Origin of the sequence: Pseudooceanicola atlanticus, assembly GCF_000768315.1 — a bacterium.
Lineage (GTDB): Bacteria > Pseudomonadota > Alphaproteobacteria > Rhodobacterales > Rhodobacteraceae > Pseudooceanicola > Pseudooceanicola atlanticus.
The window spans coordinates 456,389-514,059 of the sequence record NZ_AQQX01000004.1; the positions used below are offsets into that span (position 1 = coordinate 456,389).

The following is a 57,671-nucleotide window of genomic DNA, read 5'->3' on the forward strand; positions in this document are numbered from 1 at the left end:
GAAGGTGACCACGGCCAGCGCGCCGCCGGGCTTCAGCGCGCGTTCCGCGGCCATCAACCCTTCGGCGAGTGCGCCATATTCGTCGTTCACCGCGATCCGCAGCGCCTGGAAGGACCGCGTCGCCGGATGCGACTGGCCCGGCTTGGGGCGCGGCAGGCAGCCCTCGACGATCTCGGTCAGGCGCAGGGTCGTCGTGATCGGCTCGATGGCCCGCGCCTTGACGATGGCACGCGCGATCCGGCGGCTTGCCCGCTCTTCGCCATACAGATAAAGGATGTCGGCCAAGTCGCCCTCGGCCATGCCGTTCACCAGATCGGCGGCGGTCGGCCCGTCCTGGCTCATCCGCATGTCCAGCGGGCCGTCCTTCATGAAGCTGAATCCGCGCTCTGCCAGGTCCAGCTGCATGGACGACACGCCCAAATCCAGCACGATTCCATCCAACATTTCGCCGGCGATCTCGTCGAGATCTGCGAAGTTCCCCTGATGGATTTGCAACTTTTCCGCGTATTCGCCCGCCCAGCCCTGCGCCATTTCCAGCGCCAGCGGATCGCGGTCGATGCCGATGACCTTGTCGGCGCCCGCCTCAAGCAATCCCTTGGCATAGCCGCCTGCCCCGAAGGTGCCGTCCAGCCAGGTTCCGGTGACCGGCGCCACCGCGCGCAGCAAGGGGCGCAGCAGGACGGGGATGTGCGGCGCGTCCGGGTGATGGGCGCTCCCGGTCATGGCTTACTCCGCGGCCGGGGCCGGGTCGGCATCCGGCCCATGCAACAGGTCGTCGACGAACTCGTCGGGATCGAAGTCGAAATCTTCGTCCTCGCCTTCGCTGACGTAATCTTCGCGCTTCCACAGCTGGAAGTTCTTCAGGTTGCCCAGGAAGGTGACCATCTCGTCCTTGCCCAGGCCCAGCTTGTCGCGGATCTTCTGCGGCACCACGATGCGGCCCGTTTCGTCGACGGTCACGGTGGTGGCATGGTGAACAAAGTGGCTGAACGCCGCCTTCACCTTCGGGTCCTTCAACCGGCGCCGGGTCAGCGGCTCCTGGATTTCGGAAATTGTTTCAACGGAGTAGCCCTCGACGTAGCCGTCAAGCTTGGGGCCATAGAGCAGAACCATGCGGGTGGTTTTCGACTCGGGCGTCCATTCCGGATCCTGGGTCTCCAGCACCTTGCGGAAGTCACCAGGAATCGACAGGCGGAACTTGCTGTCCACCTTGAAGTCGTGACTGTCCTGGAACCGCTTGATGTGGTCCACCTGGGTGCCCTTGCCTCATTCCCCCCGGATTACATTGTCCCGACCCTGAAACGGAAAACGGCGGATAGGAGCTGCTGCCACTGCCCTATCCGCCGCCCTCGTCCCGTCTCCGGGTATGTCCGACTGCACGCGCCACCTGGGGGGATGTCTGCTCGCCCGCGCGCCGGATCTCTTGGTTCGATGAAAGCGGGTGCCTGTATGATCACTGCCTTGGGTTTTTATGGGGTCTTGGGTGCCCCGTGATCCCGTCTCATCTGATGCATTATGGATGGCATGGGTTTGGATGGGACGCAAGATAAAATCTGCCCGAAACCCTTGGCTCACAGGCTTATCCACAGGCAAATGGCCGTTAAGGATTTCATGATATTTGGCAAAATGCCGCTTATATCCACATTCATACGAAACTAAACACAAGATATAGACGTTCGGCAGGTCAGCCCAATCAATCCCACTCCATCCAAAAAAGTTTCACCCACCGGTGTTTTCACCAGCATTCCGGGGTGGATCCCGGTGCTGAAACCCTGCGATTTCCATCAATCACACTCGAATCACGGGGTCGAGACCGCTTGATTTGTTCAGGATTCCGCCGAGTCGTGGATGCAACACCCTGCCCGGACCAATCGATCCCAGCGGCAGGCCCGGGTCCATCCCAACCCATCCCATCCCACCCGTCAGGGCGAATGCGCATCACAAGCTGTAGTGAAGAACCGGCAGCGCCCGGCCGGGGATCGAGGCGGAGGGCGCCTGACCCACCGGCACCGCGCCCAGCCTCTGATAGAAGAGAACAGCCTGCGGATCGGCCTCGATGACCAGCACCCGGCCACCACGCTCCCGCGCCGCATCGATGGCCCAGGTGAACAGCGCCCGTCCGATCCCACGCCCCATGGCACCCGGATCGACGAACAGCTTTTCCAGCCAGACCCGATCCCCCTCGATCGAGATCTGGGCCAATCCGCTGGCAGGGCCGTCAGCCGGCCCCGCCACGATGATGGACCAGGCGGCGACCTGGCCGGGCGTGATCGTCAGCTCCGCCCGGCAGGCCTCTATGAAGTCGGGGTCATAGCCCCAATGCGCCTTGGATCGCAGGCACAGCGCCGACAGCGCCGCCCATTCGCTATCCCTCGGCGCGCGCAGTTCAGGCCATGCCGCCACGGACAAGGCCCTCTGCCAGCCGGGCATAGGCCTCGGCCATGGGGCTGTCGCCCACGGCAATCGGCGTGCCCTCATCGCCCGCCAGCCGGGTGTCGAGGTCCAGCGGCAATTGCGCCAGCAGCGGCACGCCCATCTTGTCGGCCTCCGCCGCGACGCCGCCATGGCCGAAGATATGCGCCTCGTGCCCGCAATTGGGACAGACATAGGTGGACATGTTCTCGATCAGGCCCAGAACCGGGGTCTTGAGCGTCGCAAACATGTCGATCGCCTTGCGCGCATCCAGCAGCGCCACGTCCTGCGGGGTCGAGACGACCAGCGCGCCGGTCAGTTCGGACCGCTGGCACAGGGTCAGCTGCACATCGCCCGTCCCCGGCGGCAGGTCGACGATCAGCACATCCAGATCGCCCCAGTTCACCTGCCCCAGCATCTGTTGCAGCGCGCCCATCAGCATCGGACCGCGCCAGACCACGGCCTTGTCCTCTTCCACCATGAAACCGATGGACATCATCGTGACGCCATGGGCGTGCAGCGGTTCGATGATCTTGCCATCGGGCGATGCGGGCTTGCCCTTGGCGCCCATCATCCGCGGCTGCGAGGGACCATATATATCGGCATCCAGCAGCCCCACCTTGCGCCCGGCCTTGGCCAGCGCCACCGCCAGGTTGGCCGACACGGTGGATTTGCCCACCCCGCCCTTGCCCGAAGCGACGGCCAGGATGCGATCCACACCGGCGGGCTTGGTCGGGCCGGCCTGCGGTGTCGGATGTCCGCCCACCTTCAGCTGCGGCGCGCTTTGCTGTTTCGGCGCGGCCTCGTGGGCGGTCAGAACGCTCGACACGGTTTCGACGCCAGGCAGGTCGCGCACGATCGCCTCGGCCGCGGCCTGCATGCCGCTCATCTGGCGCGCCATCTCGGCCGAGGGCGCCTCGATGACGAAGCGCACGGTGCCGCCATCGACACTCAGCGCGCGGATGAAATCCCGGCTGATCGGGTCGCCGCCATCCGGCAGTTGCAAACGACGCAGCGCGTCGCGGATTGCGTCTTTATCTACGGGCATTTCGGGCCTCCTGATCGGTCTTTCGCCCCTTCTATCTGGGCAGCGCCCGGGATGCCACCAACGCAACACCCGCAAAAGACGTGGCGTCACCCTGACTTTCTGCACCTGCAACATGCACAAATTTTAACCATAAAATTTATTCGAACCACTGTTTTTGCTGAGTTTTTTGTGGGTGGTTGGCATATGCAACTAGCGCATAGCTGCGTTGCGGCATTGGGCATTGTGCGAGCGCAGAAAAAGGGTAATTTCTAACTCAACAAGACGCCGCAAGGGCAATCCGGTCCAAACGGCACATTCGAAAGGCAAGACAAATGGCAATGATGGCCGACACCCGTAGCGCTGCAATCGTGAACCCCGGTTTCTTCACCCGCATGGTGAACCGCCTTGAGGAACGCTTCACGCAATACGCGGCCTACCGCAAGTGCGTTGCAGAACTTTCCGCCCTCTCGGACCGCGAACTGCGCGACCTGGGCCTGCACCGCTCCATGATCCGCTCCCTGGCTTACGAAGAAGCCTACCGGAGCATGTAATTCAGAGTTCGGACGGTCCTCTCCTCCTCCCTGGACCGGTCGAAAACAGCGACGGCATCTCTCCTCCTCCCTGATGTCGTCGCACCTTATCCCCGGAGCCGGGTAAGACGCTCCGCAAAGAATGCATCGGCCCTCTCCTCCTCCCTGGGTCGATGATAGCAAGTCCGGCGGCCCCTCTCCTCCTCCCTGGGGTCGCCGGTACTGCACAACCAGATCGGTGGCCCTCTCCTCCTCCCTGGGCCATCGTGAAATGAACGGCGGCGCCTCTCCTCCTCCCTGGCGTCGCCGTTTCTTCTTTTCAGCCCCCCTGAAATTCTGGATGACGGCGCAGTACCTGTTGCGTCACGCCTGTGATGACGGCGCAGTACCTGTTGCGTCACGCCTGTTCGGTGCCGCGCAATAGGGGCTCTGCCCCTGCCGCCAAAGCTGCGCTTTGACGTCTACCCCGGAGTATTTCCGGCAAGATGAAACAGGGGGGTGCGCTCAGAAGGGGATGTCTTCGCTCGACATGACGAACTTGGCGACGACCTTCTTGGGGCCGGCCTTTTCGAAATCCACGTCCAGCTTGTCGCCCTCGATCGCCGTGATCGCGCCGTAGCCGAATTTCTGGTGGAAGACACGGTCGCCCACCGTGTAGCGGCTGACCGCATCCAGGTCGATCACCTGGTTGCGCGCTTCGCGCGGCTGGCTGACCGGGCGCTGACCCGCGCGGGCCTGCATCCGTTTCCAGCCCGGCGAATTGTAGACATTCGCATCGGCCGCGCGCTGGTGGATCGTCGATTCCACCTGCGCCGCCGCGCCGAACCCGCCGCCATAGAGGCCGGGGGGCGTCAGCACCTCGACGTGTTCCTCTGGCAATTCATCGATGAAGCGCGAGGGCAGTTGCGATTGCCACTGGCCAAAGACCCGACGGTTGCCCGCAAAGGAGATCGTGCAGACCTCCTCGGCCCGGGTGATGCCGACATAGGCCAGGCGGCGCTCTTCCTCGAGCCCCTTCAGCCCGCTCTCGTCCATGGAGCGTTGCGAGGGGAACAAGCCGTCCTCCCAGCCCGGCAGGAAGACCACCGGGAATTCCAGCCCCTTGGCCGCATGCAGCGTCATGATTGACACTTTCGCACCGCCATCGTCGGTCTCGTTGTCCATGATGAGAGAGACGTGTTCCAGAAAGCCCTGGAGATTGTCAAAGTTCTCAAGCGCTTTCACGAGCTCCTTGAGGTTCTCCAGCCGTCCGGGCGCTTCGGGCGTCTTGTCATTCTGCCACATCGCCGTGTAGCCGCTTTCGTCCAGCACCATCTCGGCCAGTTCGATATGGCTGACATCCGCATGGCCGGTCATCTTGCCCCAGCGATCCAGGTTTTCGACCAGCGCGCGCAGCTGCCCCGCGCCCTTGCCGGTGATCCCGCCTTCGGTCAGCAGGATTCGCGCGCCCTCGATCAGGTTCACGCCATTGGCCCGCGCGGTCATCTGGATCTTTTGCTGCGCCTTGTCGCCGAGCCCCCGCTTGGGTGTGTTCACGATGCGCTCGAAGGCCAGGTCATCGGCGGGCGACACGACCAGCCGGAAATAGGCCATGGCATCGCGAATCTCCATCCGCTCGTAGAAGCGCGGGCCGCCGATCACGCGATAGGGCAGCCCGATGGTAAGGAACCGGTCCTCGAAGGCGCGCATCTGGTGCGAGGCGCGGACGAGGATCGCCATGTCATCGGCCGAAAACGCGCGCATCCCGCGGGTGCCGCCCTGCATCGCCTCGATTTCCTCGCCGATCCAGCGGGCCTCTTCCTCGCCATCCCAATGGCCGATCAGGCGAACCTTCTCGCCGCCCGTCGCCTCGGTCCACAGCTCCTTGCCCAGCCGGCCCTCATTGCCGCGGATCACGCCGCCGGCCGCGGCCAGGATATGTTCGGTCGAGCGGTAATTCTGTTCCAGCCGGACCACCTTGGCCCCCGGAAAATCCTTTTCGAACCGCAGGATGTTGCCCACCTCGGCGCCGCGCCAGCCATAGATCGACTGGTCGTCATCGCCCACGCAGCAGATGTTCTTGTGCCCGCCCGCCAGCAGCCGCAGCCACAGGTACTGGGCGACGTTGGTATCCTGGTATTCGTCGACGAGGATATACTTGAACCAGCGCTGATACTGCGCCAGCACGTCCTCGTGGGTCTGGAAGATCGTCACGACATGCAGCAGCAGGTCGCCGAAATCCACTGCATTCAGCTCTCTCAGCCGCGCCTGGTACTGGTCGTAGAGTTCGGTCCCGCGGTTGTTATAGGCGGACGCCTCGGCCGAGGGCACCTTTTCCGGCGTCCAGGCCCGGTTCTTCCAATGGTCGATGATCCCGGCCAGTTGCCGCGCGGGCCAGCGCTTTTCGTCGATATTGTTGGCGTTGATCAGCTGTTTCAGCAGCCGGATCTGGTCGTCCGTATCGAGAATCGTGAAGTTCGACTTCAGATCTACCAGCTCCGCGTGGCGGCGCAACAATTTCACGCAGATCGCATGGAACGTGCCCAGCCAGGGCATGCCCTCGATCGACTGACCCAGCATCTTGCCAACGCGGGTCTTCATCTCTTTCGCGGCCTTGTTGGTGAAGGTCACGCTGAGAATTTCATTCGGACGCGCCCGGCCGGTGTTCAGCAGGTGCACGATGCGCGATGTCAGCGCCTTGGTCTTGCCCGTGCCCGCGCCCGCCAGCATCAGCACCGGCCCGTCCAGCGCCTCCACGGCTTCCCGCTGGGCCGGGTTCAGATCGTCCAGGTACGGCGTGGGGCGCGCGGCCATGGCGCGCGCCGACAAAGCGGCGCCTTCAAAGGCGTCTTGATCATCGAAACTGCTCATGTCGTCAGAATACCGCGCCGTGTCGAAAAACGAAAGAGCATGTTCACGGCTTGTTCGCACCTCTTTTCGCTTGCCTGTCCCGGGCCGTGCGCCAATGATCCGCCATCATGAGCATCGACTTCCGCTACCCCCAAATCTCCGACCTCCGCCGCCGCGCCCGCGCCCGGATCCCGCATTTCGCCTTCGAATATCTCGACAGCGGCACCGGCGATGAACTGGCCATGCGCCGGTCCCGCGCCGCCCTGGACGAGGTCATGCTGACCCCCAAGGCGCTGCTCGGCCAGCCCGAGATCGACCTCTCGACCACGATCATGGGCCGCCGCTACGGCGCGCCGTTCGGGGTGTCGCCGGTGGGTATGACGGGGCTCTTCTGGCCCGATGCGGAACAGCTGCTGGCGCGCAACGCGGTGCGCCACAACCTGCCCTTCGGGCTCTCCACCGTCGCCGCCGCCGCCCCCGAAGATGTCGGCCCGGTGATGGGCGACCAGGGGTGGTTTCAGCTCTATCCCCCTGAAGATATTGACCATAATCTCGACCTGCTCGACCGCGCCCGGGCTGCGGGGTTTCATACGCTGGTGCTGACCGTGGACGTACCCGGCCCCTCGCGCCGGGAACGGTCGCGCCGCTCGGGGCTGCAGACCCCGCCCCGGATCACGCCACGAGTCTTCCTGCAATCGGCGCTCCGCCCGGTCTGGTCGCTGACCATGCTGCGCCAGGGCATGCCGCGGGTCCGCACGCTCGAGAAATATGTCGAAAAGACCGGCCGCACCGGCCATGTGGGGCTGGGGCGCCACCGCGCCCCCACCCCGGATTTCCTGCGCATACTGCGCGATCACTGGGACGGCCCGATCGCCGCCAAGGGGGTGCTCGATCCCGAGGATGCGGTGATGCTGCGCGACCATGGCGTCGACATCATCTGGGTCTCGAACCATGGCGGGCGGCAATTCGACGCCGCCCCCGGCGCGCCCACGGCCTTGCCGGGGATTCGCGCCGTGCTGGGCGAGGACGCACCGATTCTCTATGACGGCGCGGTCGGGTCCGGGCTGGACGTGCTGCGCGCCATCGCGCTCGGCGCCGACATGGTCATGCTGGGGCGCGCCTGGCTCTGGGGGCTGGCCGCGCTTGGCCCCTCCGGCGCCGATCACGTGACCCATATCCTGACCGACGACATGCACAGCGCCATGACACAGATGGGTATCGCCACCCCGAAAGAGGCCCGCCAGAGGCTCTGGTCCTGATCCGCCGGGCGCATCCCCTGCTTCATCTTGCCCCAAATACTCCGGGGTAGCCGTCAAAGCGCAGCTTTGGCGGCAAGGGGCAGCGCCCCTTTCCGCGCGTGAAATTTGCAAAGCCGTTTGTGTCCGCGCGACCCGCACGCCACGGGCCAGCCACGGCGAAGGCCCAACACGGCCTGCCCCGCCTCGTGCAGGCCGCGCCAGGACTTTACAAAATTTGCATTCTGCATGTCGGCAAGTTTGCTTTTCGCAAATCGCCCCTTGCGCTGCGGCGCGGCATGTCGTTTGCTCTGCTGATATTTCCCTCACATGGAGAAGACCCCATGGCCGACTTCCAGAAAATCCTGATTGCCAACCGTGGCGAAATCGCCATCCGGATCATGAGGGCGGCCAATGAGATGGGGAAGAAAACCGTCGCCGTCTACGCCGAGGAAGACAAGCTGGGCCTGCACCGCTTCAAGGCGGACGAGGCCTACCGCATCGGTGAAGGGCTGGGCCCCGTCGCCGCCTATCTCTCGATCGAGGAGATCATCCGCGTCGCCAAGATGTCCGGCGCCGACGCGATCCATCCCGGCTACGGGCTGCTCTCTGAAAACCCAGATTTCGTCGATGCCTGCGACGCCGCCGGCATCACCTTCATCGGCCCCAAGGCCGCCACGATGCGCGCGCTCGGCGACAAGGCCTCCGCCCGCAAGGTCGCGGTCGAGGCCGGCGTGCCGGTCATCCCCGCCACGGACGTGCTGGGCGATGATTTCGACGCCATCACCAAGGAGGCCGAAGAAATCGGCTTCCCCCTCATGCTCAAGGCCTCCTGGGGCGGCGGCGGGCGCGGCATGCGCCCCGTCACCAACGCCAAGGAGCTGAAGGAGAAGGTGCTGGAAGGCCGCCGCGAAGCCGAGGCCGCCTTCGGCAACGGCGAGGGCTACCTGGAAAAGATGATCACCCGGGCCCGCCATGTCGAGGTGCAGATCCTCGGCGACAGCCACGGCAACATCTACCACCTCTACGAACGCGACTGCTCGGTCCAGCGCCGCAACCAGAAGGTCGTGGAACGCGCCCCCGCCCCCTACCTCAGCGAGGCGCAGCGCGAAGAGCTCTGTGAACTGGGCCGCAAGATCTGCGCCCATGTGAATTACGAATGCGCCGGCACCGTCGAATTCCTTATGGATATGGAAACCGGCAAGTTCTACTTCATCGAGGTGAACCCCCGCGTCCAGGTCGAACACACCGTCACCGAAGAGGTCACGGGCATCGACATCGTCCAGGCCCAGATCATGATCGCCGAGGGCAAGGCCCTGTCCGAGGCGACCGGCAAGGCCTCCCAATACGATATCAAGCTGACGGGCCACGCGCTCCAGACCCGGATCACCACCGAGGATCCGACCAACAACTTCATCCCCGATTACGGCCGCATCTCGGCCTATCGCTCGGCCACCGGCATGGGCATCCGCCTCGATGGTGGCACGGCCTATGCGGGCGGCGTCATCACCCGCTATTATGACAGCCTGCTGGTCAAGGTCACCGCCAAGGCCGCCACGCCCGAGGCCGCGATCCGCCGCATGGACCGCGCCCTGCGCGAATTCCGTATCCGCGGCGTGTCGACGAATATCGAATTCGTCATCAACCTGCTGCAGCACCCGACCTTCCTGAACAACCAGTACACGACCAAGTTCATCGACACGACGCCCGAGCTGTTCGACTTCAAGAAACGGCGCGACCGCGGCACCAAGGTCCTGACCTACATCGCCGACATCACCGTGAACGGCCATCCCGAGGTTCAGGGCCGCCCAAAACCGCATCCGGACCTCAAGCCGCCGCGCATCCCGCCGATCAAGGGCGAGGTGCCGCTCGGCACCCGCAACCTGCTCGAGGCCGAAGGGCCCGAAGCGGTGGCCAAGTTCGTCAAGGAACAGACCGAGCTGCTTTTCACCGACACGACCATGCGCGACGGGCACCAGTCGCTGCTGGCCACGCGGATGCGCTCCATCGACATGATCAAGGTCGCGCCGTCCTATGCGGCCAACCTGTCGCCGCTCTTCTCGGTGGAATGCTGGGGCGGAGCCACCTTCGACGTCGCCTACCGGTTCCTGCAGGAATGCCCCTGGCAGCGCCTGCGCGACATCCGGGAAAAGATGCCCAACATCCTGACCCAGATGCTGCTGCGCGCCTCCAACGGGGTGGGCTACACCAACTATCCCGACAACGTCGTGCAGGAATTCGTGCGCCAGGCCGCCGAAACCGGCGTCGACGTGTTCCGCGTCTTCGACAGTCTCAACTGGGTCGAAAACATGCGTGTCGCCATGGATGCGGTCATCGCATCCGGCAAGATCTGCGAAGGCACGGTCTGCTATACCGGTGACGCGCTCGACCCGGCCCGCGCCAAGTACGACATCGCCTATTACGTCAAGATGGCGAAGGAGATGGAGAAGGCCGGCGCCCATATCCTCGGGATCAAGGACATGGCCGGCGTCATGACAGCCCCCGTGGCCGAGGTGCTGTTCCCCGCCCTCAAGGACGCGGTCGACATCCCGATACACTTCCACACCCACGACACGTCGGGCGCGGCCACCGCGACGATCCTCACCGCCTCCGCGGCCGGTGTCGACATCGTCGATGCGGCCATGGACGCATTGTCGGGCAACACCTCCCAGCCGACCTTCGGATCCGTGCTCGAGGCGCTGAAACATGGCCCCCGCGCCAGCAGCATCGACATCGCCGCCGTGCGAGAGGTCTCCAACTACTGGGAGGCCGTGCGCGGCCAGTACGCGGCGTTTGAATCGGGCATGCAGGCCCCCGCCTCCGAGGTCTACCTGCACGAAATGCCCGGCGGCCAGTTCACCAACCTCAAGGCGCAGGCGCGCTCGATGGGGCTCGAGGAACGCTGGCACGAGGTCGCCCAGGCCTATGCCGACGTGAACCAGATGTTCGGCGATATCGTGAAGGTCACGCCCTCCTCCAAGGTTGTCGGCGACATGGCCCTGATGATGGTCTCGCAGGGGCTCACCCGCGCCGATGTCGAGAACCCCAAGAAGGATGTCAGCTTCCCCGACTCGGTCATCGACATGATGAAGGGCAACCTCGGCCAGCCCCCCGGCGGCTTCCCCGAGGCGATCGTCAAGAAGGTGCTCAAGGGCGACAAGCCCAACACCGACCGCCCCGGCGCCCACCTCGCCCCCATCGACCTGGAGGAAAAGCGCAAGGAGATCAGCAGCACCCTCGACGGGATCGAGATCGACGACGAGGATCTGAACGCCTACCTGATGTATCCCAAGGTCTTTACCGATTACGCGGTGCGCCACGAAACCTACGGGCCGGTGCGCTGCCTGCCGACGCTGACCTTCTTCTACGGCATGAAACCCGAAGAGGAGATCACCGCCGAAATCGACCCCGGCAAGACCCTGGAAATCCGCCTTGTCACCGTGGGCGACACACAGGATGACGGCGAGGTCCGGGTATTCTTCGAGCTGAACGGCCAGCCCCGTGTCGTCCGCGTGCCGGACCGCAAGGCAACCGGGTCCAAGGCAGCCCAGCCCAAGGCCGATCCGGCCAACCCCAACCACGTCGCGGCCCCCATGCCCGGCGTCGTCGCCTCCATCGCCGTCAATGCCGGCGCCGAGGTCAAAGAGGGCGACCTGCTGCTGACCATCGAGGCGATGAAGATGGAAACCGGCCTGCATGCCGACCGCGACGGCACGATCAAGTCCGTCCATATCACCGCCGGTGCCCAGATCGACGCCAAGGATCTACTGGTCGAGTTCGAATAACCCGGTCCGACCCTTTGCAAACCCGAACCGCCGGCCCCGCGCCGGCGGTTTTTGTTTGGGGCGCGAGGAGCGCACGGGCCATTCTGCGGTCGCCCTGACCCCAAGCCTGGCCCCTCCAGGCCCCAAGGCTGGCCGCAGCCGCTCGGCCCGTCACAGGGCCCTCTCGCCCGGTCCCGCCCTGTCCCCTGCCGCCGCCTGAACGGCGTCCTGTGGGCGCGGCCTCTGGCTGTCGCAAACCGCAAATCCACCGACCGGATACCGACGCAATACCGACGTGATACCGACGTACCGTTCGGTGCTGAAACCGTGTCGCAGGGTAAGGCAAAAAATTTTGCGATCTTCCCGAAATTTCCCCTTGCGCCCCCCTGCGGTTCTTTATACATGCTCCCCTACCCAACGGATGCGGGCGTAGCTCAGGGGTAGAGCATTACCTTGCCAAGGTAAGGGTCGTGAGTTCGAATCTCATCGCCCGCTCCAATTTTCCTCCTGTTTCAACAGGTTGGACGAAAAGGTCACCTTCGGGTGGCCTTTTGTCGTTCAGGCCATCGCCGACCTGCTGCGACGCACCCTTGCCCCGTTCACCGTGGCGGGACTAAGGTCGGGCATCATCTGGCACATGGGGGTCCGAATGGCGAAACAATCCAGTATTCTCAAGGCCCTGGCCCTATGCCTCCCCCTGCCCCTGCCGGCTCTGGCTGACCTGGCCCCGGTGCCTTGCGTCATCCGCCCCTATGACATCGTCGACCTGGCCAGCCCCGTTGCCGGCATTGTCGGCAGCGTGGAGGTCGAACGCGGCGATACCGTCACCGCCGGTCAACTGGTCGCCCGAATGGATGCCACGCTGGAAGAAGCAGAACTGGACGTGGCCCGCGCCCGCGCCGAAGACATGTCCGCGATCGACGCCGCCAAGGCCCGGCTGAAGCTGCTTGAGACGGTGGCCGAGCGGACCGAAAAACTGTCTGAACGCAACGCTATAGCCGACAGCGTCGCCGAGGAGGCCCGGGTCGAGGCAGAGGCCGCGCGCCAGACCGTGCTGCAACGCGAAACCGAACGCCGCATCGCCGGGATCGAGGCCCGCGCGGCCGAGGCCCGGTTGCGCCGCAAGGACCTGATCAGCCCGGTCAACGGCGTCGTCACCGACCGTCTGCTGTCGCCCGGCGAATACGGCACGACCGAGGAGCCGCTGCTGGTCATCGCCCGCGTCGATACGCTCCGGGTCGAGGCTTTCGTGCCGATCGGCTACTATCCCGACCTGACGCTCGGACAGGTCGTCACCATCGAACCGGAGGACCCGGTCGGCGGCCAGCACCCCGCCCGCATCGCGGTGATCGACAGGGTCTTCGATGCGGCATCGGGCACGGTCGGCGTGCTGATGGATTTACCCAATGATGACCTGACAATTCCGGCCGGCCTGCGGTGTAAAACAGTTTTCCAATAGCAGCATCGCCAATTCGGAAACGCAATTTTTCCTTGTGACGTTGGCTCTTTGTCGTATCGTCACCTCATTAATCAATTCGATTCTAAGCCCACTTGCCAAGGGTCACAGGTACTATTTGGGGGCCGTTCACCTTCCGGTTGAGGCCCCGTCACTGGGTTTGTACGGGGGATTGCGCATTGCCGCGCGATGAGGACGTCGATTTCGAAAAGGGGTGTGTCTCTAATAAACGGGAGACGCTTGAAAATCCGGCCGAGATAGAGGCCGGCCCCTCGCTGCATTTCGAAACGCTGGAACCGCGACTGCTTCTGTCGGCCGATTTCCTGCCCGTCACCGGCACCATCGACATACCCGGCGAGGAAGAGGCGCATGTCTTCACCCTGACCGAGGCGACGGCGGTTCACATCGACGATCTGAGCGCGGCCAATGTCGAGTGGCGCCTTCTGAGAGAGGACGGACGCGTGGTCGCCTCTGCCGATGCGGGCGACGGGAACAGCGATACGAACGGGCACCGGGCCGACATGATGTCGACCCTGGCGCTGGCCTCCGGCACCTATACGTTCAGCGTCGGCGGGATCGGGTCTGCGACCGGCAGCTACCGATTTGAAATCAAGGACTTGTCGCAATCCATTCCGGTCAGTTCCGGAACATTGATCGAAGGCCAATTGCCCACGGGCCGGGAAACCCAGCTTTATTCCATTTCCGCCGGACAGGGCGATATTCTGGATTTGAAATTAGAAACGTTGTCGGGCGGCATTTGGTCCGATGTCGGAGTGCGGATCACAGATCCTTTCGGCAACAATTTGATCGACGAGGCTTTTTCGGTCAGTGACACGCCATTGACCACCGGAATTCTCAATGTCGGCGGCACCTACATCCTGTCGATCGAGGGCGAGCGGCTGCAATCCGGTCCGATCGATTTCGGCGTGACCCTGACCCGCAGCCGGGCGACCACGACGACACCCACCGATGGCACGGAAACGCCGATCGTCCTGGGACAGGACATCGACGCGACGCTGGCCGATATCGACGACGTGCACCGCTATTCGATCAGCAGCGCCAATCCGGGTCTGTTCCTTCTGACGCCGCACAGATCGTCGAGCAACCTGTTCTGGATCAACGCCACGATCAGCGACACGTTGGGCCGGTCGCAGACCCAGGTGATCGGAAATGGCGACCGGCTGTTTCACCTGCCCGCGGGCGACAACCTGCTGGAAATACAAAGCATCAACGCCTCCAACCTGAGCTACCGGATGGCGTTGCGCTCTGTCACCGGAGCGCCGCAGATCGCCTATGGGGACGTGTTCGAACCGCATCTCGTGCCCGGATCGGACAGCGAGGTCTACCGCTTCGACGCCCAGGCAGGCGACACGTTCAGCGTCACGACCTCCGTACCGGGCGCCCAGCATTTCGTGAACCTGGACCTCTACGATGCTTCCGGGCAAAGGCTGACGACCAGCCAGGACATGCTGGGCCGCACCACGGTGGACCGGGCGGGCACCTATTACATCCTGGTGCGCGGGGACATGGACAATATCGCCGAACGCAATGCCGCGTTCCGGCTGGACAAGGTGACGGATGAAACCCATGCCCTGACAATCGGACAGACGGTATCGGGCGACCTCAAGGCCGGGTCCCGGCATGTCTACGCCTTCGACCTGGACAGCGCGACGACGTTGGCGGTGGACACGCTGCAACGGGCGGATGTGCAGTTCCTGATCGAGGGGCCCAACGGCATCGCGCTATCGGCCACCGACTTCGACACGGCCTATTCCCAAGCGAGAACGGTATCGCTGGGCGCAGGCTCCTACCGGCTGGTCATCCAGCCCGAGGGGCGATTGCAGGGCGACTACAGTTTCCGCCTGCTGGATTTCGCCGATGCCCCGACCCTCGCCCCGGACGCGCCGATCAGCGTCACCCCGGACGCGGATGGCGGCGCCGCCATTCGCCGCATCGCGGTGCCGGAGGGCGCGGATTTCCTGCTGGATGTGACCGCCAACCCGGGCCGCGTCACGATCTACTCGCAATCTGGCGAACAGCTTCATACGACCACCAATGACTGGACCCTGGGAACGGTACGGGGCTCGGCTGGGCGCGATATCTACGTCGTGTTCGACCTGGACGCAGATGGCGGCATGTCCGAATTCACCGCGACGCCATCGCTGCGCGCTATCACAGAAGCCCCCCTGACCCTGGGCACGCTGGTCGAGGCGGTGATCGACCATCACCGCGACCTGCGTCGCTACACCTTCACGCTGGACAGCGCGGCGAAGTTGATGATGGACAGCCGGTTCGACGGCTCCAGCGCGGCTCGGTTCCGCCTGCTGGACGATCAGGGCAATGTCCTGGTAGAAGAGCCGGCCGACCTGAACTCGGCCAGCCAGTTCCTGTCCTTGCAGGCAGGCGATTATGCGCTGGAGCTGTTCTTCAGCAACGATACCGCCGGGACGATTCCGTTCCTGTTGAAGGACGTGACGGACGCGCCGCTGCTGGACCTGGACATGATGGTCACGGTGCCCGTCATGCCCGCCCGCGGCAGCGCCGTCTACAGGACAACGCTGGACGGGTCGACGCCACTGCACCTGGCGCATCGCAACCCCGTCGGAAACAACTTCACCCTGCGCCTGCTGGACCAACACGGGCAAGAGGTGCATGCCACCAGCGGCACCGATGTCTCTATCCCGCAGATGGGATTGTCCGGCACCTATTACGTCGTCGTCGAAGGCTACCAAAACGGATCGGCGACCGAGGCCGGATCGCTGGATATCGGCCTGTTCCAAAGGACGGAAACGACCCGCGACGTCACGCTCGGCACCCGCATCGACGGGGCTCTGTCGCAACCGGGGGACCGCCACCGGCTGAGCTTTGAGCTGGCGCAGGACACATGGCTGCAAGTCGACAGCCTGATCGGCTCCGGCGTCATGTCCTGGGCGGTGGAAACGGCCAATGGCGACCAACTGGCCAGCCGAGATTTCGACGACATGCCATGGGGGCGCGAGGCATTGCTGCGCCTCTCGGCTGGCCGATACGATATCGTCATCCGCGGCGATGACGGGGCCACCGGGGATTATGCGCTGGCGCTGCGAAACCTGGATGCGGCACCCTCCCTGCCCCGGGATACCGATGTGACCTTGAACCTGGAGGCCGAGGGCAGTCAGGCCTTCGCCTTCGATGTGGCGGCGGGGGATCTGCTGCGGCTGGAGCCCGGATCGCTCAGCGCCTTCGGGGTGTCGACGGCCAGCCTGACCGTGCAGGTCTTCGACGCGGTCGGGCACGAGATCCATCGCGGCAACTTCGTCGCCACCGATCTGGGGCCCGCGAAATATTCGGGGCGTTATACGCTGCTGATCAATGCGAACCATTCCGTGGCCGCCGCCGTGACACCGATCCTGCGCCTGGCCGATCAGGGCAGCGCTCCGACCATCCCGATGTCCGGCGACCCGGCCGTTTTGGGCGAGGTCATCACGGGCCAGATCGACACGCCCGATGGCAGCGAACAGCGGCTTTTCACGCTGACCGAGACGACGCGACTGCTGCTCGACAGTCAGTCGAACAACGCCAATATCTGGGTCCGGGTGGACGGGCCGCATGGCGCGATCACGGAGGCCTATCGCCTCAGCAGCGGGGTCACCTATGCCGGGCTGGGCAGCACCAATCCCGCTGTTCTGACACTTCAACCGGGCACGTATGCGCTGACCTTCTACGCCACCAGCGGCGCGGTCGGCGGCTATGCGCTTGGCCTGGTTGATGCCGACGCGACCGCCGAGGCGATCACCGACGGCACCCCGGTCGAGGCCGTGATCGACCCGGGCAACGCCCTGAAAACCTTCAGCTTCACCGGCCAGGCCGGGGACCGGGTCATGCTGTCGGACGTCACCGTGACGGGCGGCAGTTCCAGCGCGGGGACGTTCCAGCTGATCGATCCGGACGGGTTTGTCACGACCTTCGAGGGCAACCGGGCAAGTGTCTCGCTTTCCGACACCTTCCCCGCGACATTGCCCAAATCCGGGACCTACCTGCTGCGGATCGCGGGCGGCATGACCTCTCCTGCATTCTCGGTCGACTTCACGTTGCGCCAGGACAGGGTGCGCACGCAGGCCCTGACAATGGGAGAACTCGTCTCCGCCTCTCTGGACACGAAGCTGTCGCAAGAGAATTATACCTTCTCGTTGGCTTCGGATACGGCGCTGTTCCTCAGCGCCAAGGGCAGCGACGGACAGATACAATGGCGCCTGCGATCGGCCGACACCGGGGAGCTGTTGCGCAATTCCCCGAACCTCGACGGGATCAGCAATGTCGGCGACGCCATGATCTGGGCCGGCGCCGGGGATTACGTGCTGGAAATCCACAGCGAAAGTTACCGGACGCGCGGAGACTACGTTTTCTCACTGACGGACCTCTTCGCAGCGCCCGCGGCGAGTGATCTGGACCAGATCACGCTGGATGCCCAGCCAACGCCGCAGATCACGACGACATCCGTCACGCTGGAGGCCGGCAAGCGCTATTACTTCGATACCGTGTCGACCTCGACCGCCAGTTTCTGGATGCAGATGGGCCTTGTCTCACCATCGGGGCGGCTTCTGTCCATCGACAGCATCAGCAACGACATCGGCGCGATCGAGGCACCGGAAAGCGGGCAATACACGATCTTCATATGGATGAACCGCACCTTGGACACCCCCGCCGGCACGGTGACGCTGGCGGTGCGGGAACCGGTGCGCAGTTTCGTCGACAGCCCCCTGAACCAGACCCTCAGCGGAGAGATCGAAGGCGCCGGAGACAGCGTCGTGCACCGGTTCACCCTCCCCAAGGCAGGGTATTACTATTTCGACAGCCAGACCGGATCCTCGACCTTGGAATGGGCGCTGCGCCGCAATGGGCTCACCGAACAGAGCGGGCTGCTGAACAGCGATTCCGGCGTGAACACCTCCTACCTGCTGGCGGCGGGGGATTACGAGGTGGTCATCACGGGACGGGACAGCAACGTCGGTGAGTATCGGTTCGGGCTGATCGACCTGGGCGCGGCCCCACTTCTTCCCGCCGACGGACATGTCGAGGACACGCTGGTGCCCGGCGCCGCATTGCGGGCCTATCGGATTCCGGTGGTGGCGGGCGACGTGCTGTCCATCGACGTGGACTCGGTCTCGGGTTCCGCGACCCGGCGCCTGATATCTCCGACCGGGCAGCAGATCGTCCAGGGGTATTTCGGGTTCGACACGGACCGGGCCGTGCTGACAGAGACCGGCGAGTACCTGCTGTTGATTGGCGGGGCGAGCGGGACGCTGTCGGAGACCCGTTATGCCTTTGACTACACGACGCTTCGTGCACCGGCTCCGGTCGACATTGGGAAATCGGATACCGGCGCGGACCTCGGTATCACTGGCCTGACGACCGACGGGCCGGTGCGCGCGAACAGCCCCGTCACGATCCGCTGGACCCTGACCAACTCGGGCGATCAACCGTCGCAGGACGGCCTGGACAGGATCGTCATCCGCAACCCCGAACGATCCGCCATCCTTGCGGTGGTCGAGGTGCCACAAGGCGGGCCGCTCGCCGCCGGGGCAAGCCGCGCGCGCGAGGCTGTGGTGCAATTGCCCGGCGGCCTGTCGGGCACCGGAGAGCTGACGATCTCGGTCTTTGCCGACGCGCTGAACGCCACCCGAGAACCGGGCGCAGAGGGCGGCGAGGCGACGATCACCGTGACCTCCACTCCCGAGACGCTGGCCGATCTGGTGGTCGAGGATATCACCTTCACCCCGGCGGTGAACTGGCAGCCCGGGGATGACGTCACGATCTCCTGGACCTTGCGGAACCAGGGCGGCGCCCCGGCATCCGAGGCCTTTGTCGATCAACTGCGCCTACGCAACCGGTCGACGGGGGCGGAACTGGCGCTGATCGACGTGGGGTATGACGGACCGGCCATCGCGCCCGGCGACACCGTTGCCCGCTCTGCAACCGTGACCTGGCCCGGCGGCCAGAACCAGGTCGGTCAGTTCACCGTCATCGTGACGACCGACACCGACAATACGGTGGACGAGCTGAACACCGACGGTGACGCCGAGACGAATAACACCTCCTCTGTCGACGTCGTCTCAGCCCCCGATATCATCGCCGAGAACCTGCGCGTGCTGACGGAAAACCCGCAGGCCGGGGGCCAGGTCACTATCGCCTATGATGTCGTCAATATCGGCAATGGGGCGACCCGGTTCGGCTGGACCGATCGTATCAACATCTACAACCAGGCCGAATTCGCGACCGCCCACAACTCCATCATCGACCATGGCGGCCCGATGCTTGGCCCGGGTGAGAGGGTAACACGGCAGGTCACCGTGACGCTGGCCGACGGCGTCGCCGGCACGGGCGAGCTTCGGCTGCTGGTCCAGACCAACCGGGACGAATTCGGCCGGCGCGGGATGCTGGAGCTGACGCCCGACGGCGCGAGCGGCTACGAAACCGGAACGGTCGTGACGTTCCAATCCGCCGCCCGCAGCTATCCCGACCTTCGGGTCCGGAACCTCGATGTGGCCGACAACGCGCTGAGCGGGCAAAGCCTGGCCATCGGCTGGCGGGTGGAAAACGGCGGCGTCCGGACCGACGTGTCCTCCTGGGTCGACCGCGTGGTGCTGTCCGGTGACACGATCATCGGCAATGGCGACGACGTCATCCTGGCGGAAATCCCGCGCGATGGCGCGCTCGATCCCGACGGGTTCTACGATGTGGCGACAGAGGTCGACCTGCCATCCGGCCTGACCGGCACCTACCGGATCGCCGTCATCGCGGATGTGGGGTCGGACGTGACCGAACCCGACACGCGCAGCGACAACATCGCCCTGTCCGAGATCGGGCTGACCGCGCCGATTTCCGACCTGAAGGTAGAGATCGTCACCGCCCCGCCCGCCGCCGGCTATGGCGACAGCGTCGCGCTGGAATGGCGGGTGCGGAACCTGGGTGTTGACCCTGCGACGGGCGGTTGGACCGATGCCGTCTATGTCTCGACCGATGCGGTGCTCGACGGAAACGATATCCTGCTGGGCGAGGTCGCGCGCACCGGACCGCTGGCCGCCGGCGACAGCTACACCGTCACCGGCAGTTTCGATCTGACCGGCGCGCTGACCGGGCCGGTGCATTTCCTGATCGTGACCGATCGCGGCGACACCATCTTCGAAGGCGCGGACGAGGCCAACAACGTCACCGCCACGATCGGCCAGACGACCCTGACCGTCGGGCCTGCGGCCGATCTGACCGTGGCCAGCGTCACCGCGCCCGAAACCGCCTCGCCCGGGCGGGAGGCGGTGATCCGGTGGAGCGTGCGCAACGACGGCGCCGGCATCGCCCGGTCGCCCTGGGTCGACAACGTCTACCTGTCGACCGACGGCGCCCTGGACGGGGCACAGCTGATCGGATCGGTTGCGCGGTCCTTCGACTTGGATGTCGGCGAAAGCTACGAGGGCGAACTGACCCTGCCCTTCCCCGATATTGCGCCGGGCGGCTATACCGTGCTGGTCCTAACCGACGCCGCGAACCGGGTGTTCGAGGCCGGGGATGCGCCGAACCTTGCTGCGTCCGACGACAAGGTCGCGGTGGACAGCCCCGACCTGAGGGTGACGGCGCTCGATGCCGTGGGCCAGGTGACCTCGGGCCAGACGATCGACGTCGACGTGACCTTTGCCAATACCGGCCCGGGCACCGCCCAGGCCGATCGGCGCGACCTGATCGTGCTGTCCCTGGATGACGTGTTCGACGATAGCGACGTGGTGCTGGCCGAATGGCAGCGCACCGAAACGCTGGAGCCGGGCGCGATCATCGAAGACAGCGTGACCGTCACCATCCCAATCGAATTGTTCGGGGACTTCAACCTGCTGGCGGTCAGCGATGCCGATGGCGATGTGATCGAGGCCAATCCCGACAACAATGCCACCGCCCGCGCCCTGCGGGTCGACCTCGCGCCTCATGCCGACCTCGTGGTGCGGGATGTCGAGGCGCCGGAATTCACCGCGCGCGACCCGGCGACCATTACCGTCAGCTGGCGGGTCGAGAACCAGGGCACGGGCCGCGGGGCCGAAACCGGGTGGGTCGACGTGGTCATGGCCTCCCGCGATGACGTGATCGGCAATGCGGACGATTTCGAACTGGGCCGGGTCGACCGGTTCGGCGGTCTTGGGCTGGGCCTGGGCTACGACGCCTCGCTCGACGTGGTGATGCCGCCGCGTTTCTCGGACCGGCTGACGATCTACGTGCAGACGGCCCAGGACGCGCCCGTGTTCCAGGCCGGCAAGACCGACAACGACATCGCCACCGTGCCGCATCCGGTCGACGTGATGCCGATCCCCTATGCCGACCTGAAGGTCGAGGAGATCTCGGCCGATCCGGGCGGGCAGAGCGGCCAGCCGCTGACAGTCAACTGGACCATCGCCAATCGCGGCATCGGCACCACCAATACCGGGAGCTGGAACGACCGCATTTCCGTCTATTCGGATGCAGCGGCGACCAACCTGCTGACCTACCAGGAGTTTACCCATGTCGGCGCGCTGGCGGTGGATGACCTCTACGAACGCAGCGCCCAGATCCGCATTCCCGACGGGGTCGAGGGCCCGGTCTACATCCGGGTCAGCACGCGGGGCCCGTTCGAGTTCATCTTCGACGACAACAACGCCTCCGACATCGTCAGCAGCACGATAGCCCTCAGTCCGTCCCCGGATTTGGAGGTCACAGAGATCGCGGTGCCGCCTGACGCAGAGGAAGGTCAGGCCATCGACATCGCCTGGCGGGTCGACAATACCGGCGAGGCCGCGACCTCGGGCAGTTGGACGGACGCCGTCTACCTCGTGCCGCTCGACACCACCAAGGCTCCGATCTTCCTGGGCCGTTATACCAGTGATGCGGTGATCCAGCCGGGTCTGTTCTATCAGCGTACCGAACGGATCACCCTGCCGGGCCGGGTGTCGGGCCCTCATCGGCTGGTCGTGATCACCAACGACCGCGCGACGCTTTATGAACATGGGGACCGCGCCGACAACAACCGGACCCAGGACGACGCGATCCTGACCATCGCGCCCTCTCCGCGGCCCAATTTGACCGTCGCCAAGGTCGAGGCGACGGAAACGCCCTCCGCTGGGGGGACGGTGACGGCGAACTACGAGATCACCAACCAGGGCGCTGTGGCCGCGACGGGGCGCTGGATCGACCGGGTCTACCTTTCGCTGGACACCACCCTGGGCAGCGATGACCTGCTGATCGGTCAATTCGAAAACGTCTCTGCCCTTGATCCGGGTGAGACCTACGGCCTGACCACCGACCCGATGACGATTCCGCTGCGCTATGGCGGCAAGGCCTACGTGCTGGTATCGACCGATGCCTTCAGCCAGGTCGACGAATATCCGAACGACGGGGACAATGTCGCCAGCCAGGAGATCCAGATCACCCCGGCCCCCAAGCCCGACCTGGCCACGGACCGTGTGATCGCCCCGACCCAGGTCGTCGCCGGGTCAGAGATCGAGGTCAGCTACACGGTCACCAACAAGGGCCTGAACGAGACCTTCACGGGCCGTTGGACCGACACGATCTGGATCGCACTGGACCCGCGCCGCCCAAGCACCCTGAAGAAGGTCACCGATCCGGGCGACGTGGATTTCGGCAAGGGCAACAGCGCGATCCTGCTGGCGACGATCCCCCGCAACGGCGTGCTGGGTCAGGACGACAGCTATACCCGCAAGGTGAAGGTCCGCATCCCGGACACCCTGCCGACCGGGCGTTATTTCATCACCCCCTGGACCGACAGCACCGACCTGGTGGTCGAGGACACGCTGGCCGGCAACGAGAACCCCGACGACCCCGACGAATTCGACAGCAACAATTACAAGGGCCGCGCGATCGACGTGATCGGCTTCACCCCGCGCCTGCCGAACCTGGTGGCGCAGGACGTGACAAGCAGCCCTGCCGTCGTGTCGGGGCGCGAGGCGCTGACCGTGTCATGGGCCGTCGAGAACCTTGGCAGCGGCGCGATTGACGGGGACGCCCTGTGGCGCGACGTGGTCTACCTGTCCGACAACCCGGTCTACGGCGCCCCGGGGGCGACGACTTGGCGGATCGGGGCCTTCGAACGCACCGGCCCGCTGGATGTGAACGCCCGCTACACCCGCAGCGAAACCATCGACCTGCCCCCGGGCGTGTCCGGGCAATACGTGCATGTGGTCGTCGACCAGGGCACCCGCGGCATCCCCGGCATCGGCGAAAGCGACGAGACCGACAATGTAGCCAACGGCACTGCCGACGTCACGGCCGCCCCGGGCGACCTGCGCGTGGTCGATATCACGCCGCCTCCCGACGGAACCCTGTCGGGCGCCGAGGTCGAGGTCAGCTGGACCGGCGAGTACCTGGGCCCCGACATGTGGGAGGGCACGGTGTCCTGGCGCGATGCGGTCTGGATCAGCCCGGATCCCGTGCTCGATCTGTCGCGCGCGACACGGTTGGCGGTCACCACGATCGTGCCGAACGCCCCGCTGAAGGATGGCGATCAATATACCGGCCGCGCGACGGTGACCCTGCCCGCCGGGATCGACGGGCCCTACTTCATCCACGTGATCGCCGACGCCGCCGCCTCAGGCCGGCAGGCCGAGCGGGAGGCGACAAGCGGCAATGCCGAGGCCGCGGCCGATCTCTATGCCGGGTCCGTGTTCGAAGGGTCGGCGAACGACAACAACATCGCCACCGCCGAGTTCCAGGCCGTCTTTTCCGAACCCAACCTCGAATTCACCCAGATCACCCTGCCCGACGACCTGAAGGCGGGCCAGGAGGTTCCGATCTCCTTCACCGTGACCAATACCGGCACGCGGGTCGCCCAGGCAGAACGCTGGTACGATCGTGTCTTCATCTCGCGCGATGGCGGGCTGGACGGATCGGACCACCTGCTGGCCACGTTCGAACGCTTCAACGCGGTGCTGGAACCCGGCGAAAGCTACACGGTCGAGGACGTGATCACCCTGCCCGTCGGTATCGAGGGGCCATTCCACATCCTGTTCGAAACCGACAGTCGCACGGCGGATGGTGGCATCTATACCCGCTCGGACGTGGCAGAGGGGTTGAACGGGCTGCGCGCGACGTCCCGGAACCCGGTCAACGAGTTCCAATTCGAGGGCGACAACCTGAAGGTCTTCGAGCGGGATATCGAAGCCTCTCCCGGCCCCGACCTGCGGGTCGCCCAGCTTGAGGTGCCCGATATCCTGATCCGGGGCGAACGGCTCGAGATCACCTATCGTGTCACCAATTCCGGCAGTGCGACGATCCCGAGCCAGGGCACCTGGACCGACCTGATCTACCTGTCGCGGGACGAGGTGCTGGATCCCTCTGCCGATATCTTCCTCGGCTCCCATACCCATGACGGCGGGCTGGAGGCAGGCGATCATTACGACATCACCCGCGACCTGACCCCGCGCTTTGCGCTGAGCGGGGAATACTATGTCTTCGTCGTCACCGACCGTGCCACCGCCCGCGCCCCCATCGGCGCCGTCTACGAAGGTGGGTTGGAGCGGAACAACAGCCTGACATCCGCCACCCCGATCCGGTTCCGCGAGCCACCGCCCGCCGACCTCGTGACCTCGGATGTGGGGGTCACCGGCGACATGATCGTGGGCGAAGAGATCACGATCACCTACCGGGTCACGAATAACGGCACCAGCCCCGCATCGGGCCGCTGGACGGACGCCATCTACATGTCGACGGATGCCGGCTTCGACCTGGGCGACCGGTTGGTCGGACGGGTCGAACAAAACCGCACGCTGGCACCGGGCGAAAGCTATACCGGCACCCTGACCACGACGATGCCCGTGGCCGCCGAACGCGCCTACCGGTTCATCGTGCGCAGCGACGTGCGCAGCGAAGTGAACGAAGACGGCGCGACCGCGAACAACCTGGCCGCGACAGAGAACTCGATCTATGTCACCACGCCGGATATTCCGCTGGGAAGAGCCACTCCGGTTGACCTGGCAGCGGGTGAGGAACGGCTCTACCGCGTGACCACGGGGCTGGGACAGACCCTGCGCACGCGGATCGCCGCGGCCGACCCGGACGCGCAGCTGGAGATCTTCGTCAAGTATGACGGCCTGCCCACCGGCACCGATTACGACGCGATCTACGACACGCCCCTCAGCGCGGTGCAGCAGGCCACCATCGGCAGCACCCTGCCCGGCGAATATTACATCCTCGTCCGCAATATCGGCGACACCGACCAGGACGTCGCCCTGCTGCCGGAAATCCTGCCCTTCCAGATCACCGATGTCCGCCAGGATCGCGTCGGCGACGGGCGTTACGTCACCACGGTGGTCGAAGGGGCCAGCTTTGCCCCCGGGGCCGTCTTGCGCCTGACCCGGCCCGGCGTCGCCAGTGTCCTGCCGATAAACCAGGAGGTGCTGGATGGCTCCCGCATCGTGGCGGTCTTCGACCTCGCAGGGGCAGAGCGCGGGCTCTACGATGTCGAGGTCATCAACCCCGATGGCGAAACCGCGGTGAAACCCTACCGCGTGCTGGTCGAGCGCGCGATCGAGAACCAGGTGGGTCTGGCCCTGGGCGGCCCGCGGATCGTCCCGGTCGGACAGACGGGCAATTACGCGCTGACGCTGCAGAATTTCTCGAATATCGACACGCCCTATGTCCATTTCACCTTCGGCGCGCCGAACATGGGACAGGCGGAAGGCGTCTATGACCTGCCCTTCCTGAAATTCACCACCAACCTGTCGGGCGACCCGGCGACGGATGCCGGAAGCGACGTGCCCTGGGCCGATCTGGGACCGATCACGAATACGACCGGACACATGCTGGCGCCCGGTTTCGCCTACGACCTGCCGACCGGCGGGCTGGCCGCCTTCAGCTTCAACATTCAGACCTACCCGGTGCTTCAGGCGCTGGTGGACCGGGATTTCGAACAGGTCCGCGAATACCTCTACGACGCCCATCCTGAGCTGCGCGAAGGCGGCGCATTGGATGCCGGGCCCGACGCCCTGGCAGATGTGAACCCGGTCGTCGACCTCATCTTCCGCGATCCGCGGGTCGAGGTGCTGGACGATGCGGTGCGTCTTTACGCCCCGTTCCAGTTTCACGTCCTCGCCGCGGCCACACCGTTGACGCGCGATGAATTCGTCGCCCTGCAATTGGCCGAGGCCGACCGCCTGCGCGATGCGATCCTGGCCGACCCGGAGGCACAGGGCGCGCTGGCCGCGATCGCGGGCGACGCCACCGCTTGGCGCAGCGGCTACCTGGCCGCGCTGGAAACCGCCGGCATCCTGCGCCCTGACGGAGAGGCGCCCCCGGCCCGCGAACGCGGCGAAGTGGTCAGCCTGCTCAGCACCTTGTCCATGGGCGTCCTGCTGAACGAAGAGGCCGACGCCTTCCGCACCTCGACCGACCTGGTCGCCTTTTTCGCCAAGATCCGCGAATGGTACGGCAATGACGAAACCCTGCTCGCCGATATCGCGCGCTACGACATCCGCTCGGGCGAGAACGTGCCGCCGCTCGACATCCCCGTTCCGGCCTTGCCGGAGGCAGACGACTACGCGCTTGGCCTGACCTATCCGACGCTTTTCCAGGCTTTCAACGTCTTCTCGCCGCTGGCGGGCGAGGACGTGGTGGACAATATCGGCTCGGATCTCTCGACCTCGGAGCTCAGCCCGCTGGACCTGGGCCGGTTCCTGGAAGAGCTGGAGGCCGCCAACCGCAACGCGGCGATGCTGGGGCCGCAGGGCTATGGCGAGGACCAGATCGTCCCGGCCAATACGCGCCTACCCTTCGAGATACGCTTCGGCGACGCACAGGGCGGCCAGCCCGTGCAGGAACTGCGCATCACGACCGAACTGGATCCGAATTTCGATCCGCGCAGCTTCCGTCTGGGGTCGCTGCGGCTGGGCGATGTGGTCATCGAGGCACCGGAAAATCGCGCCCTGTTCCAGACCGACCTGGACCTGACCGGCACGCTTGGCTACGTGCTGCGCCTGTCCGCCGGTATCGACGTGGCCAGCCGCACCGCCACCTGGCTGGTGCAGGCCATCGACCCCGACACCGGCGAAGTCGCCACCGCCGGGCCGGGCCTGCTGACCGGCGACGACCCGACCGGGGCTGTGACCTACGCGGTCACGCCCGGCGCGCGGATCACGGATGGCACGCGGCTGATCTCGATCGCAAAGGTCGACTACGACACCCGCCCCAGCGACCTGACCAACGAGGTATCCCAGACCGTCGACACGGTCGCCCCCGCGACGGCCCTGACCGTGCAGCGTGTCACCGGCACCGACAGGTACGAACTGTCCTGGACCGCAAGCGATGCGCGATCCGGCGTGCGCCATGTCAGCCTTTACGTTGCGACGGATGGCGGCGATTTCCGCCTGCTCGAGGCTCAGAGCGAGGCAAGCATCCATACCTTCGTGGGCGAGGCCGGACATAGCTATGAATTCCTGGCACTGGCCACCGACAATGCAGGCAATACCGAACGGCCGCCCGCAGGGATCACTGCGCCGGATGACGGGTTCGCCGTCAACCTGGGCGGCACCGAATTCGGGCCCGCCACCTCACCCACGCCACTGGCCGCCCCCGCGCCCACCGATGCCGTGGCGAACGACCTGTTCCTTGAAGTGCTCGAAGGGGTGACGGCCCCCAATGCGCCCTCCGCGCCGGCCTTCTACACCCAGGTGGCCAGCCCGTTCTCGGCGGCGGCCTTTGCCCGCGGGTTCCCCGATCTGGACCTGGCCGGGATCGGACCGACCGCGCTGGCCGAGGCTCCGGATGGTAGCATCGTCGTCATCGGCGGCCCGCAGCGCAGCGCGCTCTACCACCTGCCTGCCCGCGGCGGCGACGTGTCGGGACAGGGCGATTTCGGACAGACAGCGGCCCCGATCTATGACATGGCCTTCGGGACGGATGGACGGCTCTGGGCGATGTCGGGGCGGCAATTGCTGCAACTCGATCCCACGACCGGGGCGACGATCGCGGCCTTCGGCGAGGGTCTGACCCAAAGCCTTGCCATCGCCGCGGACGGCCGCATCTATGTCGGTTCCGGCCGCGGGATAGAGCTGTTCGACCCCACGACCGAAACCTTCACCTTCTTCTCGGATCAGCGAGTCGGAGACCTGGCACTGGACCCCACCGGCACGCTCTGGGCGACCAGCTGGCCGGAGCAGGGCGATATCCTGCGCTTCGACGCGTCCGGTCAGGCCGAGATCGTCCAGCAACTGAACATCGCCGCGGAGTCGATCACCTTCGGCCGCGCGGGCACCCGGCTGGAAGGGTTGGCTTTCATCACCAGCGATATTGACCGTTCGACCGGGCTGGGAACGCTTGCCGTGCTCGACCTGGCGACGCAGCGGGTCGCGACGCTGGCCATCGGCGCGGCCAGGGGTGACAGCCTGGTCGCCACCTCGGACGGGCGCCTGCTGATCGCCAACGGTGCAGGGATCGACGTGGTCAACCCGACCTCCGCCCCCGAGGTCACCGCGATCAGCCCCGGCGACGGCGCAATCCAGATCGGGCTGGTTTCGGAAATCCGCGTGACCTTCGACAGCGACATGTCGGCAGAGGACGCGACTGCCGAAGGGTCGGTCCTGAATACCGACAATTACGTGCTGACCACCGAAAGCGGCGTCGCGATCACGATCCTAGATGTCAGCTACGACACTGCCACGCGCACCGCTACGCTGACGGTCGACGGTCTGGAAACCGATGTTTACACACTTGCCATCGCGGAAACCGTCACCTCCCTGTCCGGGCTGTCGCTGGGCCATGAGGTCGCCAGCACGTTCCACGTCCTCACCGATTTCAGCGCCGTGGTGGATATCCAGTTCGACCGCACACGGCGGGACCGGCAGAACGGCACGATCTCGTACGATGTGACGGTGACAAATACCGGCGGGGCGGAACTGGCGCTGCCGCTGCGCCTCGTGATGGACCCGGCGCGCTATTTCAGCGGTGCCGCGACCGAAGGCGTCGGCGACGGCGACCTGTGGCTGATCGACCTGGGCACCGGTCAGGAGCCCGGCGCAACCTTCGCCCCCGGTGAAACCCTGTCGGCCACAACAGCCACCTTCCTTGCGCCCGAAGGTCTGCACCTGGGGGTGGAGCATGGCGTCTATGCCCTGCCCCCCGCCAACACGCCGCCCACCCTCTCCGAGGACCCGCTGGAATATGCGACCGTCGGAGAGGAATACCGCGCCACACTTGCCATCGAGGATGCCGAAGGCGGCGAGTTTGCCTTCGTTCTGATGCAGGGGCCCGAGGGGCTGAGCGTCGATCAGCAGACCGGAGAGGTCGTCTTTGTCCCGACCGCCACCAATGCGGACCTCGAAAGCGTCGTGATCCGGGTTTTCGACGCCGCCGGGGCCTTTGCCGATATCGCCTGGACGATCGAGGTCGAGGGCGGCGATGGCGTGCCGCTCTTCTTCGATCCGGTGCAGGAACTGACCGTGGCCGAGGGCGAGCGGCTGGACCAGGTCTTTATCGCCACCGATCCCGAATTTGCCCAGGTCACGATCCTGGCCGAGGATCTGCCCCCCGGCGCGGTCTTCGACAGCCGGTTCGGGGTTCTGTCCTGGCAGCCCGATCACACCCAGTCGGGCCAGTACACGATCCGTCTGGTGGCCAGCGACGGTGCCCGCTATTCCAGCCTGCCAGTGACGATCAACGTGACCGATGCCAACGCCGCGCCGGTTCTTGCCCCGCAGCCCGAACGGACGATCCGTCAGGGCGATCCGCTGCGGTTCACTCTGCGCGGAACCGATGTCGATCCGGGCGCGCAGCTTTACTACTACAGCCCGATGCTGCCTGCGGGTGCGACGCTCGACCCTGAAACCGGGGTGTTCGAATGGACGCCTTCCTACGTCCAGTCGGGCACCTACGATATCCCGATGCGGGTCAGCGACGGCACCACAGCGTCCGAGATCACCGCGACCATCATCGTAGAAAACGCCAACGCCGCCCCGGTCTTCCGCGATCTCGGCACCTTCACCCTGGTCGAGGAACAGCCCTTCGGCCTGAAGCTGGCCGCCTTCGATCCGGACAATCCCAACAGCCTGCCGCCGATCCGGCTTGTGGATGGCACGCTCCATTTCCCGGCCGACGCGCCGGGACAGCATCCCGTCACTTACACGATCGATGGCCTGCCTGATGGCGCGACTTTCGACCCGGAGACCGCGCAGTTGTCGTGGATAACCGACCTGGACCAATCCGGCCGGTACGAGCTGACCGTGACCGCCACCGACGATGGCGACGGCACCGGCACGCCGGCCACGACCAGCGCGCAGTTCATCCTGGATGTGGCCAACCTGAACCTGCCCCCGGAACTGCCGGAACAGGAGAACCGAACACTCGATGCGGGCGCGACACTTGATATCCCCGTTGGGGTGGTCGACGGCGATGGCGGCAATGTCGATGTGACCGTGACGCTCGTGCCGCTGGCCAGTGCCGACAGGGTTGGCATCGACGTGGAGGCGCTGATCCTCGGGCCTGACAGCGGCTTTGCCACCCATGTTCCCGGCGAGAATGGTGGCCTCATCCGGCTTACCCCCTCTGCCTTCGACCGCGGCGATTACCTGATCACCATCACCGCCACGGATGATGGCGGCGGCGAGGCATCCGATATCCGTCGCGACGAACAAAGCTTCATCCTGTCGGTCGAGGCCGCCGCAGTTCCGCCGCGCCTGTCCATGCTTGGCCAGGCCGTCGCCGTCGCGGGCGAAACCGCCACGCTGCCGATCCGCGCCGTCGACGCCGATGGCGATCCGCTCACCTTCTCTGCCGAGGGGCTGCCGCAGGGGGCCACGCTGGTTCCCGGGGTCAGCTATGGCACGGCCACGCTCAACTGGTCCCCGACGGCAGGCCAGATCGGGATGCACACGATCAAGGTGATCGTGGAGGATGACGGCAATGGCGGCACCGGCCCCGTCGGTCGGGACGAGGTCACGCTGACCCTGACCGTGCGCGACAGCAACGCAGCCCCGGTCCTGTTCCCCGTGGGCGACCAGGTCGTGGCCGAGGGCGAATTGCTGGAACTGACGCTGGGCGCGCTGGACGCGGATGGCGATCCGGTGACCTTCCTGGCAGAAAACCTGCCCGCCGGGGCCCAACTTGACCCGTCCACCGGGGTGCTGACCTGGCTGCCAGGCGGGTTCGATGCCGGGCTTTACGAGGATATCGTCCTCACGGTCACGGACGGCCATGGGTCAAATTCGGAAACGATCTCGATCGAAGTGACGAACACCAACGCCGCGCCCGTGCTGACGCCCCTGCCACCGCAACGGGGGCTGGAGGGCGAGGCCCTGTCCTTCACGATCCTGGGCGGCGATCCGGATGCCGACCCGATCCTCTTCGAAACCGTGACACCATTGCCTGCCGGGGCCGATTTCGACCCGGGCACCGGGGTCGTCAGCTGGACACCCGGTTTCGGCGATGCCGGCACCTATGAACTGGCCTTCGCTGCCGTCGACCCCTCGAGCGCGCGCAGCGAGATGACGGTGCGGGTGGTCGTCGACAACGTCAATCGCGCGCCCACCCTGTCGGTCCAGAACCGCCTTGCCACCCTGGGCGACACGCTGGTCGTGCCCGTGTCCGGCGCCGATCCGGACGAAGACGACACGCTGAGCTATCGGATCGAAGGCCTGCCTGCCGGAGCGCAATTCGACAGCATGTCCGGCGTGCTGACCTGGACACCGAGTGTGGATCAGATGGGCGACACCCTGCTCTACGTGACCGTCACCGACGGCATGGCAGAGACGCGGCGCCCGCTGCTGATCCGGGTCACCGCCACGCCCGAGCCCCCCTCCGTCACGCTTCTGGCGACGCCCGATTTCCCGGTGCCGCCAGGACAGAAGATCACCCTGCAGGTCCTGACGGAAAGCCTGGGCCGGATCGGTGAGACCCGCGTTCTGGTCGACGGCAATGCGGTGACACTGGGGCCCGACGGCAAGCTGACGCTCACCACCTCCGTTCCCGGCCGGATCGTCGTCCGCGCAGAGGCGGTTGGCGAAAACGGCGCGGTCGGGGTCGCGGAAACCGTCCTGCGCGTCCGCGATCCGGCCGATACCGCGCCGCCTGTCCTGTCTCTCGTCCCGCCTGCTGGCAACGCCCCGATCACCGCTCCCGTCGATCTTCTGGGCAGCGTCGAGGACGCCGCGCTGGATGAATGGAGCCTGACCGCCCGCCACCTTCTGTCGGGCCGGGACATCCTGCTTGCCTCGGGCACCGAAACCGGGGCCGGTGCGCTGGCACGGATCGATCCGGCGGAGCTTGCCAACGGGTTCTACCGGCTGACGCTGCGCGCGGTGGACCTGAACGGACGGCAGAGCGTGACGGAAACGAATGTCGAGGTTTCGGCCGCCGCGAAGTCGGACCGCACCGTGCTGACCCAGGTCGACACGGTGATCGAAGTGGCCGGCAACAGCTTTGCCCTGACCCGCGGCCACGATCCGCTTCAGCCCGGTCGTCCGGGGCAATTGGGGGCGGGCTGGGTCGCCGGCTGGCAAAGCGTGGACATCGAGGTCGAACCCGGCGCGACGGGCCGCAGCGCGACGAACGCGCCACAGGGCATGACCACGGGCAGCCGCCTGCAACTGACATTGCCGGACAACACGCGCGTCGGCTTTACCATCGGGGCCGAGGTCGAACGGTTCGGCGGTGGCACCCTGGCGCGGCCGACTTTCACGCCGGATACCGGCGGCACGGGCTGGACCCTGACAGCGGCGACACCCTTCCTGGCGCTGTCCGGTGGCCGCTTCTTCGACCCGTATAGCGCCGAGCCGTGGGACCCGGCACTGGCCCGCGCGGCCCTCTTCACCCTGACCGGCCCGGATGGCACGGCATATGGCGTCACCGGCAAAGGCACGATCCGCACCGTTACCTTCGCCGACGGCACGATGCTTCGGATAGGCGACAGCGCCATCTCGCACGATGGCGCGGTTCTGGTGTCCTTCGAACGCGACGGGGCCGGACGGCTCAGCGCGATGGAGCGCGCGGATGGCCAGCGGATCGTCTACGGCTATGACGGCGCCGGGCAGCTGACCATGGTGCGCGAGGTCGGCAGCGGGGCGGCGGCACGCTACGCCTGGTCCCCCGAAGGCACCCTGCTGGCCGATACCGCGACGATGCAATGGTTCGACCCCGACGAGCCCGGCACGGCCCGTCCGCTGGCCGCGCTTGCGCCGTCGCTGGCCGAGGCCGGAACGACGCCCTTCGCAGCCACCTTCGGCACTGACCGAACGGCCCAGATCGCGCTGCACCTGCGCGGCAGCGAGGTGGCCGATGGCCCGATCCTTCTGACGCTGATGGTCGAAGGCCCGGTCGAGGATGCAGTGTCCCTCACCGGGCTGACCGTCCTGACCCGCTCCAGCGCCGATGGCGTCACCACGCTTCTGCTGAGTGCGGAGACCGCCGGGCTTCACCTGCTGGGCCTGAACGGCGCGCAGGGGACGCGCAATGTCAGCCTGTCCCTGCTGGGCGATCTGAACGGCGATGGCCGCGTGGACGCGGCGGATGCGGACGCCTTGCCCGCCGATCTGAACGGCGATGGCGCGTCGGACAATGTCGATACCGGGCTTTACGCTCGGATGCTGGGGCGCAGTGCGAATATGGGTCCGGAGGCGCTCGCCCCCGATATCGGCGCTTATTCCGGCTTGCCGGTCGAGATCGCCCTGACCGACATCGCCGCCGACCCCGCGGGCGACGCGATCTTTGCCGCGATCCTGTCGGCAACCGGGGGCACTGCACGGATGTCGCGTGACGGCCGCAGCGTGGTCTTCACCCCGGCGGACGATTTCACCGGCGCCGCGACAATCCGGCTTGCCGTGGATGACGGCTATTCCACGGCAGAGATCGACCTGCCCGTCGAGGTCACCAACCCGACCCTCACCGCCATCGACATCATCACCCGCGAACCGCGCCTCGCCCTTGGGCAGGCGTTGCCGCTGCGCTTCAGCGGCAGCTTTGCCGACGGCGCGACCGGGGTTCCGCTGCCGCCGGATTACCTGACCCTCAGCCTCAGCGACACGAGCATCGCAGCGCTGACGGAGGACGGGCAGATCCGGGGGCTGGACCACGGCACCACCACGCTTATCGCCAAACGCGGAGAGGCGACGGCCGTCACGGTGATCAAGGTCGGGCAACAGAGCGACGCGACCAACTACCTGAGCCTGCTTGGCTTCACCCCCTTCCCCGCCTCGCTGACGCTCGGGCTGGGGGGGCCGGGTGAAACCATCGGTCTGCTGGGGCCCGACGATCAGCCGATCACCGAAGAGGACGGCCCGGCTCCCGCCTTCTACACCTCCGACGCCAGTGTCGCGACGGTCGACGCGGACGGCCATGTCACCGCGCAAGGTACGGGGTCGGCGCGGATCACGGTCATCTACCAGGGGGCAGAGGCCTTCGTCGACGTGGCCGTCGCCGCGCCGCAGGCCTCTGGCAGCATGATCGGCGCCGAGGGCGGCGTGATCGAGAACGCGGAAGGCTACCAACTGCGGATCCCGCCCGGGGCCTTGCAGGAAGGTTTTGCGGCGAAGATCACCGCGATGGACCAGAGCGAACTGCCCTACGCCTATATCGAGCCGGGCAATGGTTTCGAATACGGCGCCGCCTTCGACATCGATATCGGCGACCTGATGCTGGCACAGCCGATCCAGCTGTCCATCCCGACGAATTTCGACGAAGGCGATACGGTCGTCTTCCACAAATCTGCACCGCTTCCGACCGCGGAAGGCTGGGTCTGGGGTTGGGAAGAGGTGGCGACCGGGATCGTCGATGCCAACGGGTTTGCCCACACGGTATCTGTCGCGGGCGAAGGCATATTCTCGAACCAAACCGCCCTGGTGTCCAAGGTGCCGACCGGAGGCACCACCCGTGCCAATGGCCAGGTTTATGCCAACCTCGAACTTGGCCGCGACATGACCACGGCGATGACCGGCAAGGTCGGCAACACCACGATTGGCAAGACGCAGAACGGCAATTTCGTCACGATCTCCTATCCGACCGGATCGACCGATATCTTCCTGGCCAAGATCGACCCGTCCGGCCTGATCCAGGGCCAGACCCAGACCATCGACATCCAGCCCGGCGGTGCGTCCTTCCTGGCACAGATTTCCATGCAGGACCTGGACGTTCCCGACCAGACCATCCTGCCCGCGATCTCACAGGCCTCGGTCACCCGGTCGATCGACAACGTGGTGAAACTTACGCTGACGGGCCTCGACTTCACCTCGGGCCTGACGGCAAAGCTGGACCCGAAAGACCTGAACACCATCCTCGACCAGATACCCTGGACCTGGGTGGTCTTCGGCGATCTGTCCGACGATCAGCAGGACACGCTGACCAACCGTATCCAGGAGCTGAAACGCGAGAAGGACCAGGACCCGCAGATCATCCGCCTGTCCGGCGACATCGTCGCGATGGAGGTCAGGCCTACGGCCATCGAGGGCAGCAGCAGCCAGGAAATCCAGATCCCGGAAGTGCCCCGCGATGTGTCGCTTGGCGGGTCGCCGGTCCAGGTCCTGCGTTTCGACCCCGAGATCAAGCTGGTGAAAGAAGGCGAAAAAGCCCCCAAGGGCGCCAAGGCCGGCCCCATGGACAAGAGCTATCACGGCTACGGTGCCGCCCGGTCGAACCAGATCACGCTGGGCAATAACGGCGAGGCGACGATCGCACTGGTCCAGAACGGGTCGCTGATCGACGAGCAGGGCCACACGGTGGCCGCAGGCGGTGTCGACAAGATGGTGCTGCTGGAACGCGACCCCAACGTGAACGACGACATTCCCGCGCCGGTTCTGGAAATCCCCATTGGCCATCTCGACGAAGACGGTGCGCCGATCGTGACCAAGGGCACCGCCCTGCCCCGCAACGTCGCCACCCTGGCCGAGGCCAACCTGGCCTTTGTCACGCTGCAGAATGCCGGCGGCGTAGCGGTCGTCGACCTGGTGAGCGGCGCGCAGATCGACATCGACACCGAAGGCGATCCGGAAAAGGACACGACCACCGGCTTCATCCAGCTGGGCACCAGGGACGAGAACGGCAAATCCTCTGCCGCGCCGTTCGACATCACGCTGGATCCGACCAACCGCTACCTTCTGGTCAACGACTATTTCAACGACCGCGTCTACATCATCGACATCGCCGAGGGCGACAACCAGTACAAGGTCGTGCACACGGCCGGGCGGCTGTTCGACTATGGCAGCCGCCACATGTCCTACACGCCGGACGGCACGCAGCTGATTTTCACAGGCACGCGCAACTCGACCTTCTCGGGCACGGGCGAAGGCACGATCCTGATTTTCAACATGCCCCCCATCCGGGAATTCCTGGCCAACCTCGACACGTCTTCGAACGAGATCAACACCGCCACACGGCTGTTCCACCCCGACAGGATCGCCGCGCAATTCACCTCCCTGCCGCAGAAACATAATGGCGTCGAAGGCTCCACGACGATCCCGCTGCGCCAGCCCTACGACGTGCGTACCGTCGTCAATTTCGACGGCTTGACCTACGCGATGATCACCGACAAGTCGGCGCACCAGGACATCAACGGCGTGATCGTGCTGCGGCGCGAGGGCACCAGCTGGACACTGTTCCAGACCTTCGACTTCAACCTGCTGACCCCCGGCCCCCAGAGCATCAGCAACAACAACGTCGACGTCCTGTTCAATGCCAAGCGGGACAGCTTCGACATCAACGACGCCGCGGGCATCGCGATCAGCCCCGACCTGAAATATGCCTTCGTCATGGGGCAGAACCGGTTCGAACAGGACAACCCCACCCGCGACCCGCATTACACGGCCGGACGGTTCAGTGACGTGCTCTGGCAGGAGGTCTACCAGGCCGGCAGCAGCATTGCCCTGATCAAGTACCCTTTCGGCCTGCCGGAAGACAACAACCTGCCCGAGGGCGCAGAGCCGCGGATCGCCGGGACGCTGCGCCCGATCTCGAACGCCTTCGGCACCGGTGTGGCGATATCGGGGGATGCTCGCACGCTGTATGGCGGCTACGGCTCGACCGGGTTGATCGGGGGCTATGACATCGACGCGTTGCTCGAGGTCAGCGACAGCTATTTCGACAGTGAGTCGACCGGCATCAGCCTGCGGCCCTATTACTTCGCACTGAACGACCTGCGCGTGAACGATGGCAGCGTCTTCGGCCCGGACCCCTATGTGAATGTCAGGACTGCGGCCGTGACCTGGTCCTCGCGCGACGGGATCAACGAAGATATCGACATCGCCGCCGATTACGCGATCTACCGCGAAGGCTTCAGCACCTACACGACCCGCCCCAGCGTGGAAGGGTCCGACAATGTCCCGATCTCGGCCAGTGGTCGGGTCGAAAACGTCATCAGCCAGGCGCCGTTCCTCGGCCTGATCTCTCCGGTCCCGTCGGACGGCCCGCTGACCGACAACCGCCCGACCTTCACCTGGAACCTGGGCGAAGAAGAACTTGAATCGACCTTCTTCCTCGCCGTGGTGCCGCAAGGCGCCGGGCTGTTCCCGGACGAGGTCGACGACGAGCTTTTCGCACGGCTGAAGGACGAGAACTTCCTGTGGGATCCGTACCAGGACATCAACGTGGCGATCGCCACCTCTGACGTTCCGCAGGACACGTCCGATACCGGGCGGCTGCTGTTCCGCGACGGTAACCGCAACCGGATCTATGCGCGCAAGTTCAAGGCGCCGGGCGCCGATGGCAACGTGTCCTTCCGCCTGCCCCCGGGGCTGGAGCTGACACGCGGCCAGACCTATTTCTGGGGCGTGATGGCCCAGGACGAGGAAAACCGCCGGGTCAAACTCTCCCAGAGCTTCACCGTCGGCGCGGCCGAGGAACCCACAAACCCGACAAGTCAGTCGATCGACAACGTCACCGTCATCACCCACGATTTCAGCCTGTTCCATGGCGGCGGCCCGACCGAGAGCCTGACCTACACGCTGGGCCATGACATCGCGACCAACAACAACGGCGTGCTGGCCCTTCATGACCCTGCGACGGGCAAATTCACGTCCCTGACCAAAGGGCGGACCATTGGCGATGGCAAGGGCGGGCCGGTCGTTCTGCTGATGGACTGGCAGTCGGAAAGCACGATCAACGATGCCGGCTTTGCCGAGGGTGCGGCCTCGGCCATGTTCGCGTCGCTCGCCCACCTGGACTACCTGCAAAGCGGCAAGCTCTTCACGTCCGCCAACTGGCATTTCATCGGCCACGGGCGCGGTGCCGTGGTGAATTCCGAGATCGTGCAACGGATGTTCGCCACTTACCCGGCGATGAAGGGAAGCGACATCGACGTGCAGTTCACCACGATCGACCCCTTCGACGGCGTCGACAAGACCAAGAACCTGCCGATCAAGGCCTATCTCGACGGGCTGGCCGCCGCCGCCAACGTCGGTACGATCGCCGCCGCGGTCGTGTCGCCCCCCGTGGCACTGGCCCTGCAACGGGTCAGCAAGGCGGCCGGCGTGATCGGCAGGGCGGCCAATGCCCTGGGCTTTGCCAATATCGACTGGACCGACTTCAAGGACCCGGAGGTCCGCATCTGGGACGGCATCGATTTCGCCGACAATTACTACCAGAACGTTCCGCAGGAAATTCCCAGCTACGACAGCCTGCTGCACAGCCTGACAGTGCCCAAAATCCCGATCCTCAAAGAGCTGTTCAAGCCCAACCCGGACCAGTTCAGCCTGACGGTTTCGGGACGCGCCCTGGACGGCGCCGATATCAACAAGCGTCTGACCGGACTGCCGGGCTTCGTCGAGGACGACAACTGGCCACGGCTCGACTTCGGGGCGTTTGGCGAATTGGGCATCGGCTGGGGAACGGCCCACAACCGCGCGCTGACCTATTATGGTGGCACTGCCGACCTGAACCGCGGCAGCTATGCCGTGGCGGGCGGCGCCCCGGATCCGATCTGGCGGTCGCTTTACGATTTCGACCGGATCGAGGGGCCGACATCCTCTTTGGGCACGCTGTCCCGGTTCTACAGCGATACCTCACCGGCGCGCCTGAACCCGTTCAGCTGGTACCGGGCGCGGGAATTCGAAACCGACGTGACCTTCGGCACGGTGACCAAGGGCGCCGAAGGGCTGCGCGCCACCAGCCCCAAGGTCGACCGCAGCCCGTGGGAGGGCATCGGCACCGGCTATTTCTACAGCGACCTGGGCGGTGGACTGTCCGAGCGGCCGAAGAAAAAGGATGCCAAACGCCCCGATGCCGCCAAGACGATCAACACCGAGATCGGTGATGCCTCCGTCCCGATCCCGCTGATCTACAACGGCGATTTCGAAAGCAGTTTCCGGGCAATCTACGGTCGCGTGCCGTTCCCCTTCGGCGACAATCCGCACGGCTACGAAGTGGCGGGCTGGGCGTTCCACGGCGGCAGCGGCGGCTTCCTTCAGGCCGTCACCGATTTCGCTCATTACTTCACGACCGACGAAATCACCTTGTCTGGATTTGGAGACGACACCGGGAAGCGCGCCCTGGACACCTTGAAGGATACAGTCGCCGGCGTCCTGAAGAACATTCTGAACATCGCGCGGAGCCGCCTGACTGGAGAAGGGGCCCAAGTTACTGCGAAAGGCATACAGGAGGCATTCTCGGCCGCGCTGTCCTCCGGCATCGACGATTTGCTCAAGAAAGATGTCGACGACCTTGGAATACGGAACCTGATGGAGGTCCTGCGCAAGTCGATCCAGGCGTCTCGGAAAGAGCTCAAGGACGCCGTGGGCGATACGAAGATCGCCAAGCCTAGCTGGCATGAGGCGCTCGGCACGGACTCCACGAAGAAACTGTCGATCGGCAAACAAATGGGAGCCGCTTTGCTGGAAAGCCTGATCCCGATCTTCATCAGCTATCTGCAAGCGAATTTCCTGGATCACAAGCTGGCCCTGATCGGCAAGTCCGAATACCAGTCCAATCGGTTCGTCATGCCCAAGGTCGGGACGATGGGCTTCACGGTCGATTTCGACCGGGTACAGGGTTTCTTGCCGGGACCTATGACCCTGACCACGTACTTCGTCGATATGAACGGAGAGCAGACCTCCCTGAAACCTGTCGGGGGCGGAGAACAGCACTGGACCGATCTCAGCACCTTCAACGGGCAGGCCTTCCGCGTGACGCTGGAAGTCCCGGACTCCATCCGCAACCGCGCGGGCTACCTGAAGTTTTCCTACGCCCCCTCGGAGACCGCGTCGCGAAACGTTCTTCTGATCGACGATATCGGGCATGGCGGGCTGAGCATTACTGACAACAGCGTCTATCACGACGATGCCACGCTGTTTTTCAACAACGACATGAGCGACACCACCCTGGCGACCAAGAATGCGGACCTGCGCCTGATCTCGAAGGATTTAGGCTACAAGCTGAACGACAAGAACCGCAATCGCTTCGTCGTCAACAATTTCAGCACCGCGCCGCAGCGGTTCCGGCTTGAGGCCGCCGACGGGCTGGCAGATTGGGTCTCGATCCGCCGCACGGCTCCGGCCAGCGTCGGCAACGCCGCGGCGCTCGACGGCGTATTCACGAAGAACGACGACCCGGTCACCGCAGACATCACCTTTACCAATGGCACGTCCAGCGATGTGACGCTTCAGGGCCAACAGCGCATCGCCTTTGAAATCACCGCCGCCTTCCCGCTGGAAGAGCTGAAGAAGATGACCGCGTCCGGGCTGAAGAGCGAAACCATCGACGTGGTCGAGCTGAGCGCCCAAGGCGTGGAGATGGCCCGCACCACGGTGTCGCTGCACTACCTGCTGGACATCGCGGACCAGAACACGATGGACGGTGTCCTGGACATGGGCAGCGTCAGGGAAGGCAAAAAGACCGAGATTGATCTGCCCGGCACCGATGCGCTCGACGTCGCATTGAAGAGCCAGACGCAGAATGACGGCATCCTGCGGACAGGCGCCACCTCGACCTGGTTCAAGCTGGACGGCGGATCGGGCGGCGAAGGCGATGCCAAGCTGACCTTCGAGCCCAAGAAGATGCCGCCCGACCGACCCGCTATCGACGCCGAGACCGAACTGGACCTGAACGTCGGCGGCAAGGGCATCGGCAGCATCAAGGTCAAGGTCCAGGCCCGCAAGGAACAGACGCTGGGGATCAACCGCGTTTCGCTGGACAATCGCCTTGCGGCGCTCCGGGCGACCTTGGGAACCGCGCGTTTCCCGGGGGCCGACATGGCGCTCAATACCGGCGAACATGCTGACTTCATCAAGCTGATCTACGCCCCGATCGTCGCATCGCTTGAAAGTGGCGCGGCCCTGCAATTGTCGGATGCCGACAAACAGAAACTGAACAAGGCGGTCATGGCCAGCGTCACCGCCGTGCTGGGCGACTTCGTGAAATCGGACGTCCTGGAACTGACCGACGCGGCAAAATCCGGCGCGCGGGTCGACTACCACTACGAGGCGCTCGATCAGGACGAACTGACCAAGGCCCTGGCCTGGACCGAAAGCCAGGCAGCGCGCGGCAACCCCGCCCCCGGCGCGTCGGGCCGGCTGGATGTCGACCGCGAGACCTTCGGCGGCCTGACCTCGACCGACAAGCCCTACACGCTACGCGCGGATCTGAACGACACCCAGGTCCTTGCGCGGCTCCGCCTGGCAATCAACCGCGACGTCGAAGAGAACGGGCGCGCGATCTCGGTCCCGGTGGATGCCGCGATCCGGTCGCTGTTCTACGATGTCTACGCCGACCGGACCAAACGCGGCACCACGACCTCATGGGCCAATACGCTCGGCGATCTCGGGGAACGGATCGGTTGGTACGTGGCGCATGAATTCCTGCACACGCTGGGGCTGTTCGACGAATACAATGCCGATGGGCAGGTGATGCCGCAGGGGACCGCCAATACGGTCATGTCCTCGGAATATGCGACCGCGCTCAGCGACAACCAGAAGAAACTGGTCGCCATCGCGCTGAACGACACCGCGAACATGCCCAAGGCGTCCGAGGCCCGCGCACTCGCCGCCTGGTACCTGCAACTGGCCGAGGCCCGCAAGGATGTCGACAGCCAATACGTCTCGGCCCCGGGTGGCGACGGCGCGTCGGGCGGGCCGTTCAGCAACGGCGATTTCGCGGTCTCCGATCCTTCGGATGACGCCATGGGCTGGACCCTGTCGGGCGTCGCGCAGATCGACGCCGGCACGCTGACCCTGTCCGAAGGCGTGCCGAACGATGGCCGGGCGCGTCAGGATTTCCACCTGCAACCGGGCGAAGGCACGCTGACGATCCGCCTGCGCCACAACCTGCAACCGGACGGAGAGGACGGTCCCCAGGACGCCTTCGAGATCGCCCTGGCCGCGCAGACCGACACCGGCACCACTCCGATCTCGCCCATCGGGCTGAGCAATGCGGATGCGGCCTTCAACCTGCAGGCCGATGGCAGCGTCTATGCCGGCGCGGGGGTCAGCGTCACCGGCCTGACCGGCACCGGCATGGCCTGGCCCGGCGACCAGATCACCGTGCGCATCGACCTGAGCACCGTGCCTCAGGACGCGCTCCTGTCGCTCTATCTCGACATGATCGGGGCCAGTGCGCTCGGCTCTTCGGTCGAGGTCCTGTCGGTCTCGCTGGACGCCGCCGCGAACCGTACGCCGACGGCGCGCGACGACCAGACCAGCGCCATTGCGGGCCAACCGGTCACGATCAACCCGCTGGTCAACGACACCGACCCCGACGGCGACCCGCTGACCGTCACGCTGCAAGATGCCCCGGCCAACGGCACGGCAGCGCTCCAGTCCGATGGCACGATCATCTACACCGCGCAGGCAGGGTTCAGCGGCACCGACAGTTTCACCTACACGGTCAGCGACGGAGAATTCTCCTCCGCCCCGGCCACGGTCACGATCCAGGTCGGCACGACCAATGCCCCGCCGGTCGCCGCGAACGACATCGCCAGCGTCACCCGGGACGAAACGGTCGACATCCCCGTCCTGGCCAACGACAGCGACGCAGAGGGCGACACCCTCACCCCGGTCATCGCCACCGCCCCCGCAAATGGCACCGTCACCGTTCTGGCCAACGGGCAAATCCGCTACGTGCCGACCACCGGCTTCACCGGCACGGACAGCTTCACCTATACCGTCTCGGACGGTCAGCAGAACAGCGCCCCGGCCACCGTCACGATCACCGTAACCGACCTGCCCAACGAAGCCCCGACCGCCGGCGCCGACAGCGCCACCGTCACCTCGGGCCAGTCGACGATCATCGCCGTTCTCGCCAATGACAGCGATCCCGAAGGCGCCACCCTGACGCCGCGGATCACCACGCAGCCCAACCACGGCACCGCGACCGTCCTTGCGGATGGCACGATCAGCTATTCCGGAAATGGCGGCTATACCGGCCCCGACAGCTTTGCCTACGTTGTCTCGGACGGCCTGCAGGACAGCGCGCCCGCCACCGTGTCGATCAGCGTCACCGCGCCGCCCAACGGCCTGCCCGTATCGCTGGCCGACAGCACCACCGGCCCGGCCTTCAGCCCCATCGTGATCGACGTGCTGGCCAATGACAGCGATCCGGACGGCGATACGCTGAGTGTCACGATCACGGCCGCCCCCGCCAACGGCACGGCGACGGTGCTGCCGGACGGGCGCATCAACTACGTGCCGAACGCGAATTTCTGGGGCAGCGACAACCTCAGCTACCGCGCCAATGACGGACAGGATGACGGGCCGGAAACGCTGGTGACGATCACCGTCGAAGCACCCGAGATCGGCATCAACGACCCGGGCCCGCAGACCGTGGCCGAGGGGCAGACCCTCAGCCTGGCGCTGACCACAATTGCCGTTCAGGGACAGGCCGCGCCCGTATTCTCGCTGGTCACGGCGCCCAGCGGCGCGACGCTGACCGAGGGCGGGCAATTGCGCGTCGTCGCCACCGATGGGCCACAGGACCTGACCCTCGACATCCAGGCGGAATATGCCGATGGCCGTATCGCAACCCGGGCCCTGAGCGTCAGCGTGACCAACGTCGCGCCCTCCGGTGCCGTGACCCTGCCCACCGGGGTGCGGGCGGAATTCCCGGCCCAGATCGGCTTTGCCGCCGCCGATCCCGGGCTCGATACGATCACCGAATGGATCATCGACTGGGGCGATGGCCGTTCGGGCACAGTTGCGGGCGACGAAAGCACGGCGACGCATACCTATGATGCCGAGGGCGATTACATCGTCACAGTCACCGCGCGGGACGAGGACGGGACGCATCAGATCGGGACCCGCACACTGACCGTCCTGCCCACGACCCTGCGCGTCGAAACCGTCGACGCCGCGCCCGATGGCATCGACATCCGGTTCAACGGAGCGATCAGCAACGGGCCGCTCAACCTCTACGGCCCCGCGGATCCCGGCCCGGCCCCGGATGTCGTGGTGACGGCCGGCGACGGCACGGTTATCCGCGGCTCGCTGCTGGTCTCCGGCACCGACAGCCTGCGCTTCGTCCCGACCGAGCCGATGCCGGCGGGCGATTACACGCTGCGCATCCTCTCGGGCAGCGCGGCCCTGACCGGACCCTTGGGCGACCTGGACGGCGACAGCGATGCCTCGCCCGGCGGCGCTTACGAAACCACGTTGACGATCACCGGCACCGGAGGCGTCATCGCCATGGCCGATGCCATCGCCGGACCCGGGCAGAGCTTTGTCGACCCCGATGGCCGCGCCGGTCTGCCCATCGGATTTGCCAGCGATGGCGGGGTGCGCAGCCTGGTCTTCACGCTGCTCTACGATCCCGCCGCAATCGAGGTCACCGACATCCAGGCCGAGATCACCGGCGCCAACGTCACCACGACCGAGGCCGCACAGGGCGCGCTGACCCTGATGACCCTGAGCGTGACCTTCGCCACCGCGCTGGAGGCCGGACAGCACGATGTTCTGCGCCTCTTCGGCCGAACGCTCGCCGGGGCCGCTTACGGGGCCGACGGTCGGGTCGCGCTGAACCTCGTGTCGGTCAACGGCACCGCGACGGATCGCGCAGGGTACGATGCGCTGCATATCGCGGCGATGGCGGGCGACGTGACCGGGGACGGCAGTGTCGACAGCGCCGATGATGCGGCACTTGATGCGATCATCACGGGCGTCAGGGACGGGTTCGCCGCCTTCCCGCGGATCGACCCGACCCGCCTGACGACCATAGCCCGGACCGATACCGGGACGGAGACGGGCGGCGAAACGCCCTCTGCCGGAACACCCTCCGCCTCGGGCGGCGGCTCGGGCGGGGCGTCCGGTGGCGGCGCGTCCTTCAGCTCCGCTCCGCGGATCGCCACTGGCGGCAGCTCTGTCCAACTGGCCCGAACCGGCGTCGCAATCGGCGGTGGCGGCGGCGACCTGGATGCGATCCTGAATTTCGGCCCGCTCGATCTGGAGCCGATGGAGCCCGAGACAACGGATCGGTCAGAGCCCGAGGACGACCTGGCCGCGCTGTGCATCTTCAACCAGATCGACCTGCCCTTCGAGCTGCTCTTCGCCCTGCGGCGAATGGGCGGAGATACATTCCTGAGCGAATGGTGCGCCTTCGACCTGGCCGCACTGGAGGAGCAATTCCCCGGTTCCGCCGTGACCCAGAACGCCCCCACAGACCCCGAACCGGCGGCAGAAGACACCGACCTCCGGGTCCTTCCCGCCGACAAGCGGCTCTGGTGTGGCGAGGACCTGCCGCTTGAAATGGCCGAGGCGCTTGACGCGCTCTTCCGCGCTTCGCGCGACGGCGAACCGCCTGCGCAATGGTGCGTCGTCGCGACCGAACGCGATTTCAGCCCAACGCCCCGCCCCGTCCCGGTCGAGGCGAAAACCGACAGCCCGGCGCCCGAACTCGAGGCCGCCGTGCAGGACAACGCCATGTCCGCCAGTGACTTCGCGCTCTTCGCCTCTGCCGCCGCGCTGCAAGCCAGCGCGCAGGCGAACCCCCGCAAACCGGCCCGCAAGGCACGGCCGGGCGACTGGGGCACCGACAGGATCCCGGCTGAGTGACCGCCTCCACGTCGCACACGCCCGGCGCTGCCCCGCAGGATGCCGATTGGGCCCGGTTCCTGACCCCGGGCTCCGGCGTCGAATTCGTCGAGGCGTGGTTCCGGCTCTTCTGTCGTGACATGCCTGGCCTGACTCGCGCGATCCTGCTTCTGGAAACAAACGAGGGGCAGATGGCCACCGCCGCGCGCTGGCCGCAAAGCCCCGCCGCCGCCGAGGACCCCGAGGCCGATGCCCTGCGCGCGGCCTGCGGCGCGGCCCGGCAGGAGGGCCAGGTGACACTCCGGCCCGTCAACGACCAGACCCGCGCCATTGGCCTGCCGGTGATCGTCGCGGGCCGGGCGCAGGCCGTGCTGGGCCTGATCGCCCCGGGGGCCATGCAGGCCCAGACCCTGCGCCGCGCACAATGGGGGATCGGATGGCTGCACGGCCTGATCGCGGAACGCAACGGCGCCGATGCCCTGCACCGCGCCGATGCCCTGGGCGAGGCCGTCGGCGTTCTGGCCGCGCTGGAAGACGGCCCCACGCTCGAGGCCGCCCTGCGCAGTCTCGTCAACGAGGTGCAGCCGCTGATCGGCGCCGACCGCGTGTCGGTGGCCCTGCTGCGGCGCGGGCGGCTCAGGCTGCGGGCACTGTCGCAATCGGCCGACGTGAAACCGCGCACAAGACTGGCCCGCGGCCTCGTCCAGGCGATGGAGGAGGCGCGCCTGCAACTGCACCCCGTCACCTACCCCGCGGATCAGCCGACCTCTGTCACCGCCGCGCATCGGGCGCATGCCACGCGGGCCGGGACCGTGGCCATGATCTCTGTCCCGCTGGTGGTGCGCGGGCGGCTTATCGGTGTGCTCAGCGCGGAGCGGATGGAGGCCGACGCCACACCGTTCGACCGTGCCACGGCCCGGAAATTCGAAGATATCGCCGACCTCTCCGCCCCTCTGATCGGGATGAAGATGCAGGCGCATCAACTGCTTGCCGGTCGGCTACCGCATTGGACCGCCCGATCGGCCACCGCGCTGTTCGGCCCGCGCCACCCGGGGATCAAGATCGCGGCACTCGCGCTGGTCGCCGTGGTTGCATGGCTGGCCCTGAGCCAGACCACCCTGCGCGTCACCGCCCCCGCCCGGATCGAGGGCGCGGTCAGCCGGGTCGCCGTCGCGCCCTTCGACGGCTTCGTCGATGCGGCTCCGATCCGCGCCGGGGACAGGGTTCAGGCGGGTCAGGTGCTGGCGCGGCTCGATGACCGCGACCTGCGGCTTGAACTGACCAAGTGGGAAAGCGAAGGCGCCCGGCTGGAACAGGAACGCAACGCCGCCCTGGCGGAGGCCGACCGCGCCACGCTGGCCCAGTTGGCCGCGCGCATCGCCCGGGTCGAGGCCGAAACCGAACTGGCCCGCCTGCGGCTGGACCGCGTCGCGATCCGCGCGCCCCTCGGCGGCCTCGTGGTCGAGGGCGACCTGAGCCAGCAACTGGGTGCGCCGGTGGAAAAGGGCGATCCGTTGTTTCGTATCGCGGGCGGCGACGGGCATCGTCTCAGCCTCGATATCGGCGAATACGACACCCGGCTGGTGACCCCCGGAGCCACCGGTACGCTGGCCCTGACAGGTCTCAGCAACCGTCCCATCGGGATCGAGATCACCCGCCTGGCCGAGGTCGCGACCACCGCCGAAGGCCGCGCGATCATCCGGGCGGAGGCGCGCCTGATCGACCCGCCCGCCGGACTGCGCCCCGGCCTTGAAGGCGTCGCCAAGATCGGCGCCGGCGAGGCCAGCCGGCTCTATGCGCTCTGGCGACCGATCATCGAACGCACCCGCGTCCTGCTCTGGACCTGGCGGCCATGAGCGGCGCGTTCCACTCGCAGCTCTGGTATCGGGTCGCACCGCTGAAACCGGCCCTGAAACCCGGCCTCGACATCGCGCTGCACCGCTACCTTGGCAAACCGTGGTTCGTGATCCGCGACCCTGTCGCCGCGACGCACCACCGCTTCACCGCCGAAACCTACGCGATTGTCGGCGCGATGACCGGCGACGCCACGCTGGAGGAGATATGGCAGGCCGCCTGCGATCGCCTGGGCCCCCGGGCGCCGTCGCAGGATGACGTGGTGCGGCTGCTGATCCAGCTCTACCAATCCGACCTTCTCAGCGTCGACCTGATCCCCCTGACCGAGGAACTGGTGCTTCGCATGGGCAAGCAGCGGACGCAGAAACGCCTGAAATTCCTCAAGAACCCCATGTCGATCCCGCTGCCGCTTTTCGATCCCGACCGCCTGCTGGAGGCGCTGGCACCGCTGGTGCGCGGGGCGGCGGGCTGGGTCTGGATGGTGGCCTTTCTTGCGCTGACCCTGTCGGCCCTCATCGTCCTGCCCGCCAGCTGGGAAGACCTGACCGCCCAGGGCGTCCGCGAAATCCTGGCCCTGCAGAACCTGGCATTGATGGCCCCGGTCTACATATCGGTGAAGGCGATGCACGAACTGGCCCACGGGCTGGCGCTGAAACGGTATGGTGGCGAATGTCACGAGGTCGGGCTGATGTTCCTGGTCTTCTTCCCTGTGCCCTACGTCGATGCCTCCGCTTCTGCCGCCTTTCCTTCGAAACGGGCGCGCGCGCTGGTCGGTGCCGCGGGCATCATGGCCGAAGTCGCAATGGCCTCCGCCGCGCTTTTCCTGTGGCGCGCCGCCGAACCGGGCCTGTTGCGGGACGCGGCCTGGAACTTGATGCTGATCTCGGGCTTTTCGACGCTGGCGGTGAACGGCAACCCGCTGTTGAAATTCGATGGCTACTACGTCTTCTCCGACCTGATCGAAATCCCGAACCTGGGCCAGCGGGCCAATGCCTGGTGGGGCAAGGTGCTGAAAAAGCGGCTCTTGTCGACACCGACCCAGGATGCGCGCCGCGAAACACCGTTCGAGGCGCGGGTGTTCTTCTTCTATGCGCCGCTGGCCTTCGTCTACCGACTGGCGATCATGATCTCGATCTCGCTCTATGTGGCCAGCAGCTACTTCGTCGTCGGAGTCGCGCTGGCCTGTATGTCGGTCTTCCAAGGCCTGATCCTGCCCGCCTTCAAGGTGCTCAAGCACTTCTTCACCGATCTGCGCCTGGCCGAGAAACGCGGCCGCGCGGCCTGGATCGGCGGCGGTGTGATCGCATTGGTTGCCCTTGCGCTATTCGCCGTGCCGATGCCCCTGCGCCACCATGTCCAGGGCGTGGTCTGGCTGCCCGACAACGCCTATCTGCGCCCCGAAACCGGCGGCACCGTGGCCCGGGTGCTGGTCGCGCCCGGCACGCGCGTCACTGCCGGCCAACCCATCCTGCAGCTTGAGGACTCCGACCTGGTGACCCGGCAAAAGGCCTTGGCCGCAGAGGTGGCGGAGGCCCGCCAGACCCTGCGCATCGCCCAGGTCAGCGACCGCACCGGCATCGCCATCGCCGCCGAAACCCTGCGCCAGGCCGAGACTGAGCTCGCCCGCGCAGACGAGGCCCTCGCCGGGCTGACCCTGCGGGCCGGGCTGGACGGGCGCGTCGACCTGCCGCCGGCCTCCGACATGGTCGGCCAATACCTCGCCCAGGGCAGCACGGCCGGGCATATCCTGCCCGCGACGACCCGCAGCATCCGCGCCGTCGCGCCCGAGCACATGGCCGAACTGATCGACCGCCGCTATGTCAGCGCAGAGATACGGCTGGCCCTGCGCCCCGCCACGCAGCGCGCCGCCGTCACGCGGATCGTCCCGGCGCTTGGTCGCGACCTGCCCAGCCCGGTCCTTGCCCGCGCCAATGGCGGTCAGATTGCCACCGATCCGACGACCCCCGACAGCCCGGTCGATCCCCTGATCGTGCTGGACCTCGACACCGACACGCCTTTGCCGGATGCAGTTTTCAACGGGCGCGTCCATGTCCGGCTGGACTTCGGAACCGAACCCCTGGGCTATCGTGGCTGGCGGGCCCTGCGCCGCTCCTTCCTTCGGCATTTCGGCGATGTCTGACCTGTCGGTCCTGCCGCCCTGGCGACAGCGCCCATGGATCGGGCGCGACCGCGCGCCGACCGCCTGCCCCGAACGACGTCATCCGCGTCTGAAATGGTGGGACGAGGCAGCGCTGGTCGCCCTCACCCGCCTGCACCCCCGAGCCCGCCCGGTCAGCCCCGGCGACTGGCGCTTTGCCGGCCGGGTGATCCGACGTGGACGGCGACTGGCCGATCTCGACGACGCGGCGCTGCAGAAGGCCGCCCAAGCCCTGCGCCCCGCCCTGCTGGAACAGGGGCTGACCGGCCCCGCCGTGACCGACAGTTTCGCCTTGGTCCGCGAGGCGACGTTCCGTACCCTCGGCTACCGTCACCACAAGGTGCAGATCATGGGCGCGCGCCACATCCTGGCCGGGCATCTGACCGAAATGGCCACCGGCGAGGGCAAGACGGCCACCACCGCCCTTGCTGCCTGTACCGCCGCGCTGGCCGGTGTACCGACCCACGTCGTCACGGTGAACGAATACCTGCGGGAACGAGATTACGAGACGCTGCGCCCGATCTACGACCTGCTCGGCCTCAGTTCGGCCCAGGTCGCGCCCGACACCGATCCCGCAGCCAAGGCAGAGGCCTACCGCGCGGCGATCCTGCACGTCTCCAACACCACGCTCGTCTTCGACTACCTGCGCGGACGGCTGGGGCGCGATGACCTGGTTTCCCCCCAGCGGCGCGCGGCGATGCGCCTGGCCCAGGGGGCGGCACCGCCCGTCACGCCGCCGGGTCTCAGCTTTGCCATCGTGGACGAGGTCGACAGCATCCTGATCGACGAGGCCCAGACACCTCTCATCATCGCCGCCCCGCATCAGCAGGTCGGAGCCGAGGATTGCGCGCTGGCCCTCTCGGTCGCGCGTGGCCTGCGGCAAGGTGCCGATTTCACCATCCGCGCCGATGCCCGCCGCATCGACCTGACCGACGCCGGTCGCCAGCGCGTCGCCCGCGCCATCGACGCAGCCGCCGGGCTCTGGACCATTCCCCGCGCGCGGGAGGAACTGATCGGCCACGCGCTGTCGGCCCTGCACCTGCACCATCGCGACCAGCATTACATCGTGACCGAGGGCAAGGTGCAGATCGTCGACGAGTTCACCGGCCGGGTGCTCGCCGACAGGCAATGGCAAGCCGGGTTGCACCAGATGGTCGAGGTCAAGGAAGGGCTGACGGTCAGCGAGGCGCGGCGCACCCTGGCCCAGATCACCTACCAGGAATTCTTCCGCCGCTACCTGTGGTTCGGCGGCATGTCCGGAACGCTCAGCGAAGTCGGGCGGGAATTGTCGCGGGTCTACGACCGCCCGATCGCCCGCATCCCCACGAACCGAAGGCTGCGGCGCCGGCACTTCCGCACGCGCCTGTTCCGCGGCGAGCCACGCAAGATCGCCGCCATCGTCGCCCGTGCCCGCAGGATGGCCCGCAAGGGTCGGCCCGTCTTGATCGGCACGCGATCCGTCGACGTGTCGGAACGGATCTCGGTGGCCCTCGGCGCCCATCCGCACCAGGTGCTCAACGCCCGCCAGGACGCGGAGGAGGCCCGGATCATCGCCACCGCCGGCGTGGCGGGGCAGATCACCATCGCCACCAACATGGCCGGGCGCGGCACCGACATCAAACTGTCCGACGCCGCCCGGCAGGCGGGTGGGCTGCACGTGATCCTTTCGGAATTTCACGAAAGCCGCCGTATCGACCGGCAGCTGATGGGGCGTGCCGGGCGGCAGGGCGATCCCGGCTCGACGGAGGCGTTCGTGGCCGTGACCGACCCCGTCCTGCGCCGCTTTGCCGGCGGGCTGTGTGCCTTTGCGCGACTGATGCCCTGGCCGGTGCCCGGGCGACTGCCGTCGATCCTGGCCACGCCACTGCGCCGCAGCGCCCAGGCACGGGCGGAACGGCTGGGCGCACGCAACCGGGCCGCCACCCTGCGCCGGTCGGCACGCCTGGCCGATCTGATGGCCTTTACCGGCCACCGCACGCAGTAACACCCCGCGATCTGCCTAATCGCTAACCCACTGACATTGCAGCAATCCCGCCCGTGCATTGCGGTGTTCCGGCGTCAGGGTTGACACACAGACGCACAGGCGCATCATCCTTGCCATATCCCTTTTGCGGGACATCGGGACAAGCGATGGACCAACATCCGCCCGCCTTTGGCCGAGCAGCAAACAGTCAATACGGTGCCGCCAGCGCATCGCCAACGAAAGATCCGACGCCCGGAAACGGGCCAGACGGACCGGGAGGAAAGACATGACCAAACATTTCACCCTGCGCTCGGCGCGCGGCCTGCTTCTGGCCGGAACCGCGTTGGCATTCGGCCTGGCCGGGTCGGCAGAGGCGCAGAACCTGCGGTTCTGGACCACCGAGGAACAGCCCGAACGCCTGGCCCGCCAGGAACAGATGGCCGCGGATTTCGAAAAGATGTCCGGCGTCGCGGTCGAGGTGATCCCCGTTACCGAAAGCGAACTGGGCACCCGCGCCACCGCCGCCTATGCGGCGGGCGATCTGCCCGACGTCATCTACCACACGCTGCAATACGCCCTGCCCTGGGCCGAGGCCGGCATCCTGGACCCCGACGCCGCGACCGAGGTGGTCGAGGATCTGGGCATGGACACTTTCGCCCCAGGCGCGCTGGACATGGCGGCCTTTGATGGCGGCGTGGCCTCTGTCCCGGTGGATGGCTGGACCCAGATGATCGTCTACCGCAAGGACCTGTTCGACGAGGCGGGGCTTGAGCCGCCCACCACCTATGCCGCCGTCGAGGCCGCCATAGACGCGCTGCACAATCCGCCGGAAATGTATGGCTTCGTCGCCGCGACCAAGGTCGACGACAATTTCATGAGCCAGGTGCTGGAACATGTCTTCCTGGCCAATGGCGTGTCGCCCGTGGGGCCCGACGGGTTCCAGGAACTGGACGTCGCCAAGACCACCGAAGTGCTTGAATTCTACAAGAAGATCGCCGACGCCTCCCCGCCGGGCGACCTGTTCTGGAAGCAGTCGCGCGAGGTCTATTTCGCCGGCAACGCAGCGATGATCATCTGGTCGCCGTTCATCCTGGACGAACTGGCCGGCCTGCGTGACAGCGCGCCGCCGACGATCAGCGATGACCCCACCTCGGCCGAGCTCGCCTCGAAAACCGGGATCGTCACGAACTTTGCCGGACCGTCGAATCCCGATGGCGCGGCCTGGGCCGAAATGAACCTCTTCGGGATCACCGCCGATGCAGAGATCGACGATGCGATTGATTTCGTGAAGTTTTCCATGGGCGACGGCTACATGAACACGCTGGCCATCGCCCCCGAAGGCAAGTTCCCGATCCGTCGCGGCACCGCGGAAGAGCCCGACAAGTTCTCCACCGGTTGGGCGTCCCTGGACGTGGGCGTCGACCGCAAGGCACCGCTGGGCGACCTCTATGCCGCTGATATGATTGACCAGATCGTCGGCGGACTCGACGTGGCGAAACGCTGGGGTGTCGAGGAAGGGCAGCTGGCCCTGGCCTCCAAGATGGTGAATACGCAGGCGATCAACCGGCTGGTGCGGGAATATGTCGACGGGGCGCGCAGTGCCGAAGACACCGTCGCCGCCATGAACGAGGAGCTGGCGAAGGTCGAGTGATCCCTCGCCGCGGCCGGTCGGACCTTGGCGGTTCGGCCGGTCAAGCCCCTGACGTTCAATGACAAACTCCACCGAACCGGCCCCGATCCAGCCGCCGCCCCAGGCCCGACCGCCCAAAGGGCGCGGGCGACTGGCGCGGCGCGAGGCGCGCCTTGCCTGGCAATTGTTGCTGCCGACCCTCGCGGCGGTGTCGCTGGCGGTGATCGTGCCGCTCTTGGCGATCTTCTGGATATCGTTCAAACCGGTCGGCCTGGCCGACCTGCGCCCGCCCGCCCCCGTCCTGCGCGAGTCGTTGCGCGGCGACGGAGACGACATGCGCGTCGAGTACCGGCTGCGCAATTCCTCGCAGGATCAGCAAGTTACCGGCGTCACCCTACGCGACACCCTGCCCGACGGCGTGGAGCTGAGGGGCGAGCCAGAGGCGCCCTGCCAGGTGGAGGCGCGCGAGGTCTTCTGCGATTTCGGAACGCTGGAAGGCGGAGACCGGGCCCGCGTCGCGATCCCACTCCGCGCGGCGGGCGATCCGGACCTGGTCGAGGAAGCGGTCGAAGGGTCGCTGCCCACGGTGACCGGCAATGCCTCCAACATCTTGACGAACCTCGATTTTACCTTCGAGAACTTCATCCGCATCTTTGACGGGGCAGAGTTCTGGTCGGTCTTCTGGGTGACGCTGTTCTACACGTTCTTCGGCACGGCGGGCGCGCTGATCGTCGGGTTGTTTGCCGCGATGCTTCTGGACAAGTCCTTCAGGGGACAGGGAATTCTGCGCGGGCTCTACCTCTTTCCCTATGTCGCGCCGGTGATCGCGGTGGCCTTTACCTGGGTGACGCTGTTCGATCCCTTCTCGGGCTCGGCCAATGCGCTGCTCTTGCAGATGGGCGTGACTGGCGAAGCCATTAATTTCTTTGGAGAAAAGCCCCTCGCCCTGATCATGGTGACGCTCTTCGAGGTCTGGCGCTATTTCCCGCTGAGCTTCCTTTTCATCCTCGCGCGAATGCAGTCGATTGACACCGACATGTTCGAGGCCGCGGATATGGACGGGGCGTCGCCCTTCCAGAAATTCTGGTACCTTAGCGTGCCGCAACTGCTTGGAATCCTTTCGGTTCTCTTCCTGTTGCGGTTCATCTGGACCTTCAACAAGTTCGACGACATCTTCCTTCTGACCGGCGGCAATGCCGGGACGCGGACCCTGACGGTGAATGTCTATGAACAGGCCTTTGCCGTGTCGAATATCGGTGCGGGTGCGGCGGTGGCGGTGGTGATCTTCCTGTGCCTCGTGATCTTCTCGGTCTTCTTCTTCCGGGTGATGAGCCGGGAGGAAGGGTTGTGAGTCTGATGCCCCGCAGAACCGCCAAAACGGCATCGGTATCACGTCGGTATCACGTCGGTATTGCGTCGGTGCGTGCGTCGGTGCCGGGCGGCGTGGCCCTGCGGCGCGTGAGGCGTGGAACATGCGACCGTCGCTGGTGGGGGACGCTGTCCCCCGTCGCCTGTGGCGCCTCCCCCTGGGATATTTCGGGTCAGATGAAAGCAGGGGGTCCGGTATGGGTGGGCTGAGGTCGGGATACGTGACCGGCGTGCTGCCGGGGGTGCTCTGGACCTTTGTCGTGGCGACGACGGTGGCGGTGGCATGGTCCTTTGCGACCGGCGATGCCTACCGGCCCTCGCTGATCTGGTCCGCGGCGGCAGGCGCAGGGCTGGGGCTGGCGGGCCTGCGCTGGCGGCGCGGCGGATCGCGTATGGCGATCTGGGGTGCCATGGCGCTGGTCGTGGTGGCGGGGCTGGTCGCGAGCTGGTCCCCCGTGGCGGTCGGCGACAGCGCGACGGCCACGGGCCGGGTCAGTGCGCTCATCGCCACGGCCCTCGGCTCCGGGATCGGGCTGTGGGTGATCCTGCGCGATTGTACCCCCGGCGCGCTGAGCCGCCATCATTTCGAGGCCGCGTTGATCCGGTTTTTGACCGGGTTCGGCTATATCTTCTTCACCGCGATCGTGCTGATCCCGTTCTACGTGATGGTCATGACCTCGTTGAAATCGCAGCAGGCTCTGTTGCAGAACCCGCTGGATTTCAGCCTGGACCTGTCGCGGGGCTGGGACCTGCTGCGCTCCTACCGGGAGTTGCTGACCGATTACAATTTCGGCCGCTACCTGTGGACGTCCTTCGGGGTGTCGGTGGCGACGGTGGCGATCACGCTGGCCTTTTCGATCCCCGGCGCCTACGCGGTGGCGCGGCTGCGGTTCCGGGGGCGGGCGCTGTTCTCGCGCTCGATCCTGCTGATCTACATGGTGCCGATGATCGTGCTGGCGCTGCCGATCTATATCGGCTTTTCGATGGTGGGCCTGCGCAATTCGCTGTTCGGCATCGTGCTGATCTACCCGGTCACGACGATCCCCGTCGCGCTTTACATGTTGCAGGGCTATTTCCGCGGCCTGCCGGCGGAGGTCGAGGAGGCCGGGCTGATGGACGGGTTGAGCCGGCTGGCGGTGATCTGGAAGATCACCCTGCCGCTGTCGCTGCCGGCGCTGGCGAGCGTGTCGCTTTACGTCTTCATGATCGCCTGGAACGAGTTCCTGCTGGCCTTCATGCTGCTGGACGATCCGTCGAAATTCACCCTGACGCGGGGCATCGCGTCGCTGAATTCCTCGGAGATCCCGCGCCAGCACCTGATGGCGGGGGCGGTGATCGCGACGGTGCCGATCATGGCCCTGTTCCTGGGGCTGGAGCGGTTCATGACCAAGGGGCTGACCGCCGGGTCGGTGAAAGGATGACGATATGAGCGCGATCACGTTGCAGGGGGTCGAGAAATGGTTCGGCGATGTGCAGGTCATCAAGGGGATCGACCTGGAAGTCGCGCCGGGCGAATTCGTGGTCTTCGTGGGCCCGTCGGGGTGCGGCAAGTCCACCTTGTTGCGGATGATCGGCGGGCTTGAGGAAACATCGCGCGGGCAGATCCTGATCGACGGGCGCGACGTGACGGACCAGCCGCCGTCGGGGCGCGGGCTGACGATGGTGTTCCAGTCCTACGCGCTCTACCCGCACATGTCGGTGGCCGAGAACATGGGCTTTTCGCTGAAGACCGCGGGCGCGCCCAAGGTCGAGATCGACGAGAAGGTCGGCGCGGCGGCCGAGGTGCTGAAACTGGACGCGTTGCTGGATCGAAAGCCCAAGGACCTGTCGGGCGGGCAGCGCCAGCGGGTGGCCATCGGGCGGTCGATCGTGCGCGACCCCACGGCGTTCCTCTTCGACGAGCCCTTGTCGAACCTCGACGCCGCGCTGCGCGTCGAGATGCGTTACGAGATCGCCAAGCTGCATCACCGGCTGGAAAAGGCGATGATCTATGTCACCCACGACCAGGTCGAGGCGATGACGCTGGCCGACCGGATCGTGGTGCTGGAGGGCGGCAAGATCGCCCAGGTCGGCACCCCGAGAGAGCTATACGAACGGCCCGCGAACCGGTTCGTGGCGCAGTTCATCGGATCGCCCAAGATGAACGTGATGCCCTGCGCGCCCAAGGGCGGCACCTGGGAGGCCTCGGGCGTGCGCGACGGCGACGGCGCGCCGGACGCCGCGGTGGAGCTGGGCGTGCGGCCCGAACATATCTCGGTCGTGTCGGTGGGCGAAGGGGCCTGCGACGGGGTGGTCGAGGTGGTGGAATACCTGGGCGCCGATACCTTCCTGGTGGTCGATTGTGGCGATGTCGGGCGGCTGACCGTGCGGGTCGCGGGCGACACGATGCTGCGGCCCGACACGCGGGTCGGGCTGGCCTTCGACCCGGCGCGGCTGGTCTTTTTCGACAGCGACGGAATCGTCCTTTAGGGGGCGTCGTTTGACGGGCCGTGAGGCGTCATCCCCGGGGCTGGCCCGGGGA

The 57,671-nt window shown here is 66.0% G+C and carries 17 protein-coding genes and 1 tRNA gene (1 of these 18 cut by a window edge); 13 read left to right on the top strand and 5 right to left on the bottom strand.

Annotated elements, in window-relative coordinates; genetic code table 11:
• From rsmH to ATO9_RS13240, 4 genes are all read right to left on the bottom strand, one after another.
• Nucleotides 1–723, bottom strand: the 5' portion of a protein-coding gene (gene rsmH, locus ATO9_RS13225) for a 16S rRNA (cytosine(1402)-N(4))-methyltransferase RsmH (protein WP_043749624.1). It extends 273 nt beyond the left edge of the window; only the first 723 of its 996 coding nucleotides appear in the window; its start codon is at nt 721–723; its stop codon lies off the left edge, out of view.
• Between the two features lie 3 nt (nt 724–726).
• On the bottom strand, nt 727–1,251 hold the full coding sequence (locus ATO9_RS13230) for a division/cell wall cluster transcriptional repressor MraZ (protein WP_052418297.1): 525 nt from the start codon (nt 1,249–1,251) through the stop codon (nt 727–729).
• Between the two features lie 687 nt (nt 1,252–1,938).
• Nucleotides 1,939–2,403 carry a GNAT family N-acetyltransferase gene (locus ATO9_RS13235; protein WP_202902140.1) on the bottom strand — a complete coding sequence of 155 codons (465 nt, stop codon included), beginning with the start codon at nt 2,401–2,403 and terminating at the stop codon, nt 1,939–1,941.
• A complete protein-coding gene (locus tag ATO9_RS13240) occupies nt 2,387–3,460 on the bottom strand; it encodes an Mrp/NBP35 family ATP-binding protein (protein ID WP_043749627.1) in 1,074 nt (357 codons plus the stop codon). Before ATO9_RS13240 ends, ATO9_RS13235 begins: the two co-directional genes overlap by 17 nt.
• A gap of 311 nt (nt 3,461–3,771) precedes the next feature.
• On the opposite strand from ATO9_RS13240, the gene ATO9_RS13245 reads away from it, so the two are divergent.
• A complete protein-coding gene (locus ATO9_RS13245; RefSeq protein WP_043749630.1) occupies nt 3,772–3,990 on the top strand; it encodes a DUF1127 domain-containing protein in 219 nt (72 codons plus the stop codon).
• A gap of 483 nt (nt 3,991–4,473) precedes the next feature.
• Here the strand turns inward: ATO9_RS13245 and ATO9_RS13250 are convergent, their stop codons facing one another.
• Nucleotides 4,474–6,819, bottom strand: coding sequence for an ATP-dependent helicase (locus ATO9_RS13250; protein ID WP_043749872.1), 2,346 nt, complete (start codon nt 6,817–6,819; stop codon nt 4,474–4,476).
• Between the two features lie 107 nt (nt 6,820–6,926).
• Here ATO9_RS13250 and ATO9_RS13255 point away from each other — a divergent pair, with 107 nt between their 5' ends.
• The 12 genes from ATO9_RS13255 (at nt 6,927) to ATO9_RS13310 (ending at nt 57,619) form a co-directional block, all read left to right on the top strand.
• Entirely contained in the window at nt 6,927–8,057 is a 1,131-nt protein-coding gene (locus tag ATO9_RS13255) for an alpha-hydroxy acid oxidase (RefSeq protein ID WP_043749633.1), read from the top strand.
• A gap of 320 nt (nt 8,058–8,377) precedes the next feature.
• Entirely contained in the window at nt 8,378–11,818 is a 3,441-nt protein-coding gene (gene pyc, locus ATO9_RS13260) for a pyruvate carboxylase (RefSeq protein WP_043749635.1), read from the top strand.
• A gap of 402 nt (nt 11,819–12,220) precedes the next feature.
• Nucleotides 12,221–12,295 (top strand) — tRNA-Gly (locus tag ATO9_RS13265).
• A 151-nt stretch (nt 12,296–12,446) separates the two neighbouring features.
• The gene (locus ATO9_RS23895; protein ID WP_043749873.1) at nt 12,447–13,256 is read left to right on the top strand and encodes an efflux RND transporter periplasmic adaptor subunit; all 810 of its coding nucleotides are present in this window, start codon (nt 12,447–12,449) and stop codon (nt 13,254–13,256) included.
• A 176-nt stretch (nt 13,257–13,432) separates the two neighbouring features.
• Nucleotides 13,433–46,198 (top strand): Ig-like domain-containing protein, encoded by a 32,766-nt coding sequence (locus ATO9_RS13275; RefSeq protein WP_043749637.1) that lies wholly within the window; start codon nt 13,433–13,435, stop codon nt 46,196–46,198.
• Nucleotides 46,195–48,033, top strand: a complete 1,839-nt coding sequence (locus ATO9_RS13280) for a GAF domain-containing protein (RefSeq protein WP_043749639.1) — start codon at nt 46,195–46,197, stop codon at nt 48,031–48,033. Before ATO9_RS13275 ends, ATO9_RS13280 begins: the two co-directional genes overlap by 4 nt.
• Nucleotides 48,030–50,171 carry a biotin/lipoyl-binding protein gene (locus ATO9_RS24305; RefSeq protein WP_043749642.1) on the top strand — a complete coding sequence of 714 codons (2,142 nt, stop codon included), beginning with the start codon at nt 48,030–48,032 and terminating at the stop codon, nt 50,169–50,171. The genes ATO9_RS13280 and ATO9_RS24305 overlap by 4 nt, the downstream gene beginning before the upstream one ends.
• Nucleotides 50,164–52,173 (top strand): preprotein translocase subunit SecA, encoded by a 2,010-nt coding sequence (locus ATO9_RS13290; RefSeq protein WP_052418299.1) that lies wholly within the window; start codon nt 50,164–50,166, stop codon nt 52,171–52,173. The genes ATO9_RS24305 and ATO9_RS13290 overlap by 8 nt, the downstream gene beginning before the upstream one ends.
• A gap of 265 nt (nt 52,174–52,438) precedes the next feature.
• Complete coding sequence (locus ATO9_RS13295) at nt 52,439–53,803, top strand: ABC transporter substrate-binding protein (protein WP_052418300.1); 1,365 nt, start codon at nt 52,439–52,441, stop codon at nt 53,801–53,803.
• A gap of 58 nt (nt 53,804–53,861) precedes the next feature.
• On the top strand, nt 53,862–55,133 hold the full coding sequence (locus ATO9_RS13300) for a carbohydrate ABC transporter permease (RefSeq protein WP_043749643.1): 1,272 nt from the start codon (nt 53,862–53,864) through the stop codon (nt 55,131–55,133).
• 214 nt (nt 55,134–55,347) lie between these two features.
• The gene (locus tag ATO9_RS13305) at nt 55,348–56,571 is read left to right on the top strand and encodes a carbohydrate ABC transporter permease (RefSeq protein ID WP_043749646.1); all 1,224 of its coding nucleotides are present in this window, start codon (nt 55,348–55,350) and stop codon (nt 56,569–56,571) included.
• A 4-nt stretch (nt 56,572–56,575) separates the two neighbouring features.
• On the top strand, nt 56,576–57,619 hold the full coding sequence (locus ATO9_RS13310) for an ABC transporter ATP-binding protein (RefSeq protein WP_043749648.1): 1,044 nt from the start codon (nt 56,576–56,578) through the stop codon (nt 57,617–57,619).
• Nucleotides 57,620–57,671 lie beyond the last annotated feature (52 nt).

Bases quoted from the DNA above. Each gene is read 5' to 3' on its own strand.
- ATO9_RS23895 (WP_043749873.1), top strand. From the start codon at position 12,447: ATGGCGAAACAATCCAGTATTCTCAAGGCCCTGGCCCTATGCCTCCCC.
- ATO9_RS13290 (WP_052418299.1), top strand. From the start codon at position 50,164: ATGTCTGACCTGTCGGTCCTGCCGCCCTGGCGACAGCGCCCATGGATC.
- ATO9_RS24305 (WP_043749642.1), top strand. From the start codon at position 48,030: ATGAGCGGCGCGTTCCACTCGCAGCTCTGGTATCGGGTCGCACCGCTG.
- ATO9_RS13255 (WP_043749633.1), top strand. From the start codon at position 6,927: ATGAGCATCGACTTCCGCTACCCCCAAATCTCCGACCTCCGCCGCCGC.
- ATO9_RS13305 (WP_043749646.1), top strand. From the start codon at position 55,348: ATGGGTGGGCTGAGGTCGGGATACGTGACCGGCGTGCTGCCGGGGGTG.
- ATO9_RS13240 (WP_043749627.1), bottom strand. From the start codon at position 3,460: ATGCCCGTAGATAAAGACGCAATCCGCGACGCGCTGCGTCGTTTGCAA.
- ATO9_RS13245 (WP_043749630.1), top strand. From the start codon at position 3,772: ATGGCAATGATGGCCGACACCCGTAGCGCTGCAATCGTGAACCCCGGT.
- ATO9_RS13300 (WP_043749643.1), top strand. From the start codon at position 53,862: ATGACAAACTCCACCGAACCGGCCCCGATCCAGCCGCCGCCCCAGGCC.
- ATO9_RS13295 (WP_052418300.1), top strand. From the start codon at position 52,439: ATGACCAAACATTTCACCCTGCGCTCGGCGCGCGGCCTGCTTCTGGCC.
- ATO9_RS13250 (WP_043749872.1), bottom strand. From the start codon at position 6,819: ATGAGCAGTTTCGATGATCAAGACGCCTTTGAAGGCGCCGCTTTGTCG.
- ATO9_RS13310 (WP_043749648.1), top strand. From the start codon at position 56,576: ATGAGCGCGATCACGTTGCAGGGGGTCGAGAAATGGTTCGGCGATGTG.
- pyc (WP_043749635.1), top strand. From the start codon at position 8,378: ATGGCCGACTTCCAGAAAATCCTGATTGCCAACCGTGGCGAAATCGCC.